Source organism: Clostridium sp. UBA871 (genome assembly GCF_002295255.1).
GTDB lineage: Bacteria > Bacillota > Clostridia > Clostridiales > Clostridiaceae > Clostridium_J > Clostridium_J sulfidigenes.
This window is the reverse complement of the sequence record NZ_DBFV01000004.1, coordinates 403,701-461,371: the sequence shown is the minus strand read 5'-3', so window position 1 is coordinate 461,371 and position 57,671 is coordinate 403,701. Positions and strand designations below refer to the sequence as shown.

Annotated in this window: 50 protein-coding genes and 2 tRNA genes (2 of these 52 cut by a window edge); 39 read left to right on the top strand and 13 right to left on the bottom strand. The window is 29.0% G+C overall.

The window, feature by feature from the left end; genetic code table 11:
• The 3 genes from B3086_RS08190 to B3086_RS08180 all read right to left on the bottom strand — a co-directional run.
• Window positions 1–1,563: the 5' portion of a HAMP domain-containing sensor histidine kinase gene (locus B3086_RS08190; RefSeq protein WP_346848054.1), read on the bottom strand. The gene continues 261 nt to the left of window position 1, outside the view; only the first 1,563 of its 1,824 coding nucleotides appear in the window; its start codon is at window positions 1,561–1,563; its stop codon lies beyond the left edge, outside the window.
• A 14-nt stretch (window positions 1,564–1,577) separates the two neighbouring features.
• The gene (locus B3086_RS08185; protein WP_346848055.1) at window positions 1,578–2,282 is read right to left on the bottom strand and encodes a response regulator transcription factor; all 705 of its coding nucleotides are present in this window, start codon (window positions 2,280–2,282) and stop codon (window positions 1,578–1,580) included.
• Window positions 2,283–2,518: 236 nt separating this feature from the next.
• The gene (locus tag B3086_RS08180) at window positions 2,519–3,754 is read right to left on the bottom strand and encodes an aminopeptidase (protein ID WP_346848056.1); all 1,236 of its coding nucleotides are present in this window, start codon (window positions 3,752–3,754) and stop codon (window positions 2,519–2,521) included.
• A gap of 248 nt (window positions 3,755–4,002) precedes the next feature.
• Between B3086_RS08180 and B3086_RS08175 the strand changes: the two genes are divergently transcribed.
• The 24 genes from B3086_RS08175 (at window position 4,003) to gltX (ending at window position 34,539) form a co-directional block, all read left to right on the top strand.
• Window positions 4,003–4,515: a hypothetical protein gene (locus B3086_RS08175; RefSeq protein WP_346878792.1), complete on the top strand. Its 513-nt coding sequence runs from the start codon at window positions 4,003–4,005 to the stop codon at window positions 4,513–4,515.
• Between the two features lie 94 nt (window positions 4,516–4,609).
• On the top strand, window positions 4,610–6,259 hold the full coding sequence (locus B3086_RS08170) for a carbon starvation protein A (RefSeq protein WP_346848058.1): 1,650 nt from the start codon (window positions 4,610–4,612) through the stop codon (window positions 6,257–6,259).
• A 481-nt stretch (window positions 6,260–6,740) separates the two neighbouring features.
• Window positions 6,741–8,138, top strand: a complete 1,398-nt coding sequence (locus B3086_RS08165; protein ID WP_346878793.1) for a Sapep family Mn(2+)-dependent dipeptidase — start codon at window positions 6,741–6,743, stop codon at window positions 8,136–8,138.
• A 21-nt stretch (window positions 8,139–8,159) separates the two neighbouring features.
• Complete coding sequence (locus B3086_RS08160) at window positions 8,160–8,615, top strand: VanZ family protein (RefSeq protein WP_346848218.1); 456 nt, start codon at window positions 8,160–8,162, stop codon at window positions 8,613–8,615.
• Window positions 8,608–9,366, top strand: a complete 759-nt coding sequence (locus tag B3086_RS08155; RefSeq protein ID WP_346848060.1) for a YdcF family protein — start codon at window positions 8,608–8,610, stop codon at window positions 9,364–9,366. Before B3086_RS08160 ends, B3086_RS08155 begins: the two co-directional genes overlap by 8 nt.
• A 95-nt stretch (window positions 9,367–9,461) precedes the next feature.
• Window positions 9,462–10,409, top strand: coding sequence for an ROK family protein (locus B3086_RS08150; protein WP_346848061.1), 948 nt, complete (start codon window positions 9,462–9,464; stop codon window positions 10,407–10,409).
• 257 nt (window positions 10,410–10,666) lie between these two features.
• Complete coding sequence (locus B3086_RS08145; RefSeq protein WP_346848062.1) at window positions 10,667–14,437, top strand: phosphoribosylformylglycinamidine synthase; 3,771 nt, start codon at window positions 10,667–10,669, stop codon at window positions 14,435–14,437.
• Between the two features lie 26 nt (window positions 14,438–14,463).
• Window positions 14,464–14,943 (top strand): 5-(carboxyamino)imidazole ribonucleotide mutase, encoded by a 480-nt coding sequence (gene purE / locus B3086_RS08140; RefSeq protein WP_346848063.1) that lies wholly within the window; start codon window positions 14,464–14,466, stop codon window positions 14,941–14,943.
• On the top strand, window positions 14,943–15,644 hold the full coding sequence (purC, locus tag B3086_RS08135) for a phosphoribosylaminoimidazolesuccinocarboxamide synthase (protein ID WP_035132920.1): 702 nt from the start codon (window positions 14,943–14,945) through the stop codon (window positions 15,642–15,644). The genes purE and purC overlap by 1 nt, the downstream gene beginning before the upstream one ends.
• Window positions 15,645–15,683: 39 nt before the next feature.
• On the top strand, window positions 15,684–17,108 hold the full coding sequence (purF, locus tag B3086_RS08130; RefSeq protein ID WP_346848064.1) for an amidophosphoribosyltransferase: 1,425 nt from the start codon (window positions 15,684–15,686) through the stop codon (window positions 17,106–17,108).
• Window positions 17,109–17,124: 16 nt separating this feature from the next.
• Complete coding sequence (gene purM / locus B3086_RS08125) at window positions 17,125–18,123, top strand: phosphoribosylformylglycinamidine cyclo-ligase (protein ID WP_346848065.1); 999 nt, start codon at window positions 17,125–17,127, stop codon at window positions 18,121–18,123.
• Window positions 18,111–18,725 carry a phosphoribosylglycinamide formyltransferase gene (gene purN / locus B3086_RS08120; RefSeq protein WP_346848066.1) on the top strand — a complete coding sequence of 205 codons (615 nt, stop codon included), beginning with the start codon at window positions 18,111–18,113 and terminating at the stop codon, window positions 18,723–18,725. Before purM ends, purN begins: the two co-directional genes overlap by 13 nt.
• A 4-nt stretch (window positions 18,726–18,729) precedes the next feature.
• On the top strand, window positions 18,730–20,247 hold the full coding sequence (gene purH, locus B3086_RS08115; protein WP_346848219.1) for a bifunctional phosphoribosylaminoimidazolecarboxamide formyltransferase/IMP cyclohydrolase: 1,518 nt from the start codon (window positions 18,730–18,732) through the stop codon (window positions 20,245–20,247).
• Window positions 20,248–20,277: 30 nt separating this feature from the next.
• Entirely contained in the window at window positions 20,278–21,522 is a 1,245-nt protein-coding gene (gene purD / locus B3086_RS08110; protein WP_346848067.1) for a phosphoribosylamine--glycine ligase, read from the top strand.
• Window positions 21,523–22,052: 530 nt separating this feature from the next.
• Entirely contained in the window at window positions 22,053–23,231 is a 1,179-nt protein-coding gene (locus tag B3086_RS08105) for an O-antigen ligase family protein (RefSeq protein WP_346848068.1), read from the top strand.
• A gap of 271 nt (window positions 23,232–23,502) precedes the next feature.
• Window positions 23,503–23,961, top strand: coding sequence for a hypothetical protein (locus B3086_RS08100; protein ID WP_346848069.1), 459 nt, complete (start codon window positions 23,503–23,505; stop codon window positions 23,959–23,961).
• Between the two features lie 137 nt (window positions 23,962–24,098).
• On the top strand, window positions 24,099–25,568 hold the full coding sequence (locus B3086_RS08095) for a PLP-dependent aminotransferase family protein (protein ID WP_346848070.1): 1,470 nt from the start codon (window positions 24,099–24,101) through the stop codon (window positions 25,566–25,568).
• 233 nt (window positions 25,569–25,801) lie between these two features.
• A complete protein-coding gene (locus B3086_RS08090) occupies window positions 25,802–26,938 on the top strand; it encodes an alanine/ornithine racemase family PLP-dependent enzyme (RefSeq protein ID WP_346848071.1) in 1,137 nt (378 codons plus the stop codon).
• A gap of 127 nt (window positions 26,939–27,065) precedes the next feature.
• Window positions 27,066–27,141, top strand: a tRNA-Lys gene (locus B3086_RS08085).
• Window positions 27,142–27,362: 221 nt separating this feature from the next.
• Window positions 27,363–27,438 (top strand) — tRNA-Lys (locus B3086_RS08080).
• Window positions 27,439–27,564: 126 nt separating this feature from the next.
• On the top strand, window positions 27,565–28,371 hold the full coding sequence (nudC, locus tag B3086_RS08075; RefSeq protein WP_346876171.1) for an NAD(+) diphosphatase: 807 nt from the start codon (window positions 27,565–27,567) through the stop codon (window positions 28,369–28,371).
• Window positions 28,372–28,489: 118 nt separating this feature from the next.
• On the top strand, window positions 28,490–28,687 hold the full coding sequence (locus tag B3086_RS08070) for a hypothetical protein (RefSeq protein WP_035132938.1): 198 nt from the start codon (window positions 28,490–28,492) through the stop codon (window positions 28,685–28,687).
• Window positions 28,688–28,964: 277 nt separating this feature from the next.
• On the top strand, window positions 28,965–32,657 hold the full coding sequence (pglX, locus tag B3086_RS08065) for a BREX-1 system adenine-specific DNA-methyltransferase PglX (RefSeq protein WP_346893175.1): 3,693 nt from the start codon (window positions 28,965–28,967) through the stop codon (window positions 32,655–32,657).
• Between the two features lie 226 nt (window positions 32,658–32,883).
• Window positions 32,884–34,539, top strand: coding sequence for a glutamate--tRNA ligase (gltX, locus tag B3086_RS08060; protein ID WP_346848074.1), 1,656 nt, complete (start codon window positions 32,884–32,886; stop codon window positions 34,537–34,539).
• Window positions 34,540–34,572: 33 nt separating this feature from the next.
• Here gltX and B3086_RS08055 read toward each other — a convergent pair whose 3' ends face one another.
• Window positions 34,573–35,208, bottom strand: a complete 636-nt coding sequence (locus B3086_RS08055; RefSeq protein ID WP_346848075.1) for a DNA-3-methyladenine glycosylase — start codon at window positions 35,206–35,208, stop codon at window positions 34,573–34,575.
• A 237-nt stretch (window positions 35,209–35,445) separates the two neighbouring features.
• On the opposite strand from B3086_RS08055, the gene B3086_RS08050 reads away from it, so the two are divergent.
• Window positions 35,446–36,234 carry an SDR family oxidoreductase gene (locus B3086_RS08050; RefSeq protein WP_346848076.1) on the top strand — a complete coding sequence of 263 codons (789 nt, stop codon included), beginning with the start codon at window positions 35,446–35,448 and terminating at the stop codon, window positions 36,232–36,234.
• A gap of 79 nt (window positions 36,235–36,313) precedes the next feature.
• Window positions 36,314–37,867: a methyl-accepting chemotaxis protein gene (locus B3086_RS08045; RefSeq protein ID WP_346848077.1), complete on the top strand. Its 1,554-nt coding sequence runs from the start codon at window positions 36,314–36,316 to the stop codon at window positions 37,865–37,867.
• 26 nt (window positions 37,868–37,893) lie between these two features.
• Here B3086_RS08045 and B3086_RS08040 read toward each other — a convergent pair whose 3' ends face one another.
• A complete protein-coding gene (locus tag B3086_RS08040) occupies window positions 37,894–38,139 on the bottom strand; it encodes a TIGR03905 family TSCPD domain-containing protein (protein ID WP_346848078.1) in 246 nt (81 codons plus the stop codon).
• Window positions 38,140–38,266: 127 nt separating this feature from the next.
• The gene (locus B3086_RS08035; RefSeq protein WP_346848079.1) at window positions 38,267–38,986 is read right to left on the bottom strand and encodes a lysophospholipid acyltransferase family protein; all 720 of its coding nucleotides are present in this window, start codon (window positions 38,984–38,986) and stop codon (window positions 38,267–38,269) included.
• 187 nt (window positions 38,987–39,173) lie between these two features.
• Here B3086_RS08035 and B3086_RS08030 point away from each other — a divergent pair, with 187 nt between their 5' ends.
• Window positions 39,174–39,347, top strand: coding sequence for a hypothetical protein (locus B3086_RS08030; protein ID WP_156964330.1), 174 nt, complete (start codon window positions 39,174–39,176; stop codon window positions 39,345–39,347).
• A gap of 53 nt (window positions 39,348–39,400) precedes the next feature.
• Window positions 39,401–40,033 carry an isochorismatase family cysteine hydrolase gene (locus B3086_RS08025; RefSeq protein ID WP_346848080.1) on the top strand — a complete coding sequence of 211 codons (633 nt, stop codon included), beginning with the start codon at window positions 39,401–39,403 and terminating at the stop codon, window positions 40,031–40,033.
• Window positions 40,034–40,066: 33 nt separating this feature from the next.
• On the opposite strand, the gene B3086_RS08020 is transcribed toward B3086_RS08025, so the two are convergent.
• The 4 genes from B3086_RS08020 to B3086_RS08005 all read right to left on the bottom strand — a co-directional run bounded on the left by B3086_RS08020 (window position 40,067) and on the right by B3086_RS08005 (window position 43,936).
• Window positions 40,067–40,831, bottom strand: coding sequence for an alpha/beta hydrolase family protein (locus tag B3086_RS08020; RefSeq protein WP_346848081.1), 765 nt, complete (start codon window positions 40,829–40,831; stop codon window positions 40,067–40,069).
• 182 nt (window positions 40,832–41,013) lie between these two features.
• On the bottom strand, window positions 41,014–42,378 hold the full coding sequence (locus tag B3086_RS08015; RefSeq protein ID WP_414632283.1) for a YjiH family protein: 1,365 nt from the start codon (window positions 42,376–42,378) through the stop codon (window positions 41,014–41,016).
• Window positions 42,379–42,739: 361 nt separating this feature from the next.
• On the bottom strand, window positions 42,740–43,057 hold the full coding sequence (locus tag B3086_RS08010) for a DUF1540 domain-containing protein (RefSeq protein WP_346848083.1): 318 nt from the start codon (window positions 43,055–43,057) through the stop codon (window positions 42,740–42,742).
• A gap of 45 nt (window positions 43,058–43,102) precedes the next feature.
• The gene (locus B3086_RS08005; protein ID WP_346848084.1) at window positions 43,103–43,936 is read right to left on the bottom strand and encodes a PHP domain-containing protein; all 834 of its coding nucleotides are present in this window, start codon (window positions 43,934–43,936) and stop codon (window positions 43,103–43,105) included.
• 206 nt (window positions 43,937–44,142) lie between these two features.
• Between B3086_RS08005 and B3086_RS08000 the strand changes: the two genes are divergently transcribed.
• Together B3086_RS08000 and B3086_RS07995 are read left to right on the top strand one after the other, a co-directional pair.
• Window positions 44,143–44,520, top strand: coding sequence for a PadR family transcriptional regulator (locus B3086_RS08000; RefSeq protein WP_346848085.1), 378 nt, complete (start codon window positions 44,143–44,145; stop codon window positions 44,518–44,520).
• 109 nt (window positions 44,521–44,629) lie between these two features.
• Entirely contained in the window at window positions 44,630–45,190 is a 561-nt protein-coding gene (locus tag B3086_RS07995) for an N-acetylmuramoyl-L-alanine amidase (RefSeq protein ID WP_346848086.1), read from the top strand.
• A 108-nt stretch (window positions 45,191–45,298) separates the two neighbouring features.
• Here the strand turns inward: B3086_RS07995 and B3086_RS07990 are convergent, their stop codons facing one another.
• A complete protein-coding gene (locus B3086_RS07990; protein ID WP_346848087.1) occupies window positions 45,299–46,402 on the bottom strand; it encodes an iron-containing alcohol dehydrogenase family protein in 1,104 nt (367 codons plus the stop codon).
• A gap of 188 nt (window positions 46,403–46,590) precedes the next feature.
• Here B3086_RS07990 and B3086_RS07985 point away from each other — a divergent pair, with 188 nt between their 5' ends.
• From B3086_RS07985 to B3086_RS07945, 9 genes are all read left to right on the top strand, one after another.
• Complete coding sequence (locus tag B3086_RS07985; RefSeq protein WP_156964331.1) at window positions 46,591–46,743, top strand: hypothetical protein; 153 nt, start codon at window positions 46,591–46,593, stop codon at window positions 46,741–46,743.
• A 136-nt stretch (window positions 46,744–46,879) separates the two neighbouring features.
• On the top strand, window positions 46,880–47,608 hold the full coding sequence (locus B3086_RS07980) for a pseudouridine synthase (RefSeq protein WP_346848088.1): 729 nt from the start codon (window positions 46,880–46,882) through the stop codon (window positions 47,606–47,608).
• Window positions 47,601–48,143 (top strand): class I SAM-dependent methyltransferase, encoded by a 543-nt coding sequence (locus B3086_RS07975; protein WP_346848089.1) that lies wholly within the window; start codon window positions 47,601–47,603, stop codon window positions 48,141–48,143. Before B3086_RS07980 ends, B3086_RS07975 begins: the two co-directional genes overlap by 8 nt.
• Window positions 48,144–48,359: 216 nt before the next feature.
• On the top strand, window positions 48,360–49,247 hold the full coding sequence (locus B3086_RS07970) for a MurR/RpiR family transcriptional regulator (RefSeq protein WP_035132970.1): 888 nt from the start codon (window positions 48,360–48,362) through the stop codon (window positions 49,245–49,247).
• A 244-nt stretch (window positions 49,248–49,491) separates the two neighbouring features.
• Complete coding sequence (gene gdhA / locus B3086_RS07965) at window positions 49,492–50,844, top strand: NADP-specific glutamate dehydrogenase (RefSeq protein ID WP_207656739.1); 1,353 nt, start codon at window positions 49,492–49,494, stop codon at window positions 50,842–50,844.
• Between the two features lie 233 nt (window positions 50,845–51,077).
• Window positions 51,078–52,295: an NAD(P)/FAD-dependent oxidoreductase gene (locus B3086_RS07960; protein ID WP_346876179.1), complete on the top strand. Its 1,218-nt coding sequence runs from the start codon at window positions 51,078–51,080 to the stop codon at window positions 52,293–52,295.
• Between the two features lie 95 nt (window positions 52,296–52,390).
• Window positions 52,391–53,053 (top strand): (d)CMP kinase, encoded by a 663-nt coding sequence (gene cmk / locus B3086_RS07955; protein WP_346848091.1) that lies wholly within the window; start codon window positions 52,391–52,393, stop codon window positions 53,051–53,053.
• 58 nt (window positions 53,054–53,111) lie between these two features.
• Complete coding sequence (locus B3086_RS07950) at window positions 53,112–55,031, top strand: bifunctional 4-hydroxy-3-methylbut-2-enyl diphosphate reductase/30S ribosomal protein S1 (protein WP_150844231.1); 1,920 nt, start codon at window positions 53,112–53,114, stop codon at window positions 55,029–55,031.
• 133 nt (window positions 55,032–55,164) lie between these two features.
• Window positions 55,165–56,028 (top strand): GNAT family N-acetyltransferase, encoded by an 864-nt coding sequence (locus B3086_RS07945; protein ID WP_346848092.1) that lies wholly within the window; start codon window positions 55,165–55,167, stop codon window positions 56,026–56,028.
• Window positions 56,029–56,133: 105 nt separating this feature from the next.
• On the opposite strand, the gene B3086_RS07940 is transcribed toward B3086_RS07945, so the two are convergent.
• The gene (locus B3086_RS07940; RefSeq protein ID WP_346848093.1) at window positions 56,134–57,330 is read right to left on the bottom strand and encodes a pyridoxal phosphate-dependent aminotransferase; all 1,197 of its coding nucleotides are present in this window, start codon (window positions 57,328–57,330) and stop codon (window positions 56,134–56,136) included.
• Between the two features lie 83 nt (window positions 57,331–57,413).
• Window positions 57,414–57,671, bottom strand: partial view of a PLP-dependent aminotransferase family protein gene (locus tag B3086_RS07935; RefSeq protein WP_346848094.1) — the 3' portion only. The gene runs 936 nt beyond the window's last position; only the last 258 of its 1,194 coding nucleotides appear in the window; its start codon lies beyond the right edge, outside the window; the stop codon is at window positions 57,414–57,416.

The following is a 57,671-nucleotide window of genomic DNA, read 5'->3' as shown; positions in this document are numbered from 1 at the left end:
AGAGTTTTCAAGTGAATATTTTATAGCATTGCATATTAAGTTATCCATAACTCTTGAAATTCTAGCACCATCTAGGTGTAGGTGACAATCTTTATTTCCAATTACTTTAAAGGTAAGACTCTTATTTTCACCTAAAAAGCTTAGTTCTCCTAGACTCTGATGAATTAGTTCTACAATATCTACATCACTTTTATTTAAAATAATTTGTCCAGAGTTCATTTTTGACATTTCAAATAAGTCTTCAACAAGCTTTTTAAGTTTAGTTGATTTATTATCTAGAATGGTAACATAATCCTTTATTTCGCTTTTATCAAGGGATTCATCTTTAAGTATATCTACATAATTTACTATGGAAGTTAATGGGGTTTTTAAATCGTGGGATACATTAGTTATAAGTTCAGTTTTTAACTTCTCACTTCGAATTCCTTCTTCAACTTTCTTGTTATAGCTTACCTTTAAATTGTTTATTTCCATTGCTAAGTTGGATAAATTACCAAGATTTTTAGCATTTATATCTACATCCATATCTCCATCTTCAATTTTTTTAAGATATTTGATTAAATTATTCTTATTATTTATGCTCTCTAAATATCTAACACATGTACTTGCTATAATTATAAAAAAAGTTGATTTTATAAGGAAACTATTAAGATTCCTGTTGAAGTAAAAAAAGTAATCATTAGAATTAAACACATAGGATAGTGGAAAATACATTACCCAAAATATAAAAAGTCCTAATAGTGTAGTATCGAAAAATAAGTTTTTAAATACATCCTTAATACTTACAAAAAAAATATTAATAGATTTTATTAGCCTAAAAATAAGTAAATTGTTAAAAATACGTATATATTTTTTTATTCCAAAAATTTTAATACAGAAAAATTGTTTAGTTAACAAAATCATAAATATAATTAATAGAGGAATAGAAAAATAAAATCTAAGTCTTATGAAGTTTGCCATACTACTATATTTAGCACCACGAATAAAGTAAAGTTCCTCTAATTCAGCATTAGGAGAGGTATATGCACCATTGTAGTAACCTCTTGGAGCTGAATAATGGGATAAATTATTAGAACTATAAACTACCACATCATCTTCTTTAGATAATTTTATTAATGCATCTTTAGGTGGAAGTTCATTGAAGGGATAATCTGAAAACCAATTTCTATTAGAAAACCACCTATTATTAGTTTTATCAATCAGTAAAACTCCAATATCACCAATAAGAGAAGTTTCTAAGGAGTTTTGTATAACTTTTGCATCATTATCAGTTTTACAATAGAGAATTTTTGAAAATCCTTCTGTAACACTTAGTAAATTTTCTCTGAAATTGATGACATCATTTTGTAACATCTCATTCTTAAAAGTTTTTTCGTTAATAATAGCAGTTCCATAAAAACTATATCTATTGGTATAATTATCATAATCAGATAGAGTTATTTGAAGAAATTTTGGAAGAACAGTTATACCTATAATAAAAACTATCAGTATTTCAATTAAATTTATATTTTCGTTAGAGGCATTAATCCATTTTTTAATTAATTTTTTAATAGTAGAAGTCAAGGTTTAACCCTCCTTTAACTAGGATTTTCAATTTTATATCCAACTCCCCAGACAACTTTTATATATTCTGGATCTTTAGAATTAATTTCAATTTTTTCACGCATTCTTCTAATGTGAACAGTTACTGTATTCTCACTATGGTAAAATGGAGCTTTCCATACATTTTCATATATTTCTTTTATAGAAAAAACTTTACCGTTATTAGAAGCTAGTAATAGTAATATTCCATATTCTGTAGCTGTCAGTTTTACAGGCTCATCCCTTAGGGTTACAGATTTTAGGGTTGTATCAATAATTAAGTCTTTAATTATAATTTTATCTTTTAAATTTACATTTTCTATATCAAGAGGTTTTTCATATCTTCTTAGTTGAGATTTAACCCTAGCTATAAGTTCAAGATGATTAAAAGGTTTAGTTATATAATCATCAGCACCACTATTTAATCCAATAATCTTATCAAGATTTTCAGATTTAGCAGACAGAATTATTATAGGTATATTTCTATTTTCTCTAATTCTTAAACATGTCTTTATACCATCAAGTTTTGGCATCATTACATCTAATAATATTAAATGAATCTTTTCTTCTTCTAAAATTTGAAGAGCTTCAATTCCATCGTAAGCCTTTAACACGTTTAAGCCTTCACGCTTTAAATATATTTCTATAGCATTACATATTTCAACTTCATCATCTACTACTAAAATATTGAAATTTGACATACTATTGAGCACCACCTTTTATTTTTAAACATTTTTTATGATTTACAATTAATATTTTACAACATAAATACACAAAAAGTATTAAAACTTTATTACTAATTATAATAACTATAATTTTAACTAAAAAAAGAATAACTCATAGATAATTTTAACTTAATAAATTATCTATAAGTTACATTGAAGTTGATAATAAAAACATATATATGAGATTAAATTTATATAGTGATATTTAATAATTATATAGCCCAATTACCATTTACAAATATAGGGGATTTTGAACCATCAAAGCCAATTCCAGTAATATTTAAATCAGAGGTTCCTATCATGAAGTCAACATGAGTCAAAGAGTCATTGCCGCCTAGAGCTAACACTTCTTCAGTAGTTTTGTTTGATCCATCTTTCACACATAAGTTATATGCTTTACCTAAGGCTAAGTGACATGAAGCATTTTCGTCATATAGAGTGTTAAAGAAAACTATATTGGAATTTGAAATAGGAGAGTTAAATGGAACTAAAGCAACTTCTCCAAGGAAATGAGATCCTTCATCAGTTTCAATTAATGACTTTAAGGACTCATAGCCTTCTTTAGCTTCAAAATCAACAACTCTACCATCTTTAAAGGTAAGAGAGAAGTTATTAATTAGGTTGCCACCATAGTTTAGAGGTTTTGAGCTAAAGACCTTACCATTAACTCCTGTTTTCTTTGGCATTGAAAAGATTTCTTCTGTAGGCATATTTGCAATAAATTCTATTCCCTCTGGAGTGTATTCTGCACCACCTATCCATAGGTGATTATCCACAAGCTCTAAATTTAAGTCTGTACCTAGAGAGTTGGTGTAGTGAAGATATTTAAAATTTTTCTCATTAAGGTAGTTTATTTTTTTAATTAAATTTTTCTTGTGATCCTCCCAAGCTTTAACTGGATTTTCTTGATCCACACGTACTATATTAAATATGTTTCCCCATAGTTTATTTATTGCTTCATCCTCAGAAAGATTAGGGAATACTTTAGTTGCCCAACCTTTAGTTGGTAGAGCTATTATAGACCAAGAATTTTTATTACTCATAAGTCTTTCGCTAAATTCTCTTGTAGCTATGCTAGAGGATTTTTGTGAAGCTACAATTTTTTTAGGATCTACATCTTTTAGTAGTTCAGGATTTGATGCACTTATACTTAAAAAGCAAGCTCCATCTTTAGCATAGGTGAGCATGGATTCTTTCATCCAATCTGGATATGATTCAAAAACATCTATAGGGGAGTTGAGATATTTGAGTTTAGCACATTCTTCATCACTCCAATGAACAACAACTTCTTTTGCGCCAATTTTATAGGCCTCGTCAACAATCATTCTCGTGAAATTAACGCATTCTACAGGTGATTTTATAACAAGAATTTGATTAGGTTGTACGTTTACACCGATTGATACACTAAGTTTTGCATATTTTTTTAATAACTCATCATTTATTTTCATATACTCAGATCATCTCCTTAATAATTGCGTAATAATTTTAAATTATTCTAATAAAGTAAATTATTAATCATTTTTATTATATATGTAAAACTATTAAATTTCTATACAAAATTATTTTATAGTATAGGTTTTTATGTTAAAAAGATATTATAAATATAATTTTGAAATATTTACATTTATTTTTCATAATTATTATAAATCACTAAAAATCAGCATAAAAATAAGTATAACATATTTTAGGAGGATATATGGATAAATTAATTTATTTAAATCATCTTGCAAAAGTATTTTCTAATAATTTTCATTTAGAAATAAATAAGAGCCTAATGAATAAAAGGATAGATATTTATGGAATTTGGAATATGAAATTTGGAAGAAGCTTTATTTCTGAAAATAAAATAATTGATGAATATGAGTGTAATGAACATTGTTTGGTAGTCAGTGAAGATAGAGTTGATGAGAAATTTTTAGATGATTTTATAAATTATCTTAAGAAATGCACGGTAAGTATAGTTAATCCACACAAGAATCATAAAACTACCTACATAACTGGAATACTTGTGACTAAAAACATAAATGATGAAGATATTATGAGAAAAATTAAAAGATTTAATTATACTAAGAATTATAGAATGAGTTTTTATGGATGGAGTATTTTAAGGCTTATTGTAGTAGATTTGAATAACGGTGAAATATATCATAATAAAATATCTAAAGATATAATTGACAGTTTATCCTTCGATAAGGTTAATATAAATTAATCTATAATCGGCATTTTCTTTGTTTAATATAACTTAGTTAAAAATAAGGTTTATAATTTTATGACCTTGTTTTAAATATAAAGGGGGTTTTGGTATGAATTCATTAGCTTTATTATTAATTTGCATAGCTATATTCATTGTAGCCTATGTGACTTATGGAGCCTTTCTTGCTAAAAAATTTGGGATTGATCCCAAAAGAAAAACTCCAGCACATACACTAAGGGATGATGTAGACTATTGTCCAACAAATTCAAAGGTATTACTTGGACACCATTTTTCATCTATAGCTGGAGCAGGTCCAATCACAGGACCTATCCAAGCGGCTATATTTGGATGGTTACCTGTATTATTGTGGATAATCATAGGAAGTATCTTTATAGGCGGAGTTCATGATTTTGGATCATTAGTTGCATCTGTAAGGCATGATGGGAAAACAATAGGTGAAGTTATTAAAGTAAACATTGGAGAGAAAGGAAAAAAATTATTTAATATATTTGGATGGGTCACAATTGTATTGGTAGTAGCAGCTTTTACAGATATTTGTGCATCTACCTTTGCTTATGATCCTGCTATTCCAGAAAATTTGATGGGAGCTCAAGCTGGAACAGCATCTATGCTATTTATTGTATTAGCAGTGATTTTTGGATTTAGTGTGTTCAAAAAAGGTGCTAAGTTATCAGTAGCTTCAGTAATAGGGATAGTGCTATTATTATTTTGTATTTATATAGGATATATATTTCCAATTATTAAGTTGTCAAAGCTTGGATGGCAAATATTATTACTAATATATATTTTCTTAGCATCTACATTACCTGTTTGGTTATTATTACAACCAAGAGATTATTTATGCTCATTCCTACTATACGGAATCATTATAGGTGCTCTGCTTGGAATAGTAATAAAAAGACCTGCTATGGAATTAGCTGCTTTTAATGGTTTTAATATGGGTGGAAAAACTCTATTCCCATTCTTGTTTGTAACTGTTGCTTGTGGTGCTATTTCAGGTTTCCATTCTCTTGTGAGCTCAAGCACCACATCTAAACAGATTGATAGAGAAGAGCCGGATGCTAAACTTATAGGATATGGTTCTATGTTAATTGAAGGTATAGTAGCTGTTATAGCTCTCATAGCTGTAGGCTATGTAACCAAAGCAGAAGGTACACCTGCTGTTATATTTGCAAATGGTGTTGCTAATTTTATGAGTGGATTCGGAATACCTCAACAAGTAGGTATAGTGTTTGTTACTTTGTGCTTTTCAGCTTTTGCGCTTACAAGCTTAGATACAGCTACTAGGATTGGAAGATATATTTTACAAGAGTTATGTGAGGGAAAAGGTGGTAAAAAGAATATTATAAGCAAAAACATGTATGTATCAACTGGAATAACTGTTTTAGCTTCCTTTGGTTTAATCCTTTATGGATATAATAAGATATGGCCAATATTCGGATCCGCTAATCAACTTTTAGCAGCTCTTGCACTTTTAGCAATAACAGCATGGCTTACTAAGAGTGGAAAGAAAGCTTTAGTTACAATTATACCCATGGTATTAATGTTTATTGTAACATTATCTGCTTTAGGTCTATTAATTAAAGATTATATTTTCTCATCAACTCCCAATTATATATTAGGTATAATTGCACTAATACTATTTATTCTTGCTATAGTCTTAATAATAGAAGCGTATAACACATTAATACGAAATAATAATTCAAAGAAAAATGTTAATAAGACTATATTAAAGTAGTTAGCATATTTTATAGAAAATAAAAAGTAATATCTACAGTAAAAGAGCCTATTTATGAATTAATTAATAGACTCTTTTATTATGGTATAATAGAATATTTATTATGTAACGATATACATATATAATAAAATTTTGTTGTGAAATTACGTAAGAGTTGCATAAGAGTATTTCATCTGGAGAATATTTATGTTATAAATAAATATGAATAATGAATTTAATAGGATATATATAACGACAAATTACTAACACAATTCATTAATGGAATGAATAAGTTTACAATGGATTTATCCGATGACTACCAGTTCTAGTACTCCCTCTTTTTAAAAGTGAGAGTTAAGAGTTGGTATGTCCCTGGATAACGATTTCTAAGCTTCGGAGAAGCTAAGAAATCAGTTTATTTAAGGTATAAAAGTTTTTCAAATATAAGGAGGTGAACTTTAGTAAGTACAGTACTTATTGGTACAAACTTCTAAAGTTATTTATGTTTAAGGAACATATAGATGAAAATAAAGAGCAGATTATAAAAGATTTGATAGAATTAGTAAAAATAAGAAGTGTAGCTTCTCATAAAAAGCCTAATATGCCTTTCGGGGAAGAAGTTCACAAGAGTCTTAGGTTTGTGTTAGACAAAGCTAAAGATATGGGATTTAAAAGTCAAAGCTTTTGCGGATACTGTGGTCAAGTAGATGCTGGATGTGGTGATTATACAATTGGTGTTTTATGTCATGTAGATGTGAACGAAGAAGGAGCAGGGTGGACAAAACCCCCATTTTCAGGAGAAATTTATGATGGTAAGATATATGGACGAGGTATTGTAAAGGCAAAGGCACCTTTAATAGCTTGTCTATACGCTATGAAATTCTTAAAGGATGAAGATTTAATTCCAGAAGGAAAAAAAATTAGAATGATTGTGGGGGCGGATAAGGAGACTGGAATAAAAAGCATAAATTATTATAAGGAATATGAAGTAGCTCCAGATATAGGGTTTACCCCAGACGGTGTATTTCCTGTTATATATGGAGAAAAGGGTATAATGAATTTTGATCTTCATATGGAATTTTCAGGTGGCTTTGATGCGCCTATCAATATAGTACAAATAGTTGGAGGACAAAGTATAGATACTGTACCGTCTAAAATTAGTATTATACTTAGTTGTGAAGATATATTTAAAGATAAAATTGAAACGGAGCTAAAAAGGTTTTCAAAACTTCAAAACATAAAATATAAAACTATAAGTCAAAATAAACTTATGAATATAGAATTTATAGGTAAGGAAGCTGATAGTAACAACCCGGATAAAGGAGTAAATGCCATATCCTATGGACTTAAGTTTCTTGAGAATTTTGAGGAATTTATTGATAAAAGAGAATTTGTTCATGAATATAATAGATTAATTTCTACTTCATACAATGGAGAAAAAATAAATTGTAAATTACAAGATGAAGATTCTGGTAACTTTACTTTTAATGTGAGCACCATAAATTTAACTAGTGATAGAGTTGATATAAAGGTTAATATCAACTATCCTATATCATATGTATATAGTGATGTATTAGAATTAGTTAAAGATGGTTTTAAGTATTCTTCTCTTGAAATAAAAAATCTAAGTCACCTAAGGTCAGTTTCCTTTTCTAAGGATAGCTTTGTAGTAAAAAAACTTATGAAGGCTTATAGAGAAGTTACTGGTGATGAAGAATCACAGCCTTACGTAAGTTCAAAAGGAACCTATGCAAGAGTCTTGAGTAACCTGGTATCCTTTGGACCTATACTTCCTAAAAATAAGGGGTTAGATTATGGAGTTGATGAATTTATTACTTTGGATGAATTTATGGATTTAGTAGAAATATATGCTATGGCTATATATGAACTATTGAAATAAAATTTAAAATTGTTGAAAGGGGTGGAGGATATTAAGAAAAAAAACATACTATTGCTTATAACTATTTTCTGGATTAGCTTTATATTTTATATGTCATCTCAACCGGCGGTGGAATCTTCAAGTTCTAGCTCTAAAATAGTAAATGTTATATTAAGTACTTTAAAATTAGATGAATCTAAGGGGGAAGTATTGACTGTGATAGTTAGGAAGGGAGCTCATTTTACAGAATATTTCATTTTGGGTGGTTTAGTTACAATCACCTGTGGAGTTTTCAATAAAAAGAAAAATAACTCTTTTATTCTATTATCTTGTATATTAGTGGCTTTAAGCGATGAGTTTTTGCAGAGTTTTATTATAGGTAGGAGCTCTGAAGTAAGAGATGTACTAATTGATTTTAGTGGTGTAGTTACATTCTTTATAGTAAATTATATGGCTACCCATATAAAAATAGTGAAAAGAGGACAATTTTATGAATAAGTTTAAATTATACCATATGTTTGTGTACATAGGATGGTTTGCTATTATATATTATTGTATTTTAAAGATATTTAACTTCCATATAGCCTTTGCAGGGTTCTGGCTAATAGTAGCTATATTGAGTTATATAACTCATTGGATTTTAAAAAATAACCTTACAGAAAATTCCTCAGGAAAAGTATTAACTGTAATTGTTTCTATAGGTCTTATATTTTTTTGTGTATTAGAAGGATTAATTATATATACTGGCACTATTGAGGATGACCGTATTACAGATTATGTTTTAGTATTAGGAGCTGGAATAAATAAGGAACAAATATCTAAATCTTTACGTTTTAGACTAGATAAAGCTATAGAATATAATAAAATCCATGATAATATACCTATTATAGTTAGTGGCGGCATGGGTAAAGATGAGGATATCACTGAAGCTCTTGCTATGAAGAGATATTTAGTAAGTAATGGAGTAGATGAGAATAATATCATAATGGAAGAAAAGTCTACTAATACCTATGAGAATTTTAAGTTTTCAAAAGTAATAATGGAGAATAAAAGTAAAGAAAAGGACAATATAAGTGTTACCTTAATAACCAATAGATTCCACATGTTTAGAGCTAAGTACATAGGAATTAATACGGGATTAAAGATATATTGTTATAGTGCTAAAAATGAAATAATTACATCATTGAATTTTTATGTGAGAGAAAGTTTTGCTTATGTAAAGGAGTTAATTTATCATTATATAAAATAAAGTTAAACAGTACTGTATGTTGATTTTATTATTGAAAAATATTAACGTAATTAATTTAATAATATGTATATTAGGATCTATAGGAGGCGATTTATATGTATATAGGAATAGATTTAGGGGGAACTAACGTAGGAATTGGTATTGTGGATAGTGATAATAAGTTAATATACAAAGATTCAATTCCTACTAAAAGGGAAAACGGATTCAATGACATTATTGAAGATATAATAGCATTGATTTCTAAGACTATAAATGTTAATAATATACCTAAATCTCATATACAGGGTATAGGAATAGGTATACCTGGAATAGTGGATCCTAAAAGCCAAATCATAATTGATTGTGTAAATCTCAGGTGGAATAATGTAGATATCAAGAGTGCTATTGAGGAGAAATTAAGTATTCCGGTTTTCGTAGGTAATGATGCTACTGTAGCTGGAGTAGCTGAATTGGTAGTTGGAGCTATGAAAGGCTATCATACGGGAGTTTTACTAACCTTAGGAACCGGTATTGGTGGAGGCATAATAATTAATGGACATGTATATGATGGGTTCCACGGAATAGGCTCTGAAATTGGGCATATGATAGTGGGAGAAAATTATTATGATTGCAATTGTGGGAGAAATGGATGTTTAGAAACCTTTTCCTCATCTACAGCTATAATAAAGCATGCAAGAAAACTGATTGAAGAAGGAAATGATTCAGCTATTATGACTGAAGTTAAAGGTAATTTAAATAGTATTGATGGAAAAGTTATATTTGACCAAGCTAAGGCAGGAGACAAGGTAGCTTGTAAAGTAATTGGTAGAATGACAAATTATTTAGCTATAGGAATTATGAATATTATTTCTATAGTAGATCCTGAAGTTTTTGTAATAGGAGGTGGTTTATCAGCTGCAGGAGAGTATTTTATTTCTATGTTAAGGGAAAAAGTATCTCAAATAACTTATTATAAAGGTATGGATGTAGGGAAAATTTTATTATCTGGCATTGGAAATGATGGTGGTATTATAGGAGCAGCTTCTCTGTGTAAATATAGATAAAAAATATATATATAATAAAAGCATTTATGGATATAAATAGTATTCCATAGGTGCTTTTAATTTCATTCACAATTTATCCATAAAATATTTCGAAAAAATCTAAAATTGAATTATATGTATAGCACATATAAAAAAAATATGAAATTTTCAAATAAAGGTTTATTTTTTTTGAAGTTTGTATTATTATATAAATAAAGACGAATAATAAATGTATTATATTATATAATGTTCGTATATATTAAAGGGGGATACGTTAAATGAATAAAATATTCACCATTTATGTTGAAAAAAAATCAGAATTTAATAAGGATGCACAAGAATTATTAAGAGAAGTTAAAAACTTATTATCAATAAAAAGCATAAATGATATAAGGTTAATAAATAAATATGATATTTGTGGTATTACAAATGAAGAGTTGGAAGCAATAAAATATACGGTATTAAGTGAAAAGAATACCGATAATATATATGAGGAAAATATAGATTTAGAAGGAAGTAATTACTTTGTAGTTGAATACCATGAAGGCCAGTATGATCAAAGGGCTGATTCAGCAGCTCAATGTATTCAACTAATTACACAAAAGGAAGCTCCACAAGTTAAGACAGCGAAAGTAATAGCTTTATATGGAGAGGTTACCAAAGAAGAAATTAAAAAAATAAAGAGTTATTATATAAATTCTGTAGATTCTAAGGAAAGTTCACTAAAGAAAAAAGAAATTATAATGGAAGATCAACAATTGCCATCAGAGGTAGAGATAATAGATGGATTTATAAATATGAATGAAAGTGAATTGCAGAATTTTTTAAAGGAAAAAGGGTTATCTTTAAGTATTGGAGATATAGTTCTTATAAGAAATTACTTTAAAAGAGAAGATAGAAATCCTACAATTACAGAAATAAAAGTATTAGATACTTATTGGTCAGATCACTGTAGACATACTACTTTTCAAAGAGTATTAACAGATGTAGATTTTGAGGAAGGAAAGTATATAGAGCCTGTTAAAAAAGGGTTCGAAGTATATAAGAACTACAGAAGAGAAGTATATAAAGATAGAGAAAAGCCAATAACTTTGATGGATATGGCAGTTATAGCTATGAAGAAGCTAAGAAAAGATGGAAAACTTGAAAAATTAGATCAATCTGAAGAGATAAATGCATGTAGTATAGTTATCGATGTGGATGTTAATGGTAAGCTAGAAAAGTATCTTCTAATGTTTAAAAACGAAACGCATAATCATCCAACAGAAATTGAACCTTTTGGAGGCGCCTCAACTTGTCTTGGAGGAGCTATAAGAGATCCACTATCAGGTAGAAGTTATGTATTTGGAGCTATGAGAATTACTGGTTCTGGAGACCCAAGAAAAGCCATAAAGGAAACTTTAGTAGGGAAGCTTCCGCAAAGAAAGATTACGAAGGAAGCAGCAAAAGGATATAGTAGCTATGGAAATCAAATTGGACTTGCTACAGGATATGTAAGAGAAATTTATGATGAAGGGTATGTAGCTAAGAGAATGGAAGTGGGAGCAGTGCTTGGAGCAGCTCCTGCAAAAAATGTTATTAGAGAAGTACCAACTCCAGGAGATGTAGTAATATTACTTGGAGGAAGAACAGGAAGAGATGGAATTGGTGGAGCCTCAGGATCATCTAAGGAGCACAATGAAAAATCCATTGACAACTGTAGTTCAGAAGTTCAAAAGGGGAATGCACCTACAGAGAGAAAAATCCAGAGATTATTTAGAAAAAATGAAGTTACAACATTGATAAAGAGATGTAATGATTTTGGCGCTGGTGGAGTTTCTGTAGCAATTGGAGAACTTGCTGATGGAATTAAAATTAACTTAGATAAAGTTAAGAAAAAATATGAAGGTTTAGATGGAACTGAATTAGCTATATCAGAGTCACAAGAAAGAATGGCTGTAGTGGTTTCACAAAAAGATGTAAAGAAATTTATAACTCTTTGTGAGGAAGAAAATTTAGAAGCTACAGTAGTGGCAATGGTAACTGAAGAAAAATCCATGATTATTACATGGCAAGGAACAGAAATAGTTAATCTAAAGAGAGATTTCTTAGATACAAACGGTGTTAGTACTTATGGTAAGGTTCAGGTTACTGCACCCAAAGAAGAAGATAACTACTTTAACAAGAAAAATATTAAGTTATCACTAAAGGAAGCCTTTGAAGAATTGTCTAAGGACTTAAATGTGATGTCACAAAGGGGTCTTATGAATATATTTGACTCCACCATAGGAGGAAATACAGTATTAATGCCATATGGAGGAGAAACTCAAAGAACTCAAGTGGATGGGATGGTATTTAAGATACCAGTGGAAAATGGAGAGACTACTACTACAGCTTTAATGGCGCATGGTTATAATCCTAAAATTTCGAAATGGAGTCCCTTCCATGGAGCATTATATGCAGTGGTAGAGAGTATTACTAAACTAGTAGCTTTAGGTGGAGATATAAATGGAACTTACCTTTCTTTCCAAGAGTATTTTGAAAAGTTAGGAGATGACCCTAAAAAGTGGGGAAAACCATTTGCAGCATTACTTGGTGGACTATATGCACAGCACAATTTAGAAATAGCAGCAATAGGTGGCAAGGATAGTATGTCTGGAACATTTAAAGACATAAAGGTTCCACCTACATTAATAAGTTTTGCTGTGACTACAGGAAACATAGACAATACAATAAGTAATGACTTTAAGAAAGTTGGAAGTAAAGTTATAGTTATAAATGCGCCTATAAAGGAAGATTTTACTCCAGATTTTAAAGTGTTAAATAATAACTATAGATTGGTAAGTGAACTAATAAAGTCAAGAAAAATTTTAGCAAGTGGAAGTATAAATTATGGTGGTGCTTTAGAAGCTATTTCTAAAATGTGCTTTGGAAATAATATAGGTATTGAGTTAAATGAGAAAGTATCTATGGAGCAGCTTCAAGGATTTGGGTATGGATCTATCATACTAGAAGTTAACCAGAATTTTAATATGGATAATGAAAACATAATTTATCTTGGAGATACAATAGAAGAACATGCAATAGTAAGAGTAAATGAAAAAATTAACTTAAATAAGTTAGCTAGTTCATATGAAGATGGCCTTGAAGAAATTTTCAATAAAAACTACGGAAAAGATAGAATAAATCATCTTGAAATGAAGGACGAAATTTTATTTGATAGAAGCAAAAGAGATGAAAATTTAAAAGTATCACCAATGATTAAGATTGCAAAACCTAAGGTACTTATTCCGATTTTTCCTGGAACAAACTGTGAATATGATTGTGAGAGGGCTTTCTTAAAAGCAGGAGCATTGGTTGAAACTGTTATATTTAATAATTTATCTCCTGAACATATAGGGCAATCTATATTGAATATGGAGAAAAGTATAAAAGAATCTCAAATAATTATGTTACCTGGAGGATTTTCAGCGGGAGATGAGCCAGATGGTTCAGGTAAGTTTATAAATGCCATATTTAGAAATGAAAGAGTTAATAATGCTGTTATGGAGTTATTAAACAATAGAGATGGCTTGATGCTAGGAATTTGCAATGGATTCCAAGCTCTTATAAAACTAGGACTTGTACCTTATGGAGAAATAAGAGATATTGCTGAAGATAGCCCAACTTTAACCCATAATTTAATTGGAAGTCACCAAAGTACAATGGTAAATACTAAAATAGTGAGTAATAAATCACCATGGCTTAGTGAGTGTAATGAAGGTGAAATTTATAAAGTTCCAATTTCTCATGGTGAAGGAAGATTTGTTGCTAATGAAAATGTGGTAAGAGAATTATTTAAAAATGGTCAGGTTGCAACTCAGTATGTAGATAATAGCTGTAATCCAACCTATGATATAAACTTTAATCCAAATGGATCTATATATGCAATTGAAGGAATCACAAGTATAGATGGAAGAGTATTTGGAAAGATGGCTCATAGCGAGAGAGTAGGAAATGGTGTTATTAAAAATGTATTAGGTGAACATGATATGAAAATCTTCCAGAGTGGAGTTAAGTATTTTAAATAAGATTTGTAGATGTGGAGGAGAATTAAATGAAGGTAGCAATTATATTTGGAAGTAAATCAGACACAGAGGTAATGAGAGGTGCAGCGAAATGCTTAAGAGAATTTAATATCCCTTTCCAAGCTCATGTGTTGTCAGCTCATAGGGTGCCAGAAAAATTAACAGAAGTTTTAAAAAAGCTAGAGGAAGAAGGCTGTGAAGCAATTATAGCTGGAGCAGGGCTAGCAGCTCATCTTCCAGGAGTTATAGCTTCAAAAACTATTATACCAGTAATAGGGGTTCCAATAAATGCAGCTATAAATGGCGTGGACTCTCTTTATTCAATAGTACAGATGCCAAAATCAATTCCAGTGGCTACTGTAGGAATAAATAATAGTTATAACGGTGGAATGATGGCAGTACAAATGCTTTCAGTAAAGTACCCAGAAATTAAAGATAAATTAAAGGAATATAGAAAAAATATGAAAGAAAATTTTATAAAGGAAAATGAAGCGGGGGTAGAATTATAATGGATATGAAAAATTTTATTTATGAAGGAAAAGCAAAGAGAATATTTAAAACTGAAAAGGAAGATGAAGTACTTGTTTACTACAAGGATGATGCAACAGCTTTTAATGGTGAGAAGAAGGCATCAATAGCTTCAAAGGGAATACTAAATAATACTATCAGTTCCATAATCTTTGAAATGTTAAAAGAAAAAGGAATAAAGACTCACTTTGTTGAAAAAATTAGTGATAGAGAACAAATATGTAAGAAGGTAGATATAATTCCACTAGAAGTTATAGTTAGAAATATAGCTGCTGGAAGTATGGCTAAGAGATATGGGGTTGAAGAGGGTACAGAGCTTAAGAATACAGTACTTGAAATTAGTTATAAAAATGATGATTTAGGAGACCCTTTAATGAATGACTATCATGCTATGGCATTAGGAATAGTTACAAAAGAGGAACTAGATTATATATATGACCAAGCTTCTAAAGTAAATAAAATACTTACTGAATTTTTCTTGAATCAAGATATAAAATTAGTAGATTTTAAATTGGAATTTGGAAAACTTAATGGACAAATATTACTAGCAGACGAAGTTTCTCCAGATACATGTAGATTATGGGATCTTAAAACAGGAGAAAAGCTTGATAAAGATAGATTTAGAAGAGAACTAGGAGATTTAGTAGAAGGATATACAAAGGTGCTTGAAAGAATTAAGTAATTAATCATTGGCAAGAGTATTATTTAGGAGGAAACAGTAATGGATTTTAAGTTTAAGGCTTCTAGTTACGATGGATATGAGTGTTATGATGAAGATAAATTTCATGATGAGTGTGGGGTATATGGTATATATAGTAAAAAGGATAATTTAGATGTGGCAAAAAGGACATATTATGGTCTTTATGCCCTTCAACATAGAGGCCAAGAAAGTGCAGGAATAGCAACTTTTGATGGAAGCGATATGAATTGCCATAAGGATATGGGTCTTGTATCTGAAATATTTAGTAAGAAAACCCTAAAGGAATTAAAGGGATATGGTGCAATTGGGCATGTAAGATATTCTACAGCAGGTGGAAGTTCATTAAAAAATGCTCAACCACTTATGGGAAAATTTAAGCTAGGAAACATTGCTATAGCTCACAATGGAAATTTAACTAATGCTGATATCATTAAAGAACTTTTAGAAGAATCAGGGTGTATGTTTCAAACATCTACTGATACTGAGGTAATTATAAACCTTATTTCTAGAGGTGCTAAGAAAGGTATACTTCAAAGTGTAATTGATTCTATGCAAGCAATAAAAGGTTCCTTTGCTATTATAATATTAACTGAAAATGAGTTAATAGGAGTAAGAGATCCTTATGGAATTAGACCGCTATGCCTTGGTAAAATAAATGAAAGTTATGTATTAGCATCAGAAAGTTGTGCACTTAATGCCACAGGTGCTGAATTTATAAGAGATGTTGAGCCTGGTGAAGTAGTTGTAATTAATGAAGAAGGTGTAAAATCCATAAAGTTTGGTGAAAAATCTAAGCTTGCCACCTGTTCTTTTGAATATATATATTTTGCAAGACCGGATAGTGTTATAGATGGAATTAGTGTTAATAATTCTAGATATAAAGCAGGAATTAAGCTTTATGAAGTGGCACCTGTGGAAGCTGATATAGTAGTTGGGGTACCAGATTCAGGAATGTCAGCTGCAATGGGATATGCTAAGGCATCAGGTATACCTATAGATATGGCACTTATTAAGAATAAGTACATTGGAAGAACTTTTATAGCCCCAACGCAAGAAGAGAGAGAAGCTTCTGTAAATGTAAAGCTTAATGTGATAAAAGAAAATGTTTTTGGTAAAAGAGTGGTTTTAATAGATGATTCTATAGTACGTGGAACCACAAGTAAGAGATTGGTAACTATGCTTAAGGAAGCTGGGGCTTCAGAAGTTCATTTTAGAGTTTGCTCTCCTATGGTTAAATATCCTTGTTATTATGGTATAGATATACCTTACAGAAGTCAGCTTATAGGTGAGAAAATGAATGAAAAAGAAATAGGGGAAGTTATTGGAGCAGATAGTCTAGTCTATCTTTCAAAAGAAAACTTATTAGAATGTCTTGATAGTGACCATGGATTTTGTTGTGGATGTTTTGATGGAGAGTATCCAATATCAGCACCAGTTAAATTTTAGTAAGGAGTGATATAGAATGATAACATATAAAGATGCAGGGGTTAATATAGAAGAAGGTTATAAAGCGGTAAAACTTATGAAAGAATATACAGCAAGAACTTTAACTTCATCAGTTTTAAATGGGATTGGAAGTTTTGCTGGAATGGTAAAACTACCGGAAGGATATAAAAAACCTGTACTAGTTTCAGGTACTGATGGAGTAGGGACTAAGATTGAAATTGCAATCAAGCTTAAAAAATTTGATACAGTAGGGATAGACTGTGTAGCTATGTGTGTTAATGATATTCTATGTCATGGTGCTAAGCCTTTATTTTTCCTAGATTATATTGCTTGTGGAAAATTAGATTCTCTAATAGCTAGTGATATTGTAAAAGGTGTTAGTGAAGGATGTCTACAAAGTTATGCTTCACTTATTGGAGGAGAAACAGCAGAAATGCCAGGAATGTATAATTTAGGAGATTATGATCTTGCAGGATTTGCTGTTGGTATTGTAGATGAAGATGAAATTATAGATGGAAGTAAAATTAAAGAAGGGGATGCACTTATAGGCATAACTTCTTCTGGTGTACACAGTAATGGCTATTCCCTTGTAAGAAAAGTTGTTGAGAATTATGATGAAGTCCTTGAAGGAAGAACTATAGGAGAAATTCTATTAGAACCAACAAAGATATATGTTAAGCCCGTATTAGCACTTATGAAGAAATTTGATATCCATGGAATGTCACATATAACTGGCGGTGGATTTTATGAAAATGTACCAAGAATGTTTAAAGATAACTTTACAGCAGAGATAAAAAAGGATTCTTTCCCAAGACAACCTATATTCCAATATTTAATTAATAAAGGCGTAGACGAGTATCATATGTTTAATACATTTAACATGGGAATAGGTATGGTTCTTGCGGTAGATAGCTCTGTTAAAAATGATGTGATTAATGAACTTAAAGCTCTTGGAGAAGAAGCTTATGAAATAGGTAAAGTACAAACTGGAGGTGGAGGAGTTTGCTTAATATAGCAGTATTAGTTTCGGGTGGAGGAACTAATCTCCAGTCTATCATTGATAACATTAAAAATGGATATTTAAAAGATGTAAATATTAAGTATGTCATAAGTGATAGAGAAGGAACCTATGGAATAGAAAGAGCTAGAGCACACAATATTGATACTTTAGTCTTAGATAGAAAGATATATAAGAAAGAGCTAAGCAATAAAATTTATGAAGTATTAAATGATAAGGTGGATTTAATTGTTCTTGCGGGATATTTATCAATTATATCATCTCCTTTAGTAGATGGTTTTAAAGAGAAAATAATTAATATTCATCCTTCACTTATTCCAAGCTTTTGTGGAAAAGGAATGTATGGAATTAAAGTTCATGAAGCTGCAATAGATTATGGTGTAAAAGTTAGTGGATGTACAGTACATTTTGTAGATGAAAATACAGATACAGGAGCTATAATTATCCAGAATGTAGTAAATGTAAAATCAGATGACACTCCAGAAAAGCTACAAAAAAGAATATTAGAAGAAGAATATAAAGCTTTGCCATTAGCTATAAAGCTTATGAGTGAGCATAAGCTTTTTATAGAGGATAGAAAAGTTATTATAAAGGAGTAATGGAATTATGAAAAGAGCTTTAATAAGTGTTTATGATAAGAATGGAATTGTAGAGTTTACAAAATTCTTAGTAGAGCATGGGATAGAAGTTATATCTACTGGTGGTACCTATAGTCTTTTAAAGAAAAATAACATAGAAGTTAAAGAAGTAGCAGAAGTTACAAAGGCAGCAGAAATGTTAGATGGAAGAGTAAAAACACTACACCCTGTAGTTCATGGAGGTATCCTTGCTATTAGAGATAATGAGGAGCACATGAAAACTTTAAAAGAAAGAGAAATAGATACTATAGATTTAGTTTGTGTTAATCTATATCCTTTCTTTGAAAAAGCTAATGAGGGATTAACCTTTGAAGAAACAGTAGAATTTATAGATATAGGTGGTCCAACAATGCTTAGAAGTGCTGCTAAAAACTTTAAAGATGTGGTAGTAATAAGTGATGTAGAAGATTATAAAATAGTTATGGAGGAAATGAAGGAAAGTGGAGAAGTTTCCTTTGAAACTCGTAAATATCTTGCTATGAAGGTATTTAACTTAACCACAGCCTATGATAGTGCAATATGTGAATACTTATTAAACCACATGGAGAATAAGGATAAGCATTCAAATAAGTATTTATCCTTATCTTATGAAAAAATGGAAGATTTAAGATATGGAGAAAATCCTCATCAAGAAGCTTCTGTATTTACTAACACAAATAAAACTGGAATGCTTAATAATATTGTAATATTAAATGGTAAGGCACTTTCTTACAATAATATAAAGGATATGGATATAGCTTGGAAAGTAGTAAATGAATTTGAAGAAATTACCTGTTGTGCTTTAAAACATAATACACCATGCGGAGTTGCGGTGGGTGATTCTGCTTTAGACGCTTATAGTAAAGCATATAGTTGTGATAATGTTTCAATTTTTGGAGGTATAGTAGCTATTAATACTAAAGTAACTAAAGAGGCAGCAGAAGAAATGAAAAAAACTTTCTTAGAAATTGTTATTGCGCCTGAGTTCGAAGAAGAAGCTTTAGAAGTACTTAAAACAAAGAAAAATCTAAGAGTTATAAAATGTATGAGTAAACCAAGTGATAAAAAAGAAGTTGTTTCTGTAGATGGAGGTATATTAGTACAAGATGTAGATAGAAAGCTTTACGAGGAATTAAAAGTAGTTACAGAAGCAAACCCTTCAAAGGAACATATGAGTGATATGATATTTGGAATGAAGGTTTGTAAATATGTAAAGTCCAATGCTATAGTAGTAGTTAAGGATGGTATGGCCAAGGGAATAGCTGGTGGACAAGTTAATAGAATTTGGGCTACAACTCAAGCTATAGATAGAGCTGGAGATGGAGTAATCCTTGCTTCTGATGGGTTCTTCCCATTTAGAGATTGTGTAGATGAAGCTAGTAAACATAATATAAAAGGAATAATTCAGCCAGGTGGATCTATGAGAGACAATGAGAGTATTGAGGCATGCAATGAGTATGGCATACCTATGATTTTATCAGGAATGAGACATTTTAAACATTAGTATCCTATAAGTTAAACTGGAGGTGATTTTATGAAAATTTTAGTCATAGGAAATGGTGGAAGAGAACATGCTATAGCATGGAAGCTCGGTGAGAGTGATAAGGTTTCAAAGATATATTGTGCTCCAGGAAATGGTGGTACTTCTATGGAACATAAATGTGAAAATATTAATTTAACAGACAATGATAAACTTCTAAACTTTGCTTTAGAAAACTCTATAGATTTAACTGTAGTTGGACCAGAAGTATACCTATGTAATGGTATAGTAGATTTATTTAAAAGTCACAATCTAAAAATATTTGGACCTAGTAAGAAAGCAGCAACTCTTGAAGGAAGCAAAACCTTTGCTAAGGAATTTATGAAAAAATATGGAGTTAAAACTGCAGCTTATGAAGCTTTTAGAGATTCAAAGAAGGCTTTAGAGTATTTGGAAAAGGCTGAATATCCAATAGTTATAAAAGCTGATGGACTTGCTGCAGGTAAGGGCGTTGTTATAGCTGAAACTAAGGAAGAAGGAATTTTAGCCATTAATGATTTCATGGTTAATGATACTTTTGGAGGAGCAGGTAAGGAAATTATAATTGAAGAATTCTTACCAGGTGTAGAAGCTTCAATATTAAGTATTACGGATGGAAATACTATAATTCCATTTATATCATCTAAGGATCATAAAACTATATTTGAGGATAATAAGGGACCTAATACAGGTGGAATGGGAACTGTGGCTCCAAACCCATACTGTAATGAAAGTGTTTTAAAAGCCTTTAAAGAGGATATTTTAAAGCCAACGCTTAAGGGGATACAGGAAGAAAATCTAGACTATATAGGAATAATATTCTTTGGATTGATGATTTGCGAAAAAGGAGTATATCTTTTAGAGTATAATGTTAGAATGGGTGATCCAGAAACACAGGTGGTGTTACCTCTTATGGAGAGTTATTTTATTGATATAATTGAAGCTGCAATAGAAGGAAAACTTAGTGATGATATAGTTAAGTTTAAAAATAAGACAGCTTGTTGTGTTATAGGCTCTTCGAAAGGATATCCGGGGAGATATGAAAAAGGTGAGTTAATTACAGGTGTTGATAGTTGTAGTGAAAAGGTATTTATTGCTGGAGCTGATTCCATATATAATAAATTAATTACTAATGGTGGTAGAGTTTTAGGAGTTACAGCTCTTGGAGATAATCTAGAAGAGGCAAGAGAAAAGGCTTATAAAGGGATATTACAAGTAAATTTTAATGGAATGTATTATAGAAAAGATATAGGTAAATAAATACTGAAATAAGAAAATGCTAAGGAGGTGGAATATAGCTACTCCTTAGCATTTTTATTTATATACTCACTATATTATATATTTATAGGCTTTGTGAAAATTTCATAAAATGGTTTTCATAAGTAAATCTACATTTATTTAAAATCTAGTTTATAGAGTAGTCTTGATTGTAAAATAGTTAAAGAAAAGAGAAAAGGGTATAATTTTATTAATTTAAGGTATATGAAGTAACTTTAAATCCTATAATATACAGTGAGGAAGTTCTTACGAATTTATTACAATATGTTTTTTATGTTGAAATAAATTCGTACATAATGTATTATAATCAATGTGTATATTTATGTGTTAAAAATTTATGTGTTAAAAAATATATACCAAAATATGTAAAAAGTATTAACAAAATTAGTAAAAATGTGTAAGATATATATAGAGGATTTTAAGAACACATTATTATGTAAAACTATAAAATAATTTCCATGATGATAATAACATATTATATATGGAAGAATAGAAAAATAAAGGTGAAGATTATGTTTAATTTAATATTATTAATTATTATGTCTCCATATACTGCATTATTTACCGGAGTATATACTACTTATAGAGTTATAAAGATGAGAGAGGAAATACAGAAAAATAGTTGGAATATGGGATTGGTTCTTTTGTTTCTTTGGTCTCTATTAGCTGGACTTCTTAATAAAAGTATTATGTCTGCCGCTGTTTCAATAGTTTTTTTCTTATATTTTACTATAAGTGTAGTATTACAAAACTATTGCAAGACAGAAGAAAAATTGGAAATAATATGTAATTATTTAATTAAGTTTTCAATTTTTTCGGGAATTGTTGGAATTATAGAAAAGGTTACTTTTGCATATTTCCCAATGGAACTGTGGAAAAAATTTTTAGGTGTACCATTGGAGGTTTCAACTAATCATAGAATTTTTAGTACTTTTGGAAATCCGAACATAGCTGGAGATTGGTTTGCTATTATGATGATAATGGCCATATACTATGCTTCTAATAGTAAAAGTGTTAAGGTGAAGTTGGCATATTATAGTGCTACAGCTCTATTTTTAATAAATCTTTGTTTAACTGGCTCAAGAGGGGTTTTTATTGGATTAATATTTGGATTAGTTTCCCTATTACTATTGAAAGTAAAAAGAAATAAGAGTGATATAATAATTGTTATATCTATTTTATTAGTTATAGGTATAGTAGGTTTTACTCCTCCAAAAGTATCTGATATTTCTCAAGAGATTACTGGTCATCAGATGGAGAGGTCTTTTGACACTAGAGAAGAAATATGGTTAGGATCTTTAAAGATGATAGATGAGAAACCATTGATTGGTTGGGGAATGTTAGGAACTATAGAGCATGGTAATGAATATTCAAGATATAGTTCTGTTATTAATCATTCTCATAATATATGGCTATCATTATTAACTTCTTTAGGAGTAATCGGACTTTTAATTTACTTATATATAAGAGCAAATATCTATAAAGATTTAATATATCTTTATAAATCTGGATATAGTAGTGTAGCTTTACTTATGGCAATACAGGTAGTTGTTTTAGTTCATGGAGTAATTGATTTTACAATAATAACTCCACAAATAGGAATACTATTTATTGGATCATCATCTATAGTCACGGCTCTAGCAAAAGAAAGTGTTAGTGTGTTTTCAAAAAGAAGAAGTATAGCTGTATAGTTATTAAGTTTTGTAAAAGCTTTTATGAAGAAGTTTATTCTCATAAAAGCTTTTTTTATATATTAGAGCTTAAGTAAAGGCTAAGTACAGGATTTTCATTTATTAAAATTATATATGTAATTAGTATAATAGATTAATTTATATTGTTGTATTAATATTACCAATAAGTATTATTATACTTATCAATAATTAGTATTGGTAAATTGCTATATAAAGCAATAAAATGAAATTAAGAAATTTATAACAAGGTTTTAATAGGGGGCATTACATTATGAATCTAAAGTATTTAAAAGAGCTGGAACAGCCTATTAGAGAAAAGTTGATGAGAGAAGAGTTGGGGGAAGAAAAGTGCAAAATAATTGATAAATTCAATTTACATCCCAATGAAAACTTATATTGGGAAAGAGTAGAGCCAAAATACCCTAATCAAGAATATTTTAGTCATAAACTAGCCACGAAGAGTACGCCTATAGGGATAATATTTCATATAAATAGATTATGTTATGCAAAAACTAAATATTTTGAACAGAATTGGGATAAATTTGTTCCATGTATATATAGTTATATAAATAATTTTGTAGAAACGGAAATCTATAATATGGAGTATATCAAACATAAAAGTACAGGTATAATTCTAGATTTGCGAGAACTTGCAAAAATTCATTGGATAGATGATTTCAGAGCCATATGTACTTACTTAGAGGAGAAAGAGATAGAAATGCAATCCTAATAGAAAAATTAAATTTATAAGAGCTTAGTTATCATCTGATAATTAAGCTCTATTTTTATAAAGGACTATAAAAGAAGAAATATTTAGGTTAATATATTAAATAGATAAGCAAATATATTTAATAGTATATTATTATCTTGAAGGGAGAGATAAATATAATAAATATAGATTGGAAGCCGGATAAAAACATAAATAAGCCTCTATATATTCAAATTGTAGAGTACTTTAAGGAGAAAATAAATGGAGGAGAATGGCAAGTCGGATTCATGATTCCTACGCAACGAGAATTAGCTAAAATTTTTAATGTAAATAGAAGTACTATTGTTTCAGCTATAGATGAGTTAAAGGCAGAAGGAATCTTAGAGGGTAAGGGAAAGGGTGGAACTAAAATAGTAAATAATGTATCACCTTTATTATCTAATATACAACCAGATTGGAAGTCCTATATTGATGAAGGCATTCATATCCCTAATGTTAAGACTATTAAGAAAATCAATACCCTTGAGTTTAGAGAAGATTATATACGATTGAGCACTGGAGAACCATCATCAGAATTATTTCCAAAAGAAGATATGAAAATAATATTAAATGAAGTAGCAAGGGATATGGATAATTTAGGATATGAAAGTCCCAGTGGAACTATGTATCTTAGGCAGCAAGTAAGTAATTATTTAAAGACAATTGGCATATATGCATCACCAGGTTCTATACTTATTGTTTCTGGAGCTTTGCAAGCAATGCAGCTAATTTCTATGGGATTATTGCAAAAGGGTTCTACTGTATTGTTAGAAAATCCTTCTTATATGTACTCACTTCAAATATTTCAGTCATTAGATATGAGAAGAAGTGGGATACCTATGGATAATGAAGGAGTTATGGCTAATTTAATTCCAGATTACATAAAAAAACATGTTCCATCTATACTATATACTATACCAAATTTTCAAAATCCTACTTCTATAGTCATGTCAGAAAAAAGAAGAAAAGAGTTGATAAAGGTTTGTCAGAAAGAGAAGTTACCTATTATTGAAGATGATGTATATAGGGAGCTTTGGATTGACGCTCCACCACCGGACCCTATTAAGAGTATAGACACTAATGGATTGGTATTATATGTAGGGAGTGTATCAAAGACATTATGTCCAGGATTAAGAATTGGGTGGATTGTGGGACCAGAACCAGTAATTGAACGATTAGGTGATATAAAGATGCAAACTGATTATGGTTCTAGCTCTTTATCACAACTTACTGTGGGTAAGTGGCTAGAAACGGGGTTGTATGAAAATCATTTAAAAGAGATAAGAAGTCAATTAACTATAAGAAGAGATGTAACAATAAATGCTTTAAATAGATACTTCAAGGATATAGCTACTTGGGAAATACCCTCAGGGGGTTATTATGTTTGGATTACTTTAAAGTATAAAATAGGTATGTATAAGCTTTTTGATGAAGCATGTAAAATGGGAATTTTATTGTATCCTGGATATATATATGATGCTAATTTTAACAATTCTTTGAGAATATCTTTTTCATATGCACCTATAGAAGAGCTAGAGGAAGGTTTATTAAAACTATCATTGCTTATTAAAGAATTAGTTAGAAGGTAAGAACTCTGTTTAGAGCGATTAAGCAATCAACTAAATTTAGAATTGTATTTGTTTAATTACTCATAACATAATTATATGGTTGTGTTATGAGTAGTTTTTGGTTGGGTTTATTTTAATTAATATGGATGGAGAAGTATTGAGTGAATTTTCTTATAATATAAACAAGATAGCAGCTGTTAAATAAAACTAATTTAAATTAGGTATCTTTATATTAGGGGACTGGAGAGGATACTATGTTAGAAAACACTTTGATTAATGATATCCATATAAAAGAAATAGAGGAGCTGGAAGAATTTCCGCTACTAGAGATAGATTTAAAAAAGGTATATGATAATACTAAATATGTAGTGGATTTATGTAAGAATCAAGGAATTTCTGTAGCAGGAGTAGTTAAAGTTGTACATGCTATGCCACAGATAGTTTCAGAGATGGATAAGGCAGGATGTGAGTATCTTGCTACATCTAGAATAAATCAAGTTATAGAGATGAAAAAACAAGGTATAAAAAAACCTGTTATGCTTATAAGAATACCTATGCATAATGAAATAAAACAATTAGTGGAATATGTGGATATAAGTTTAAACTCTGAAATTGAAACTTTAAAGAAAATAAACGAAGAGTGTAAATACAAAAACAAGAATCACAAAGTTATTTTAATGATGGATTTAGGTGATTTAAGGGAAGGTATTGTAGATGAAAAAGAGTTCATAAACTTAGCCTTATATGTAGAGAAAGAATTAACTAATGTAAAACTTTATGGTATAGGGACAAATTTAGGATGCTATGGTTCTGTGAAACCTACAGAAGAGAATTTAGGTAAATTATGTAATGTGGCAGAAAAAATAGAAGCTTTGATTGGAAGAGAATTGGATGTGGTTTCAGGAGGAGCTACTTCTTCGTTAACTTTAATTTGGGATGGAAAAATACCAAGTAAAATTAATAATTTAAGAATTGGAGAAGGAATATTAGTTGCTAAGGATTTAGATGATTTTTGGGAGTATGATATGTCCATGTTACATCAAGATGCCTTTGTGCTAAAAGCTCAGGTAGTGGAAGTTAAAAATAAGCCATCTCATCCAATTGGTGAAATATTTATAGATGCATTTGGGAATAAGCCCACCTATGAAGATAGAGGTGAAAGAAGACGTGCATTATTGGCAATAGGTAAGCAGGATTTTGTTTCTGTAGATACTTTAATACCTATAGATAAAAATATAGAGGTAATTGGTGCTAGTAGTGACCATTTAATTATAGATATAGAAGACTGTAAGACAAATTATAAAGTTGGTGATGTTATAGAATTCAATATATATTATCCACACTTATTATATCTAAGTGGATCAAGGGATGTAAATAAGAAATTTATATAATGAAGATAAAGGATGTTTAAATACAATATAGGTATATACAATAGATATTTTGAAATCTATTGTATATACCTATAATTATTTACAAAATTAAATAATATTAATATAATAATATTTGTGACAAGGACATGTGCCATTAGCTCAGTTGGCAGAGCACCTGACTCTTAATCAGGGGGTCCAGGGTTCGAACCCCTGATGGCGCACCAAGGGAAACAACACTGTAGAGTGTTGTTTCTTTTTAATAAAAATTTTTTTGAAAAAAGTAGCTCGTAAAATAATTAATATGATTAAATTAATCTATTTAAGTATAAACTGAATTGGTTTATATTTTTTTACATTAAATGATAAATATTTATTTAATGTATTTTAATAAAATACTTTACAAAACTTACAGTGGGTTGTATAATAATATTTGTGACAAGGACATGTGCCATTAGCTCAGCTGGCAGAGCACTTGACTCTTAATCAAGGGGTCCAGGGTTCGAACCCCTGATGGCGCACCATACCTCGTAGTACTAATAAGTATTACGAGGTATTTTACATTTTAAACTAAAAAATAGTATAGACTTAATTAATAAAATATATTAAGGTTAATATAGATTTTATACAAAATGAAAGAAGGAAAAATAATGAATCATTTATCAACAGAAAAAACTAATGCTCCTATTTGGTTTATATTTAGACAAAATGAATTATTAGTAGAAGAAAAAGAGGATAAAATTTTTATACCAAGATTTAAAGATTTAGAATCAGTTAATATTAATCCAGTAAGAGTTCAAGATCTAGGAACTAGAAGTTGTGGTAAATGTTACTCTGTAGAGGTATCAAAAGAGTATACAGAACCTTTGGGTATGAAATTTATAACCTTAAGAAACTTATATGGACAAGTTTCTGATGAAATATATATAGAAGCAGGACGTGCTATTCAAATCATGAATTGGGATAGAACCCATCAATATTGTGGTGTTTGTGGTAATAGTACTAATACTATACTAAATGAATATGGGAAAATATGTCCACAGTGTGGTTTTATAAGCTACCCTAGAATAAGTCCTGCTATAATAGTTGCTATAGTTAAAGATGGTAAATTACTTCTTGCTAAAAATGCTAAGTCAAAACATAATTTTTATAGTGTTTTAGCAGGGTTTTTGGAACCTGGTGAAACATTAGAGGAATGTGTAGAGAGGGAAGTAATGGAGGAAGTGGGAATAGAAGTTAAAAATATAAAATATTTTGGTAATCAACCATGGCCATTTCCTAATTCTCTTATGGTAGGGTTCACAGCAGAATATGATAAGGGTGAAATAAAGGTTGATGGAGTTGAAATTGAAGAGGCAAACTGGTTTGAGGTAAATAATTTACCTAGTATTCCTGGAAGCATTAGTATTGCAAGAAAACTAATAGATTGGTTTAAGGATAATTATACTGAGATCTAGATTTTAAAATTAAATTAATAATAGAATTCATAGGAAAAGTATATTGTGTTTAACAGTATACTATAAAAACTTTAACACATAATAAACAATGAATATATGTGTTAAAGGAGGGATAAAGATGGATCATGATTTATTAAGAGAACAACAATATGAGATTAAACAACGTGAAGAAGATAAAAGGAAATACAAAAAGGAGAACTATCTTCGTAATGGGAATAAATCTCAAGGTCAATACGCTCAAAGTAGCTTTAATACTACTATTGAAGAGCCAGGTACCAATGAAAGTGGTATCGTAGCAAAAAAAAACGGTTATTAAAATTAAATATTTTATTTATAAAAGGGCTATTTCAAAGTAATCTAAATCTTAATTATGTTGAGTATTATCTGCTAATGGTATTAAAGTATAAACTCAATATTTTAGAGATTCTAGAGAATTATTTTGAGATAGCTCTTTAGGGTTTAATTATAAAATCTTAGAATTTGAAAAGAAAATAATGTGCTAAGGAATTATATAAAAATTTCAATAAAAAAATCTTACTATGTTATAATAAAGCTATTGAAATTTTACATAGCAAATAAGGAGCAATTAAAGGATGAATAAGAATAAAGTTAAGGCTTTTGCCACTTGGGCAAGAAGTAATCTTATTGAAAAAATAAAAGATAGAGCGTATAAAATAGGTATTGAAGATAATAGAATTAGAGATATAGAAGTGGTTCAAAGTGGATTTAAAGTAGTGGGTGGAGAAGAAATATTTAATATTTCACCTAAGCATAGAAAATCACTAATAAAGGAAATAGAATCAAAATCTTTAGATGAAGTTGTGGAAGAAGTGGCATATACTTGGTTTAACAGGTTTATAGCTTTAAGGTATATGGAAGTACATGATTATTTGACCATTGGAATAAGAATTATATCTTCAGAGATACCAGGTAAAATGGAACCAGATATTTTATTTAGGGTTGGTGAAGTTATAAGAGAGTTGAGACTAGATTCAGATTTAGTCTATAAATTGTTAGATAGTAGTAAAAATTCTGATAGAGAAAATCTATATAAATATATTTTAATAAGACAATGTAATGAATTAGGGAATATTATTCCTGGTTTATTTGAAAAAATAGAAGATTATACAGAATTGTTATTTCCTGGTAATTTGTTAGAAGAAGGTTCCATACTAAGGAAAATGTGCAATGACATAGATGAAGAAGACTGGAAAGAGGAAGTAGAAATTATAGGGTGGATGTATCAGTATTATATATCTGAAAAGAAGGATAAGGTTTTTGATGATCTAAAGAAAAATGTAAAAATAACTAAAGAAAATATTCCAGCAGCTACTCAGTTATTTACTCCTAAGTGGATAGTGAAATACTTAGTAGAAAATTCATTAGGAACCATATGGATTCAAGGACATGAGGATGAAAATTTAAAGAATGAATTAAAATATTATTTAGAGGAAGGCATTCAGGATTTCGAAATAGATGACATTTTACATAATATTAAATTGGGGAGAAAAAATTTACATCCTGAGGATATAAAGGTTCTTGACCCATGTATGGGTTCGGGGCACATATTGTTATATGCCTTTGATGTGCTTTATAAAATTTACAAATCTGCAGCTTATCCAGAGCGAGAGATTTCAAGAAAAATTTTAGAAAATAATATATTTGGATTAGATATAGATTTAAGAGCTAGTCAAATTGGTATGTTCTGTCTTATTATGAAGGCTAGAGCGTATAATAGAAGATTTTTCAGAGAAGTTGAAAAAAATCCTTTGAAGCTTAATATAGTAGCTATAGAAGAAAGTAATGGTATTACTTATGAAATTATAGAATATTTCGCAAAGGAAGATGAAGAGCTAAGAGGTGATTTATCTTATTTAGTAAATACCTTTAAGGATGGTAAAGAGTTTGGATCAATATTAAGAGTTGAGAAGGTGAATTTTCAGAGGTTAAAAGAACGGTTAGGAGAGATAAATGAAGAAAATAATTTAGTATTTAGTGATTATAGACAGATACTGTTAAATAAATTACCAAAGCTCATTAATCAGGGAGAAATAATGAGTATTAAATATGAGGTTTGTATTACTAACCCACCTTATATGGGACTAAGGGGAGCTAATGATACCCTAGCTAAATATTTGACCAACCATTATCCTTTATCAAAGCATGATTTATTTTCTGTGTATATGGAAGTGTGTAAGAACTATCTTAAAGAAGATGGAATATATGCCATGGTAAATCAGCATTCATGGATGTTTTTAAGTAGCTTTTTAGAACTTAGAAATAAGATTTTAGAAGACAGTACTTTTATTAGCATGATTCACTTAGGATCTAGAGTATTTGAAGATAATGTGGGTACCATAGTACAGAATGTTGCTTTTATAAATCAAAATAGTGAAATTCCTAAATATAAAACGAGAATTGTAGACCTTACTAAAGAGTTAACAGCTTTGGAAAAGAAAATAAAGATTAAGTCAGTTTGTAGTGGAATGGAGAGAGAGGGGATTTACAGTATATGGCTAAAAAAACTAATGACAATCCCAACAAAACCTTTTGCTTATTGGGTAAATGATAATGTATTAAATTTATTTTCTAATTTACACAAGTTTGAAAATATTGCAAAGCCTAGACAAGGAATGGCTACATCAGATAATAAACGGTTTTTAAGAGATTGGTATGAAGTTGATATAAATGAAATTAATTTTTCAGCTGCTGATAGAGATGAAGCTTTGTTAAGTAAGAAAAAATGGTTTCCATATAACAAAGGTGGAGAATACAGAAAGTGGTTTGGTAATAATAGATATGTGATTAATTGGGAAAATGATGGCAGTGAAGTAAAAGATTATGCAGCAAAGTTATATAAATCATATAGTAGAACTATAAAAAATGAGGAGTTTTATTTTAAAAGTGGTCTTACATACACTTTTATTTCTGAAAATATGGGAGTAAGGTATTCTCCTCAGGGGTTCATATTTGACGTTGCTGGATCTTCTATATTCTTTGATGATAAAGACCTAGAAAAGGTAGTACTAGCATTGTTATGCAGCAAAGTTGCTAATATGTTTTTAGATATAATGAATCCAACCTATAATATACAAGTAGGAGATTTGAAGAATGTTCCAATACATGAAGATATATTTAAAGAAGAAATAAAATCTACCATTGATGAAATTGTACAAGAAAACATAGCCATTAGTGAAGCGGAATGGAATGACTTTGAGACATCATGGAACTTTAGAACTCATCCATTGATGAGAGGCTTAAGAGAAAAAAAAGTTAAGGATGTAACCATAGAATCTAGATTTAAATTTTGGGAAAAAGAAAATATGAAAATTATTGAGAAACTTAAAAATAATGAAGAGAAGTTAAATAAAATTTTCATAGATGTTTATGGTTTAAATGAAGAATTATCCCCGGATGTATCATATAAAGATATAACATTAAGGAGAATTGAGGTAGAAAGAGAAGTGAAATCTTTAATATCTTTTGCAGTGGGATGTATTATGGGTAGATATTCAATAGATGTTGATGGGTTAGTGTATGGAGGTGGAAACTTCCAAGATAAATGGGATTTTAAAAATTATAGAGTTAAGAAAGTAGAAATAGATTCCACTGGAAAAGTAAATGATAATAGATGGGTTAATTCAAGTTTTATGCCTAAGGTTGATAATATAATGCCTATAACAGAAGAAAAATATTTTTCAGAAGATTTAATGACCAAGTTCATTGAATTTTTAAAAGCAGTTTATGGAAATGAAGTATTGGAAGAGAATCTTAATTTTATAGCCAATATTTTAGGCAAAAAAGATAGTGAAACTTCAAGGCAAAGCATTAGAAGATACTTCTTTAAGGAATTCTATAAGGATCATATAAAAGCTTATGGAAAGAAACCCATATATTGGTTATTTGATTCAGGTAAGAATGATGGATTTAAAGCATTGGTATATGCTCATAGATATGACGACTTAACTGTAGCTTTATTGAGGACAGAATATATTCATCTTATGCAACGGAAATATGAAGGTGAATTGAGTACATTGGAGCTAATAAAAGACTCACAGGAATATAGTGCTAAGGAAAGAGCAATAGCTAGGAAAAAAAGTGAAAAGTTAAAAAGGAAAATAGAAGAACTCATTGAATATGATGAAATAGTTGCGTATATGGCTAATGAAAAAAAATCCATTAACTTAGATGAAGGAATTAAAGAAAATTATGATAAATTCCAAGGTATCAAAATTATGAAAACAAATGGAAAAGAAACTAAGATAAATCTTTTATATAAAATCTAAGGAGTTTATATTAAAACATATAGGGGTACAATTATACTTTATTTTATGGTAATATTTAAAATGGATTAATATTTAATAGAGTTTTATATAAGGTAAACTTTAAATAAGATTACTACATATCTCATATTATATAAAATGCTAAATTATATTATTAAGTTGTATTATATAAAATGGATTAAGCTAAAGTGTGAGGTAATTAATAAATATATAAGGTAAGGTGAGTAAAATGAATTATGAAATATTAGCAAATACAATTTTCCCTAACATTGATAAGGAGCCTGAGTATTATATTTCAAAGTATCCCAAGAGAAACCTTAAAGAAGGTGCCAAGGTTACTAGATATGCTCCAAGTCCAACAGGGTTTCAACATATAGGAGGAGTATTTTCTGCATTAATAGATGAAAGAATAGCTACTCAAAGTGAAGGAGTTTTTTATTTAAGAATCGAAGATACAGATCAAAAAAGAGAAGTGGCTGGTGCTATAGAAGATACTATAAATACCATGCATAAGTTTGGGTTAGATTTTACAGAAGGTATGACAGGGGATAATACATCTAAAGGTGAGTATGGTCCTTATAGACAAAGCGAAAGAGAAGAGATATATAAAACTTTTGCTAGAGATCTAATTAAAAAGGGGCTTGCTTATCCATGTTTTTGTACATCAGAAGATCTAGAACAACTGAGAGAAAAACAAATTAGTGAAAAATTAACTCCAGGATATTATGGAGAATATGCAATCTGTAGAAATTTATCTCCAGAAGAAGCTTTAAAAAGAATAGGTGAAGGTGAAAAATATATTATAAGATTAAAATCTCCAGGTAATCCAGAAAACAGAGTTGAGTTTCACGATCTAGTTAAAGGTGATATTTCTTTCCCAGAAAGCAATCAAGATATAGTTATAATTAAATCTGATGGACTTCCAACCTATCATTTTGCTCATGCTATTGATGATGCGCTAATGGGAACTACTACTGTAATTAGGGGAGAAGAATGGTTATCATCTCTTCCAATTCATATTCAACTCTTTGATATTCTTGGATTTGATAGACCTGAATATGCACATACTCCTACAATAATGAAGTTAGATGGAGATTCTAAAAGAAAGTTATCTAAGAGAAAAGATCCCGAAAGTGCAGTAAGTTATTATGATGAAGAAGGATATCCTATGATATCTGTTATAGAATATTTACTTAATATAATAAATTCTACTTTTGAACAGTGGAGAGAAGAAAATCCATCATCTGATTATCATGAATTTAGAGTATATCTAGATAAGATGAGTAAAAGTGGTGCTTTATTTGATATTGTAAAATTAAGTGACGTAAGTAAAAATGTAATTTGCAAGTTAAAGGCTGATGTGGTATATGACTACTATATAAATTGGGCTAAGAATTATGATAAGGAAATGTATGACATAGTAACTAACAATGAATTAATGTGTAAAGAAATATTCAATATTGATAAAGAAGGACCAAAACCTAGAAAGGATTTTGCTAAATGGAATGATGTTAAGGAAAAAATATTCTTCTTTTTTGATGTATTATTTAAGAGTACTGTAGAAGAAATAGAATTTCCTAAGAATATAGATTTACCAGAAGCTAAAAGGGTAATAGAAGCTTATGCTAAGGCATATAATTTTAATACTGATAAGGATACTTGGTTTGAAGAGTTAAAAGTAGTAGCTGTAGAATTAGGGTACGCTACAGATAGAAAAGCCTTTAAGAAAAATCCTGAAAATTACAAAGGTATGGTTTCAGATGTAGCTGGATGTGTAAGAACGGCATTAACTTATAGAAATAATACACCAGACCTTTATACTATTATGCAAATAATGGGGGAAGAAACAGTTAGAAATAGATTTGCTAAATTTTTGAAACTATAATTAGAAATATAGATAAAAATCATCTCTGTAATTTTATAGAGATGATTTTTTATCTATAACTGAAACATACTTATTACCTTCAATATAGTACCTCCAAAGAAAATCTTTTGCCTCTTCAGCGTAATCAATGCCAATCCTTTTAGAATATACAATTTTGAAATCTTTAAAATCGTCAGCATATAAGGATAACTCCTCACTTAATATAGAATGGGTATTTAAAGATTTGTCTATATTAAGGGCTATACATAGTTTTCCAGGACCAGAAGTGAGATTTAATATTTCTCGAGGCTTAAGCTTAGTAAAAGGCTTATTAAATCGGTTTTCACTCATAACTTCAATACCTTCTATTGGTTCAATGGCACGAATTAAGACTCCTTGAGGATCGCCTTCACAACCGGTTACTATATTCATACAGTTATACATTCCATATATTTTATATACGTAGGCTATACCAGCACTTTTAAATAAAGGTTCCGTTCTAGTGGTTTTCTTATAGTTATAGGCATGAGAAGCTTTATCAATTTTTCCCACATAAGCCTCAGTTTCTACAATTCTACCAGTAAGCTTATATCCCATATAATTCCTTACTACTATTTTACCTAAGAGGTCCTCAGCAACTTTTCTTGCATCCCTACGAAAAAAATCAAGGGAAAGGTTTTCAAATTTCATAAATATCCTCCATATTTATTTTACAAATGTAATATTTAATCTTTTATACTATATAGTTTAGGTTAAAATCGCTTAGATTATTTATAATATATCTATATAAAGATAAAATATCTAGTAATTTTCATTTGATTGAATTAAAATTTGAATTAATAATTTAAATCTGTATTATATATATGAAAAAATAAATATTAACTATTTTATGATAGTATAGTTTGAATTTTCAGGGAGGAATTATATATGAAAATTAAAATAGAAACAGTGCTAATTACTGGAGCTTCGTCTGGAATTGGATATGAGTTTAGTAAAATATTTGCTCGAAATGGCTATAACTTAATTTTAGTTGCCAGAAGAATTGAAGTTTTAAAAAGGATTAAAGAGGAGCTATCAAAGATTTATGGAATAGAAGTAATTATAATTGAGAAAGATTTATCTAAATCTCATAGTGGAAATGAGGTTTTTAATGAAATTATAAATTTAGATATAAGGATAGATGTACTAATAAATAATGCTGGTGTAGGTTATTGTGGTCTATTTCATGAAATTAATATGGAAAGTCATCGTTTAGTAATACAAACTAATATGGTTGCTTTAACGGAGCTTACATATTTAATTTCTAATGAAATGATTAAAAATGGGGGTGGAAAAATCCTAAATGTGGCATCTACTGGTGCTTATCAACCAGGACCTTATACTGCAGTATATTATGCATCAAAAGCTTATGTATTATCTTTAACTGAAGCTTTATCAATCGAACTTAAAAAGTATAATATTCAGGTAAGTGGACTTTGTCCAGGAACTACAAAAACAGATTTTCATCAAAGAGCTGGCAAAAGAGAATTAAGAGGAGCTATGTCGCCTAAGTTAGTTGCTGAAATAGGGTATAAAGAATTTATGAAAGGAAGAAGCATAATTATACCTGGGATTAAAAATAAAATTGCTATAGGAATATCTAAGGTTTTACCTAGAAAACTATTGGGAAAAACCGTTGGATTTATCCAAAATTCGGCTATTTTACTTAATAAGTAATATTTTTGTAGGAAATGTATTAATAATAATGTATAATTATATATTATATGGCTTTAATTTCATATAGGGGGGTAAAAATTTGAAAACACAAGATGTATTTTGGGGTATAATCGGAATTCTTATTGTGACTTTAATCATAGTTTCTATATTTAATATAAGAATTAGAAGTTCAATAAGAAGGCTAACTAATGAAATGGAGAAAATTGCTCAAGGTGATTTAACAAAGAAACTAAAGGCAAACAAAATTAAAATAATAAAAGAACTAATAGTTTATTCCAATGACTTTATGATAAAGGTTAGAAGGCTTATAGGAAAATCTACAGAAATTAGTGATAGGATACTTATAAACTGTGATGTCTTAAGTAAAGATATGAAAAATATGGAGTTACATGTGGTTGAAAATGTAGAATCTATAACCACCATATCGGATGATATGAATAATCAGGTTGATAAAGTTGTATCTGTTAGAAGTGATATAGAAAGTATTGTTTTAAATCATGGGACTATGGTTAGAAATTCTCATAGCGTGGAAAAAACAGCTATGTCAATGATGGAATCTGTAAGTGAAAGCAAGAGTGAGTTTGATAAACTTATTAATAAGATGGAAAAATCACTATGCTTGGAAAAGGAACTCTCTCTTAGGATAAAAGCCTTAGAAATTGGTGCACAAAAAATTCAAGATATATCTGATACTGTAAAAGAAATAAGTGGTACTACAAATTTATTATCTTTAAATGCATCCATAGAAGCTGCAAGAGCAGGAGAAGCTGGAAGGGGTTTTTCTGTAGTGGCTGAGGAAATAAGAAAGTTGGCAGAAATGTCATCTGTACAAGCAGATGAAATTCAAAAGATAACAGATAATGTTCAAAAAGATATATATGAATTTGGATCTATAATGGAAGAAGATTTATCAGTTATAAAAGAATCTATTTCATACGCTAAGAAAAATAGTGAAAATTTTCAATCTATATCTAGTTCTAGTATGAATACATTAAACTCTATACAAGAAATAAATAAAGCTATTGAGGATCAAAATATAAATTTAAGGAATATAGAGCTATCTATAAATAGTATTTCTAATTTTGTTTCTAAAACTACCATTCATGTACAAAATACAGCAGAAAGTTCTAAGGTTCAACTTAAGGTAGTAAAGCGTGTTTCTGATAATATCAAAGAAGTTGTAAATATGAATAAAGATATGAAGCTTATAATATCATCCTTTGCACAAAATTATATTTTAGATGAAGATACTGAAAAATATATAAATAATGCTAAAAATATTTTGAATAGTGTTGCAAAAGAAGGCACAATAATATGTTTAGAAGAAACTAAGTGTAATAAAACATTAAAAGAATTTGTGAAAAAATATCCGTTCTTTTATCTACTATCAGTTATGGATATAAATGGAGATACTAAAGGGATAACCCTTGAGGGAAGCAGGGAAGAGTTATATTGTAATTATTCTCATAGACCATACTTTAAAGAATCCATTAAAGGATTAGTATATAAGTCAGAGCCCTATATATCTTCTGATACTGATGGATATTGTATAGCTCTTTCAGTACCTATAAAGAATAATAGTGGACAAGTGGTAGGTATTGTAATGGGAGATTTAGTATTAGAAAAGAATTAAAATGAAGCTATCNNGATAGCTTCATTTTAATTCTTAGTTTTATAAACTTCTAAAGCTCTTGATAATTGATCTGGACAGGAGGTATCTTTTGAACCGCACTGGATTCCTTTTAGTCTTGATATAACTTCATTGATATCCATGCCTTCTACTAAACTAGAAATACCTAGTAGATTACCGTCGCAACCGCCTATAAAGCTTACATTTTTTATTTTATTTTCAACTACGTCAAAGTTAATTTCTTTTGAGCAAACTCCTAAAGTAACATATTTCATTTATTATTTCCTCCTATGCAAACTTACATACTATTTGATAATACTGTAATAAGGTTAATATTTCAATATTATCAAATGATTATTTTAAAATTGAATAGATGATTTTGCAATAATTAAAAATGTTTAACTAATTATGAAGTTTACTAGCTATTATTTCTTTAACCACAGTAGGAAGTTTTTCTTGTTCTTCTTTAGATAAATTTTTAGTTTCAATAGGAGGATGAATAAATAACTCTACATTAGCAGCCTTAATTCTATTGTTATTAGCTTCCATAAGTTTATAGGAACCATTTATAGTTATAGGTACAATAGGTGCATTAGATTTAGTTGCTAGTTTAAAGCTACCAGCTTTAAATTCACCTAGAGGACCACCCTTACTTCTAGTACCTTCTGGGAATATAACTAGTGAATGACCAGCTTTAATTATTTTTACCCCTTCAATTATAGCAGTAGCAGATTTTCTAAGATTACTTCTATCCATAAATACACAGTGAATATATTGCATCCAGGTTCTAACTATAGGTATTTTTAAAGTTTCAACTTTAGCAATAAAACCTTTTGGTTTATTAATATAACTCATTAATAGTGGAATATCAAAATTTCCTTGATGATTACTAATAAACACTACGGGAATATTAGATGGAATATTATCTTCACCATAAACAGATACTGTTGCTCCGCTATATTTAAGCTGCGACATAGCCCACTTTGAGGTTACTTTATGTATATAAGCTTCCATTTCTTCAGTTTTTCCGTGTTTCTCTAAAGAATTAACTTTATACATTGGTCCAATTTTGGTCAAAAGACTAATGGCAAAATGACCAAACCAAATAATTGTTTTAAACATAATAAATCCTCCATTATAATAACGTATATTAGTAATTATAGTACAGAGTATTAATTTAATAAAGAATAAAAAACCGCATATTAAGGTAATTGTAAAGTTTTAGTTTATTATTTAGTAAAAGTTTAAACAATTTATATGAAGAAAGTGGTATAATCCAATATAAGATAATATAGAAAGGGTGATATCTATGACTTTAAAAGATATAGACATAAAAAATAAATTTAAAAATCTTGAATTAGAGCAATTAGAAAAACATAATGAAAAATTATCTTCAGCATTAGTTGCTGGTGTAGTTATTGCTGCTATTGGAATTGGATACAAGGTAACTAGAACTATTATGAAGGTAAAAGGTAAAAAATAGTGTAACTTAGTGTCTATAAAATTTAAATTTAAAGCTTATAGGAGGTGAATTAAATGTATGAGATATTAAAGGAGATGGAAAAAGAATTAATAGATTTAGAATCTATTAATTTAAAGGATTTGAAAGAGGAAAATACAGCAATAATAGTTGTTGATATGGTTAGGGGTTTTTATGATGTAGGACCTTTGGCGTCTTCTAGGGTGAAGAATATAATAAGCCCTTTAGTGAAGCTAAATGATAAAACTACAGGTTATAAAAAAATATTCTTTATAGATTGTCATGAAGAAAACTCTAGTGAGTTTAATGCATATCCACCTCACTGTATAGCTAATACAGTAGAATCACAGTTAATAGAAGAACTAAAGGTCTATACAAAGAATAATAGAATTATAAAGAAGAATAGCACTAATGGATTTCATGCTAAAGAATTTCAACAATGGCTTAAAGAAAATTCTAGCATCAATAACTTTATAGTTACAGGTGTTTGCACAGATATATGTGTAGAAACCTTAGCCATATCCTTAAAAACCTATTTCAATGAATTTAATGAAGAAAAAAGTATAATAGTTCCTATGAACTTAGTAGAAACTTATGATTTAGGAATACATAATGGAGATTTGATGAATTTAATAAGTCTATACAAGATGAAAATAAATGGTATAAATATAGTTAAGTATATAGAATAATAAAAATGAGTGGACAATTCCACTCATTTTTACTTACAAATAAGTATCAAACCATTGAAGAGCTTCAGAAACTATAGCCTCTGTTATATAATGGTTTAGTCTGTCGTAGGTTTTCATATCTACTAAATCTTTATTTTGGTAGTGATCTTTTATTGCATTAAAGAAAGCAATCTCACTTTTAATTGGCACTAAAGCATCCTTATCCCCGTGAAGTAAAAGAAGAGGAGTATTATTAAAATTATTAATATTATTTATAGGGCTATATAAAGATAGTTCATTTAAGCTTTTATCTATATAATCCTTATTATCTTTATACTGATCCCCAATTATTTCTAAAGTCGCTTCGACCCAAGCCCCAGAGCTATTCATAATTACTCCAGCCTTAATGCATTTATTATGAGCAATGATACCAGAAGTAATCATTCCTCCCATGGAATGACCAGATACTCCAATTCTATGTTCATCTATATTGTAGTTAGATTTAATATAATCAAGAATAAAACTGAATTCCTTTACAGAGGATAACACCGTTGGCCAAAACTTAGTTAATCCACTTTCACCTTGCCAATAATCTATGGTTCCACGCTCACCATGATTTATTGAATCAGGTATAACCACCATATATCCATTGCAAGCTAAGAAACTCCCTAGGTTTTTATGAACATCCTTATTAGAACTCCAGCCATGATAAAAGAATATTACAGGAAGTTTTTCAGTAAAATTTTTAGGATATATTATTAGAGTAGATATATTTTCAATATATACTTTTTTAAAATTGATTAAATTATTAATCCACATTGTCTTACCTCCTTTAAGATTCCCCAATTATATTATACATAAATTATTATAATTTTAAAAGATAATTACCATTACTATTGAATAGGCTAATATTAAAAATTAAAGAAAACAGACCATATTGAATTGATAAAATATGATCTGCTTTTCTTTAAAATAAATATAACTAAATATTAGAAATTATTTTAGAATATGAAGTGAGCAATAATTGAAATTATAGGAAGAGTTATTAAAGTTCTTTCTATAAATATTATGAACAATTCTTTTATATTAACAGGTATTTTAGAACCTAGCAATAAAGCTCCAACTTCGGAAAGATATATAAGCTGGGTTATAGATGTTGCAGCTATAATAAATCTTGTCATATCACTTTGAATTCCACCTGACATTATAGATGGTAATAGCATGTCTGCGAATCCAGCTACTAATGTGCTAGAAGCTGTTGCAGCTTCTGGAATTTGAAGAAGTTTTAAAATTGGTATAAAGGGTAAACCAAGAATTTGAAATAATGGTGTATATTCTGCTAACATTAGTGCTATAGTTCCTACAGCCATAACTACAGGGATTACTCCAAACCACATATCTACAACATTTAATGTTCCTTTAGTAAATACATCTTTTTTTAAGGATGAAGATTTAGCTTTATCTATAGCTTTTTCTAACCCGAATTTAAAAGGCGTATACCCTTCAGGAAGAAGTTCTTCCATAGATTTATTTGTATTATTATAGTATATATCCTTTTTTCTTGATAGTGGAGGTAATTTAGGCACTAATATTGCAGCGACTAAACCAGCAAAGGTAACTGATAGATAGAAGGGTAAAAACATATGACTAAGCCCAACGGTATCAATTACAACTATGCTAAAGGTTATTGAAACTAAAGAGAAGGTTGTACCAATTACACAGGCCTCTCTTTCAGTATAATACCCATCAACATATTGTTTACTTGTTAAAAGAACACCAATAGTACCATCTCCAAGCCAAGAAGCAATACAATCTATTGCAGCTGAACCAGGAAGATTAAAAATTGGTCTCATTATTTTTACTAGGAGGGAGCCTACAAATTCTAAAAGTCCGAAATTAAGAAGAAGAGGTAGAAATAATCCAGCAAATAAAAATACTGAAAAGAGTATAGGAAGTAAATCAGATAAAATCATTCCTCCTGTATTTTCTGACCAAATTGCTTTAGGACCTATTTGAAACATTGTACATATTATGAATATTCCACCTAAGACTCTGATAATAAACCAAATATTATTTACATTGAAAAGAGAATTTAAAAAATTATTTTTAACAATAAATTTAGGCTTTAATGCTTTAGTTACTATTGTAAAAAATGCGGTTACAACTATTATTGTTGTTATTATGTATGGAAGTGATTGGCCAAGAGCTTCTTGAACATAGGTTGATAAGGTTGCAACAGGTATAACTACTTCTTCTCCTTTGGTAATTGGGATCATAAATAAGAAGATACCTAAAGAAGAGAATATAAGAAATTTAATTACAGCTAATATATATGAATAATCTTTATTATTTGCTGAAATAGACACTTTATTGCTTTTGCTTTCCATTTATATGCATCCTTTCTGTAACGAATTTATGTATAATTATACATAAATTTTCCCTATAATGCAACATAATTATACATAAATATTGTATTTAACTTTAAAAAAAATATAATGTTTTTCAAGGAAATGTAAAAATATATAGATATTTGTACTATGACATTTGATTGATAATATATTATTTTTAAACTGAACTTACATAAGAGAGTTATATGAAAAGTTATTTACTAATTTATTTTTAGCTATAGGAATTAATAATTATTAATGAGTTAACTGCATAAAAATAATAAGTGTAAGTAATAATTATACTTATTATTACTACTTACACTTATCTAAAGGTAAATACTTAGTTAGGGTTATATTGAAAGGTAGCACATAAGGTTTCTTCACTAGTAGATGAGGTATAACCAGAAATATCAATAGAGTTCGCAGTGCATTTGAGTTTTTTATTATAAATACATTGTTCTGCATTACAATTTACATTAGAATAAGGAGTATTTATACTTATAGAGTTTGTTAATGCACTTGATTTGTTTATAAAGTTTTCACAATTTGTACCATCAGGTTGATAGGTATTGGAACCCCCAATGGTTATCTGATTTAAATTACAGTAGTTGGAATTATTATGTATACAGTTGTGAACTGAACATTGAAGTAAAACCATTTTATCTCCTCCGAAAATAATTTTACTTTAGTATACCTAATTATTCTATTTTTTATACAAAATCATAAACTTCTTAAAATCTTCCTCACTAAGAAACATATCTCCAATGCTACCGTGTTTAGTATCATCCTTAGAAATTCCATGAAAATCAGAACCACAAGTTATTATCATATCCCTTGATTTAGCTAAGGATATAAATTCATCGGTTTCTCTTTTAAAGTTTTGATAATACAGTGCCTCAATACCATGAAAATCATAATTTAATATATTTTTAATAGGTGTTTTTTTAATAAGTTTAGGATGTGCTAGAATTACAATGCAATTATACTTTTTAAGAAGTTCAATTCCTTCTGGTATGGATATATGTTTATTAGGAACATAGGCAGGGCTATCATTTCCTATAAATTTGTCAAAAATATGTTGAAAATCAAAGGGGTATCCAGCATTTACTATGGCTTGTGCTATGTGAGGTCTAGCTATAACACCATTACCAATTTTTAAAACATCATCTACATTTATTTTAATGTTAAAGTATTTATCTAGATTTTTAACTATAGATGAGGCTCTAGTTTCCCTGTTTCTCTTTAAATTATTAAGAAATTTAATTAAGGTTTCATCTTTATAATCATTTCCTTTAAAATATCCTAAGATATGTATGCTTTCTCCATTGTGATTACAGCTTAACTCTATTCCAGGAATAAAATTAAGGGAAATTTCATTAGCTTTATTTAAAGCTTCGCTAATACCTTCAGTGGTATCGTGATCTGTTATAGATAAAAGTTCAACATTTTTATTTTTAGCCATTTCAACTACTTGAGAAGGGGAGAACCTCCCATCAGATGCAGTTGTATGACAGTGAAACTCTGCTATAATATTCATAAATATCTCCTTCCTTTGTATAGTAAATAGATATAATAATATAGATTTATTATATCTTAAGTGTAGTATTATTTATACTATATAAGTTGAAAGAAAATTCTATAGATATTACTCTATTACATCATAAAAATAATTGTCATAATTGAAATAAAGTTATATAATAAAGTCACAATGAAAAATACTTAATAAATTTAAAGGAGATAAAAATGAAAGGTGAAACAAGAAAAAGAATTGCAACATTAGATAATAGAATAAATACTACAAAGCTTGTAAAATTATATATCCTACATTATTTAATATATGAAAATAATGAGGAATATGGATTGGAAATAGTGAATTATATAAATAAAAACTTTACTAAAGTTTCTAATGGGTTGGTGTATCCACTTCTTAGAGATTTGGAGGAAAATTTATATCTTACAGCTAAATGGGAAGATTTTGATAGAAAAAATAAACGTTTATATAAAATTACCGATGAAGGTATAGAACACTATAAAAAAATAAAGGTAGATTATTTTCATGCCATAGAATATAATATTTCTATTTATAATAATGTTTTAAATCAAATTTATAAGAAACAATAGACAAGTTTTATAGCATTATTCAAAGATGGCTCATTCCTATTATTAATCACATATGTAATATTAAAGAATATTATATATGAAGAGATTAATTAATGGGAGGATTTTAATTATGTATAAGATAACCTTAGACCCTGGACATGGTGGAAGCGATCCAGGAGGCGTTTATGGTGATCTAATAGAAAAAGACATTACACTAACTATAGCTATAGAATGTGAGAAAGAGCTACTTAGACATGGGATAAAAGTTCAAATGACAAGAGATGCTGATAAATATCTAGGACTTTCTCAAAGAACTACTATGGCAAATAATAATATGTCAGATTATTTTATTTCTATCCATTGTAATGTAGGTGGAGGAGATAGAGGTGAAATAATTTATTCTATATATAATGGTAAAGGGTTGGAGCTTACAAAAAAAATTTGTAATGAAATTATGAATATTGGTCAGAATCAAGTTAAAATTTATAATCGAATGAATAAAAGTGGAAGAGATTATTTTCCTTTAATAAGAGACACTATTATGGATGCAATTATTATCAAGTGTGCTTTTATAGATAATGAAGAAGATAATAAGATAATTAGTACTATTGAAAATCAAAAGAAATTTGGAAAAGCTATAGCGAAAGGTATTCTTTCTCAACTAGATATTGAGTGTACTGACATGGATTAATTTAACAATATTTATTTTGATAGTTTCAAAAATATATATATTAAACGAGCAATTATAAATGAAGAAAATATTAGACCCATTAGTAGATTAATTCTAATGGGTCTAATATTATTTTATACTTTTTATATAAATACTAAGTATATCCTCATAGGTTAATGGATAGGGATGATTTTTAAGTTTTGCTTTATTGGAATTCATGTAAGAAGTATAATTTTTTAATTCATCAAGGGTTATTTTCAAATCCTTTGAAAATAATTCATCTATAAAGTTTCCAAACTCATCTACATTTGAGAAGTTCAATAAATATATGATTTTATCCACTTTATCCTTAGAATTATTTGCGTATATTTTAAGATATTCTTTTAAAAGAATTCCATTAGCCTTACCATGAGGTACATTATGATAATAAGTTAATGAATATCCCATTCCATGAGGAATAGATGTGCCGCTTTGTGAAATTACCATACCAGCAATAGAGGATGCTATTAATAAATTTTCACGTATTTTAAAGGGAATATTTTCTGAAGATATATATGAAATACATTCACTAAATATCTTTAAACCACTTTCTGCAAGAGCATTGCTAAAGCAGTTAGAATTAGTAGATAAATACCCTTCTATTAAATGTGAAAGTGCATCTATAGAAGTATTTATTGTTACATTTTTAGGTGTATCCATCAAGTAAGTAGCATCCAAAAAAGATACTACAGGAAAAATTTTAGGGCAAATACCTCTTTTATTTTTAATGTTATGATCTGTTAATATAGAGTAAGGTGTAGTTTCGGTTCCAGTTCCAGCAGTGGTAGGAACTGCAACGATTGGAAGAGAATTAAGAGCGGAATTTGTAAATAAATCTTCAATAGTGGCTTGTGAATTAAAAAGAAGAACTCCGGCAGCTTTAGATGCATCTATAGGTGAACCTCCACCTATTCCAATAATAAAATCGATACCTTTATCTTGGGCGAATAATTTTATTTTAATAATTGTTTCTGTAGATGGATTTTCTTCTACATCATCAAATATATGATAATCTATATTGTTTTCTTTTAAGGAATTTACCACATGGTTTAAAGAACCATTAGTTTTAGAAGAATGTTTACCAGTTACTATTAAAGCAGTACTTCCTAAAGAATTCATTATACTACCGTGATTTGCTATTGCGTTTTCTTCACATATAATCTTTGTTGGCATAAAAAATATTGGATTACTCAAAATTTTATTCCTCCTTAAAGTTAATTGTAATATTAAAATTTTATCTTATATTTTAATATAGCATCTATTACAAGTTTTCTCAATTCATTAGAAGGATAACTTTATTATAAATTTTTATCTGTAAGATCTATTATTATTGAATATTTAAATTAATTTTGAAAATAATAGTTAATAGGGAGGTGAGCTTTATGGCTAAGAATAAGCAAAACAAACCTAAGAAGTCTTCCAATAAGGTGAATGGTGAACTAACTTCTATGAATGACAAATCAAATGACAGTAGAAATTCTAAAACAGGATATATGGAACAGCAACCTAATTCTCACTTAAATCAATTTAAATAAGTCTAGGTTATACTTAAACCGGTAACACTACAAAATATTAATATGTAGAGTTATCGGTTTATTGTTTAGTTGGATTGATTTTTTTGTTAATAAAAATTATAATTCTTTTTATTAGAGTTATGAAGGGAAGTTTAAGATGGAAGAGAGATTACAAAAATATATGGCTAGATGTGGTGTTGCTTCTAGAAGAAAATGTGAAGAAATAATATTATCTAACAGAGTTAAAGTTGATGGGATTATAGTAAAGGAATTAGGAACAAAAATTGACTCTAGAGTTAATGAAGTTAGAGTAGATGACAAAGTAATAAAACCAGAAGAAAAAAAGATATATATAGCACTTAATAAGCCTACAGGATATATATCATCTGTAAAGGATGATAGAGGTAGAAAAACTTTATTGGATATTGTAAAAGTAGATGAAAGGATATATCCTATTGGAAGGTTGGATTATGATACTTCTGGATTAATTCTTCTAACTAATGATGGTGAAGTTTATAATAATGTAATGCACCCAAGAGTTTCTATTAATAAAACTTATATAGCTATAGTAAAAGGAATAATCAATGATGATGAAATACATAAATTTGAAAAAGGAATTGATATTGGTGATTATATTACTGCACCAGGAAGATGTGAAGTGTTAAAAAAATATAAAAATAGTTGTGAAGTTGCTATAACTATCCATGAGGGGAAAAATAGGCAAGTGAGAAGAATGTGTGAAGCAATTGGACATCCAGTTGTAAGTTTGAAGAGAGTTTCAATTGGTGAAATAAAATTAGATACAGGGTTAAAAGAAGGTCAATGGAGATACCTAAGTGAAATAGAAATACAATACCTAAAGAATGGAGGAGATAAAAATGTTTAAATACTTAGGAAATATAACAGATCTATCTCACTATATAATTGAAAATTTTGTGGTGGATAAAAATATAGCGGTAGATGAGACTCTTGGGAATGGTGGAGATTGTGATTTTCTAAGTGAGAGCTTTAAAAAAGTTTATGCATTTGATATTCAATCAGTAGCAATAGAAGAATATAAGAAAAAGAACAAAGATAATGTAAAACTCATTTGTGATTCTCATGAAAATATAGAAAAACATATAACTGAAGAAATAGATGTAGCCATATATAATTTAGGTTTTCTACCCGGTGGTGACAAATCAATAACTACGGAGGCTGAATCTACACTAAAAAGTATTAAAGAAACTTTAAAAATATTAAAAAGTGGAGGTTTTGCCATTGTATCAGTATACATTGGTCATAATGAAGGTCTTCGTGAAAGTGAACAGATACTAAAATATGCAAGTTCTCTACCAAAAAATAAGTATGGAGTAATGATTCATAAAGTTATAAATAGGAGTGAAAGGGCTCCATATTTATTAGTCATTGAAAAGAAGTGATTGCTCTAAAACAGTGATTTTACAATACTTAATACAGAAACTTAAACTATGTTATAAGTTTATAATTATCTCTTATATAGGAAAAAATTCATAAAATTAATAATCATAGAAGTTTTATGTTGAAGGATAATCCATACTGTGTTAATATGAAGTATATAATTCATTTTTCAGTAAAATGAATTATATACTTTATAATCTTTTAAAAGGAGTTAAGTGATGGAGAATAATAATACTGATTTAATGAGAATGATACAAACTAAGTTTTCAAGGTTAAGTAAAGGGCAGAAGCTCATAGCTGAATATATTTTAAAGCATTATGATAAAGCAGCATTTATGACTGCTGCGAAGCTAGGAGCAAGCGTTGGTGTAAGTGAATCAACAGTAGTTAGATTTGCTAACCAATTAGGTTATGAAGGATATCCTGAACTCCAGAAGGCGCTACAAGAACTTATAAAAAACAAACTTACCACAGCTCAAAGAATAGAATTATCTAATGATTTTATTATTCCTAATAACGCTTTAAAAGGAGTATTAAAATCAGATATAGAAAATATTAGAGCAACAATGGAAAAAATAAATTATGAGGCTTTCGAAAGTACAGTTAATAGTATTTTAAACTCTAAGAAAATTTATATTGTAGGATTAAGAAGTTCCGCTGCATTGGCAGACTTTTTAGGATTTTATTTAAATTTAATATTAGACAATGTAAAAATCGTATCTTACGGGATGAGTGATATTTTTGAACAGATGCTAACATTAGGTGAAGGAGACTGTGTCATTGGTATAGGTTTCCCACGTTATGCTATGAGAACTGTTGAAACCCTTAATTATGCAAAGTCAAGGGGAGCTGATGTTGTTGCAATTACAGATAGCGTTTTATCTCCGTTAGCAACTAAAGCTGATTATGTACTAATAGCTGAAAGTAATATGGCTTCCTTTGTTGATTCTTTAGTGGCACCACTAAGTGTTATTAATGCTCTTATTATAGCTGTAGGATTAAAGGAAAAGGACAAAATATCTAAAACCTTCACAGAACTTGAGCAAGTATGGCAAGAATATCAAATTTATTCCTACAAAACAAATAAAGATATTAACAAGTTTTAATTTTTATGTCTAAATTTTTATAAAATTATGTTGATTTATATACAAAAGTATTCTATTATGTAAATAAAGGCATGTAATCGTTTTTAGTATTTGCAATAAATCTGTTAAAATGTTTTTAAAAAAGAAGGAAAAAAAGCAAATACATAGAATATATATTACATGTAAAGATTTACTTCAGTGTGTTATCATACAAAAAGTAAATTATATAAATAATTTTGTTTAAATTTTAGGAGGTATTGATACTATGGATACTAAAGCTTATATTGAGCAAGTATTAGAAAACGTGAAAAAAAGAAACAGCGCTGAACCAGAATTTATACAAGCTGTTGAAGAGGTTTTAAACTCTATAGGGCCTGTACTTGATAAGCACCCAGAATATGTAGAGTCTAACTTATTAGAAAGATTCTGTGAGCCTGAAAGACAAATAATGTTTAAAGTATCTTGGAAAGATGACAATGGTAAAACTCAAGTAAATAGAGGATTTAGAGTACAATTTAATGGAGCTATAGGACCTTACAAAGGTGGATTAAGATTCCATCCATCTGTTTACTTAGGAATTATCAAGTTCCTAGGATTTGAACAAATTCTTAAAAATGCATTAACTGGACTTCCAATAGGTGGAGGTAAAGGTGGTTCAGACTTTGATCCAAGAGGCAAGTCTGATGCTGAAATCATGAGATTCTGTCAAGCGTTTATGACTGAATTACAAAGACACATCGGACCAGATGTGGACGTTCCAGCTGGAGATATCGGTGTAGGTGGAAGAGAAATCGGATACTTATATGGTCAATATAGAAGAATTAGAGGAGCTTTCGAAAATGGAGTTTTAACTGGAAAAGGTTTAACTTATGGTGGAAGCTTAGTAAGACCAGAAGCAACAGGATTTGGAGTTACTTATTTCTGTGAAGAAATGCTTAAACATGAAGGAACTGACTTCAAAGGAAAAACAGTTGCAGTTTCAGGTTTCGGTAACGTTGCTTGGGGAGCATGCCAAAAAGTTGCTGATTTAGGTGGTAAAGTTGTTACTTTATCTGGACCAGATGGTTATATCTATGATAAAGATGGAATAACTACTCCAGAGAAAATTAATTACTTAGTTGAAATGAGAAATTCAGGTAGAGATAAAGTTCAAGATTATGCTGATAAATTTGGATGCGAATTCTTCCCAGGACAAAAACCTTGGGGTGTTAAAGTTGACATCATAATGCCTTGCGCAACTCAAAACGATATTCATATAGAACATGCAAAACAAATCGTTGCTAATGGCATTAAATTTGTATGTGAAGCTGCAAATATGCCATGTACAAACGAAGCAGTCGAATACTTCTTAGCTAATGGATTAATAGTTGGACCTGCTAAAGCTGCTAATGCTGGTGGAGTTGCCACTTCTGCATTAGAAATGGCACAAAACAGTATGAGAATATCTTGGACAGCTGAAGAGGTGGATCAAAAACTTCATCAAATAATGGTAACAATTCATAAAAATGCTATGGATGCAGCTGAACAATGTGGATTTGGATACAACTTAGTTGCTGGTGCTAACATTGCTGGATTTATGAAAGTTGCTGAAGCAATGCATGCTCAAGGAGATATTTAATATTAAATTAAAATAGTTTTAATATTAAAGGAGGGAATTTTTAAATTCTCTCCTTTTTCATGTGATATGACAAGGATTTTAGTTTTAAATGTAATTTATTATAATTAAACTCTACTAATAAACGTAGAATAAAATTTTAGTTAACAAAATAAATTCATTGAATAATTAGGAATTTTATATTAAATTATAATATAGGAATATATTTAAAATAAAACAGAAGAGATGGTGATTTTTTGGCACAAGTAGTAGTTGTAGGTGGAGGTCCAGCTGGAATGATGGCTGCAATAGCAGCAAGTAAAAACAATAAGGTTATATTAATAGAAAAGAATAATAAACTTGGCAAAAAACTGTTTATTACTGGGAAAGGTAGATGTAATGTAACTAATAATAAGGATATTAGTGAGTTTTTTGATTATATTCCAACTAATCCTCATTTTCTATATAGTGCTCTTTATACATTTACCAATGAGGATACTATTAAGTTTTTTAATGAAAGAGGAGTTGAACTTAAAGTAGAGAGAGGGGATAGAGTTTTTCCTAATTCAGATAAATCTTCAGATATTATAAAAGCCTTTGAAAAAACTTTAATGGAGAAAAATATTGAAATTAAACTTGGAATTGCTGTAAAAGAATTAAAAGTTGAAAATAATAAGATTACTTCAGTAATCCTTGATAATGATGATTATATAGAATGTGATAATGTAATCTTAGCTACTGGCGGGGCTTCATATCCTCAAACTGGATCTAATGGTGATGGGTTTAGATTTTGCAAAAGTTTGGGTCATAATGTAGTGTCTATAAAACCGTCCTTAGTACCAATTGAAATTAATGAAGCTTGGGTAAAAGACCTTCAAGGTTTATCACTAAGAAATGTACAACTTACATTATTAGATAAGAACAATAAAATTATTTTTAAAGATCAAGGTGAAATGTTATTTACTCACTTTGGAATTTCTGGTCCATTATGTCTTAGTGCAAGCAGTTTAATAAAACCAGGTGAAAAGTATAAGATTGTATTAAATCTTAAGCCTGCACTTAGCGAAAAAGAGTTAGATTTAAGAATACAAAAGGATTTTTTAAAGTATAATAATAAGGACTTTAAGAATGCATTAAATGATTTATTTCCACAAAAATTAATTCCTATTATGATTAATTTAAGTAAAATACCAGAAAATCAAAAGGTAAATAGTATTACAAAAGAACAACGTAAGTTTTTTCTAAATCTTATTTCAAATCTTACAATGGATGTAAGAGGATTAAGGTCTATAGAAGAAGCAATAGTTACATCTGGAGGTATTGATACAAAAGAAATTGATCCGTCTACAATGAAATCCAAGGTGGTTTCTAACCTAAGTTTTGCTGGAGAAGTAATAGATGTAGATGCTTATACGGGAGGCTATAATGTACAGATTGCTATTTCTACAGGTTTTATAGCAGGAAGTAAGATATAAATATACAAGTAAAGTTATTATTGAGAAATTTATAGTTTAAAAACATCTATTTAAATTATAGATTGATAGTAACTATATAACTGAGGAGTGAAACTATGAAAATATCAATAGCTATTGATGGTCCTGCTGGAGCAGGAAAAAGTACTATAGCTAAATTAATAGGAGAAAAATATAACTTAATGTACATAAATACTGGATCTATGTACAGAGCAGTTACTTTATTTGCAATGAGAAAGGGTGTTGAACCTAATCAAGTAGGTGATTTATGTGAACTTATAGATACTTTGAAGATGTATTTTGATAATGATAACCTATTTGTTAATGATATAGATGTGACTGATGAGTTAAGGAGTATTGAAGTTACTAATAATGTGTCGAGATATGCATCTATACTAGAGGTTAGACAAAAGCTAGTTGAAATGCAGCAAGAAATAGCTAAAAATTACAATGTAATCATGGATGGTAGGGATATAGGCACAGTAGTACTTAAAAATGCATCCTTAAAAATATTCTTGACAGCTAGGGCAGAAGAAAGAGCTAAACGTAGGTATGATGAGCTTATAGCCAAGAATGTAAAAGTAGATTATAATAATATATTAGAAGATATAAAAAAAAGAGATTACATTGATTCAAATAGAGAAGTAGATCCTTTAAGAAAAGCTGAAGATGCAATAGAGATTGATACTTCTACTATGGGTATAAATGAAGTAGTAGATGCCATATCTAAGTACATATCATATATAAATGTAGATAAATAGTCATGTGTAATATAAAATAATTTGTTTTATAGTAAATGGTATTAGAGGTGAGGATAATATGTCTGAAGTAACTCTTGCAAATAAAGCAGGTTTTTGTTTTGGAGTAAAAAGAGCAGTTGAAGAGACTATAAGATTGAGAGAAAAATATAATAAGGATATATACACATTAGGGCCATTAATCCATAATAATGATGTTGTGAAAAGCTTAGAGGAAAAAGGTATTCATTCTATAACTCTAGAAGAAGCATATAATCTTAAAAAAAATGATGTTGTAGTAATAAGATCTCATGGTGTTGGCAAAAATGTATTTGACCATTTAAGAAAGAATAATGTTATAATAGAAAATGGGACTTGTCCATATGTGAGAAATATACAACAAAAAGTTGAGGAGTATTATAACAAAGGATATAATATAATTATTGTTGGTGATGATAAGCATCCAGAGGTCATAGGGATTAATGGGTGGTGTAATGATACAGCTATTATATCTAAGGATGGAGAAAACATAGATGCAATTAAGAGCAAGGTATGTGTAGTTTCCCAAACTACAGAAAAGCAAAGTAATTGGGAAAAGGTTTTGAACAGGATAATATCATTAGCTAAAGAAATAGTAGCTTTTAACACTATATGTAATGCCACAGAAGAAAGACAGGAATCAGCGAATAAACTTTCTAAAGAGGTTGATTTAATGATAGTTTTAGGCGGATATAATAGTTCAAATACTACAAAGCTTTATGAAATTTGCAAAAAAAATTGTGAAAATACTTATCATGTAGAAAAAGTAGATTCTTCACTTTTAAATATGATAGGGAATGAAAATATAAATAAAATTGGAATTACTGCTGGGGCGTCAACTCCAGAGTACGTAATTGAGGAGGCTATTAGTAAAATGAAAAAACAAAACGATATAAGTCAAGAGGATATGGACCTTTATGATAAATATTTTAAGGATACTAGCAACATATCTGTAGGAAGTATTTTAGAAGGTGAAGTATTTAAAGTAAATGAAAAAGAAGCATATTTAACTATAGGTACAAAAACTGAGGCTATAGTAACAGCAGAGGAATACTCTAGAGACAATGAAACTCCTTTAAATCAACAAATTAAAGTAGGAGATGTTATTAAAGCAAAAGTAATAAACAGAAAAAATTCTGATGGATTAGTTGTATTATCAAGAACTGAGGTTTTAAGAGCTGAACAACAACAAGTGTTAAAGGCTGCTTTTGATAATGGAGAGATAATAAATGTTCAAGTTAAACAAGAAGTAAAAGGTGGACTTGTAGCTTTATTTGAAGGAGAAAGAGTATTTATACCAGCATCTCATATAGAATTAAGTAGAGTTAGTGATTTGTCTAAGTATATAGGACAAAATTTTGATATAAAACTTATAGAGTATTCTAGAGAAAGAAATAGAGTTAAAATAGTTGGTTCAAGAAGAGAACTTTTAGAGAAGGAGAATGAAGTTAAAAAGGCTACTACATGGGCTTCTTTAGAAAAGGGAATGGTAGTTGAAGGTGAAGTTAAAAGATTAACTGCTTTTGGAGCTTTTGTAGAAATTAATGGTATAGATGGTTTATTACACAGTTCAGAAATGTCTTGGAATAAAGTTAATAACCCATCAAAATTATTTAAAGTTGGTCAGATTATTAAAGTTGGTGTTTTAGAAGTTGATAGAGAAAATAACAAATTAGCTTTAAGTGTTAAAATGTTAAGTGAAAATCCATGGAATAATATTAATGAAAAATATCCAACAGGAAATGTTGTTGCTGGAAAAGTAGTAAGATTTGCACCATTTGGAGCATTTGTTGAATTAGAAGAAGGTATAGATGGATTAGTCCACATATCTCAAATTTCTAATGAGAGAGTTGAAAAAATTGAAGATGTTTTAAAAATTGGAGAGATCGTAAAAGCTGTTATAACTCAAGTAGATGCTGAAGGAAAGAAAATTGGACTTAGCATTAAAGATTTAGAGGCATAAAAATTTTTAGAAGATACACTATACTGGTGTATCTTCTATTTTAAATTAAAATAAATATACTAAAAATGGTTATATTATTTAAATTTGGATTATAATATATATATAGATTCAAAAGTATGAGGTAGATGGATTTATGTATAAATTAGAAACATTAAATAATTCAAATTTAAATTTTATAAATGAGTTTGATATTACTAATGAGTATAAAGAAGAACTCATAGAGATTTGTACAAATAAGAATATATTTAAAAAACTCCTTTTGGGAAAAAACATCAAGTATATAAAATCTCAACAAAAATATATAGGGTTTTTATGGTATAGTAAACTTCAATATCAAGTATATAAAATACACTGTATAAAGTTTATTCCAGAATATAGTACTTTTGAGTATTATAAAGAAGTTTTTAAGTTTTTCAATAGTTGTAATTCAATTATAATCAGTGAAAATAATAACTTGAATACAACTTTATTGATTAAACTAGGATTTAGTGTAGAAAGAGCTATTATTGAAATGGAAAGAGATATAAATTCCTATGAAGAACAGAATAATGATGAAAATATTTCTTTTGAAACCTTTAAAGAAGGTAAAGATGAAAAATATAGGTGTTTAATTCAGAATAAAGTTTTTGATTCAGCTAATAGACAGTCTATAAATAAAGAGGATATTATATATGAAAAATATCAAAATTATTATATTCCAGAAGGATGTATTTTTATTAAACATAAAGGAGTTCATGTAGGGTATGGACAATTAATAAAAAAAGATTCAAAAATTTATATAGCTAACTTTGGAATTTTACCGGAATATAGAGGCAAAGGTTATGGTAAGAAGCTACTAAAATATATAGTAAATATAGCTCATGATCTTGGAAATAGTAAAATATATCTTAAATGTGATAAAAAAAATATAGAAGCTGTAAATTTATATATAGGTGAAAGGTTTAAAACAATTGATACTTACCATGAGTATAAGAAAGATAATATAGATTCATTTTAATATAATAATTAATATAGTAAATATAGAACTATACTTTATAATTATTAAGAACAAATATAATAAAAAAGAAATTAAGTCATGAAACTTAATTTCTTTTTTTGATTACTATTTTTCAATTTTTACATATTCAGCTAAAGCTCTTTCTAATATGTCCATTGCATCAGCTAGAGCTTCAGTATTTAAACAGTAAGATAATCTTATTTCATCCATACCAAGACCCTCTGTTGCATAGAAACCTTCTGCAGGTGCAACCATAACAGTTTTATTATTATAGTTATAGTCTGTAAGTAACCATTTTGCAAAATCCTCACCACTTTTTATTGGAAGCTTTGCTACAATATAAAATGCTCCAGTAGGTTTTTTGCATATAACACCTGGCATTTTTGAAAGCTTTTCAAACAGAATGTTTCTTCTTGATTCATATTCTTTTTTAACGTTAATAAAGTATTCTTTAGGAGTATTGATTAAATTTGCTGCTGCTAGTTGTTCTATAGTTGGAACACATAGTCTAACTTGACACATTTTCATAATTTGACTTATAAGTTCTTTATTCTTAGAAGCTACTAAACCAATTCTTGCACCACATGCACTATAGCGCTTAGATATACTATCTATTAAAATTACTCTATCTTTAATATCTTCCATATAAAGAGCAGAAGTGTATTTTAATCCATCATAAACAAATTCTCTATATACTTCATCTGCAATAAGGAATAGGTTATTCTCTTTACATATATCAGCAAGCATTCTTATTTCATTTTCAGTGTAAACAACTCCAGTTGGATTTCCAGGGTTAGAAACCATGATTGCTCTAGTTTTAGGAGTTATTTTAGATATTATAACATCCTTTGCTGGTAGATGGAATCCTTCTTCTGCTTTAGTTATAAAAGGTACCACTTTTACGCCAGCACCTTGTGCAAATCCTGCATAATTGGTATAGAAAGGCTCTGGTATAATTACTTCATCGTCTACATCACAAATTGCTGTTAATGCTAAAGAAATAGCTTCAGAACCTCCATTAGTAATAAGAATTTCATTAGATTCAAAATCTATATCCCATTCTTTATAGTATTTAATAAAACTATTAATTGCTTCATCTATTCCTTGAGATTGAGCATATTTAAGTACATCATCTTTATAGTTATTAATTCCTTCCATGAATTCCTTTGGAGTTTCAATATCAGGTTGACCAATATTTAAATGATATATTTTTACTCCTTTACGTGCAGCTTCAGCTCCATATGGTGCTAGTTTTCTAATCGGTGAATACCCCATAGCCAGTATTCTTTTTGAAAATTCCATTTTAACTCCTCCTAAAATAATATGAATAAATATTTAAGTTTATTTATTTTCATTATTGTACTAGTATACATTACATATTGTTTCTATTTTGTATAATATTTATGAAGAACTTTACCTAATCTTTTTATTCCTTCTACGATTTTATCTTCTGGCATATTAGAGTAATTTAATCTAAAGAAATTTTTCTTTCCACCATTAGGGAAGAAAGAAGCACCAGGTACATAGGCTACATTCTCTTTTAGAGCATCTTCCATAATAGAAGCAGAATCTAAATCTTTTCTTAATTCAACCCAAGTAAACAACCCTCCTGAAGGATAAGTGTATTTAACGTCTTCAGGGAA

Bases quoted from the DNA above. Each gene is read 5' to 3' on its own strand.
- B3086_RS07975 (WP_346848089.1), top strand. From the start codon at position 47,601: ATGTTTAAATACTTAGGAAATATAACAGATCTATCTCACTATATAATT.
- B3086_RS07945 (WP_346848092.1), top strand. From the start codon at position 55,165: ATGTATAAATTAGAAACATTAAATAATTCAAATTTAAATTTTATAAAT.
- B3086_RS08040 (WP_346848078.1), bottom strand. From the start codon at position 38,139: ATGAAATATGTTACTTTAGGAGTTTGCTCAAAAGAAATTAACTTTGAC.
- gltX (WP_346848074.1), top strand. From the start codon at position 32,884: ATGAATTATGAAATATTAGCAAATACAATTTTCCCTAACATTGATAAG.
- B3086_RS08100 (WP_346848069.1), top strand. From the start codon at position 23,503: ATGAATCTAAAGTATTTAAAAGAGCTGGAACAGCCTATTAGAGAAAAG.
- B3086_RS08035 (WP_346848079.1), bottom strand. From the start codon at position 38,986: ATGTTTAAAACAATTATTTGGTTTGGTCATTTTGCCATTAGTCTTTTG.
- B3086_RS08050 (WP_346848076.1), top strand. From the start codon at position 35,446: ATGAAAATTAAAATAGAAACAGTGCTAATTACTGGAGCTTCGTCTGGA.
- pglX (WP_346893175.1), top strand. From the start codon at position 28,965: ATGAATAAGAATAAAGTTAAGGCTTTTGCCACTTGGGCAAGAAGTAAT.
- B3086_RS08170 (WP_346848058.1), top strand. From the start codon at position 4,610: ATGAATTCATTAGCTTTATTATTAATTTGCATAGCTATATTCATTGTA.
- B3086_RS07985 (WP_156964331.1), top strand. From the start codon at position 46,591: ATGGCTAAGAATAAGCAAAACAAACCTAAGAAGTCTTCCAATAAGGTG.
- B3086_RS08180 (WP_346848056.1), bottom strand. From the start codon at position 3,754: ATGAAAATAAATGATGAGTTATTAAAAAAATATGCAAAACTTAGTGTA.
- B3086_RS08165 (WP_346878793.1), top strand. From the start codon at position 6,741: ATGTTTAAGGAACATATAGATGAAAATAAAGAGCAGATTATAAAAGAT.
- B3086_RS07940 (WP_346848093.1), bottom strand. From the start codon at position 57,330: ATGGAATTTTCAAAAAGAATACTGGCTATGGGGTATTCACCGATTAGA.
- B3086_RS08070 (WP_035132938.1), top strand. From the start codon at position 28,490: ATGGATCATGATTTATTAAGAGAACAACAATATGAGATTAAACAACGT.
- B3086_RS08090 (WP_346848071.1), top strand. From the start codon at position 25,802: ATGTTAGAAAACACTTTGATTAATGATATCCATATAAAAGAAATAGAG.
- B3086_RS08150 (WP_346848061.1), top strand. From the start codon at position 9,462: ATGTATATAGGAATAGATTTAGGGGGAACTAACGTAGGAATTGGTATT.
- B3086_RS08010 (WP_346848083.1), bottom strand. From the start codon at position 43,057: ATGGTTTTACTTCAATGTTCAGTTCACAACTGTATACATAATAATTCC.
- B3086_RS08025 (WP_346848080.1), top strand. From the start codon at position 39,401: ATGTATGAGATATTAAAGGAGATGGAAAAAGAATTAATAGATTTAGAA.
- gdhA (WP_207656739.1), top strand. From the start codon at position 49,492: ATGGATACTAAAGCTTATATTGAGCAAGTATTAGAAAACGTGAAAAAA.
- B3086_RS08145 (WP_346848062.1), top strand. From the start codon at position 10,667: ATGAATAAAATATTCACCATTTATGTTGAAAAAAAATCAGAATTTAAT.
- purF (WP_346848064.1), top strand. From the start codon at position 15,684: ATGGATTTTAAGTTTAAGGCTTCTAGTTACGATGGATATGAGTGTTAT.
- B3086_RS08185 (WP_346848055.1), bottom strand. From the start codon at position 2,282: ATGTCAAATTTCAATATTTTAGTAGTAGATGATGAAGTTGAAATATGT.
- B3086_RS08055 (WP_346848075.1), bottom strand. From the start codon at position 35,208: ATGAAATTTGAAAACCTTTCCCTTGATTTTTTTCGTAGGGATGCAAGA.
- B3086_RS08000 (WP_346848085.1), top strand. From the start codon at position 44,143: ATGAAAGGTGAAACAAGAAAAAGAATTGCAACATTAGATAATAGAATA.
- purE (WP_346848063.1), top strand. From the start codon at position 14,464: ATGAAGGTAGCAATTATATTTGGAAGTAAATCAGACACAGAGGTAATG.
- cmk (WP_346848091.1), top strand. From the start codon at position 52,391: ATGAAAATATCAATAGCTATTGATGGTCCTGCTGGAGCAGGAAAAAGT.
- B3086_RS08175 (WP_346878792.1), top strand. From the start codon at position 4,003: ATGGATAAATTAATTTATTTAAATCATCTTGCAAAAGTATTTTCTAAT.
- B3086_RS08155 (WP_346848060.1), top strand. From the start codon at position 8,608: ATGAATAAGTTTAAATTATACCATATGTTTGTGTACATAGGATGGTTT.
- B3086_RS08020 (WP_346848081.1), bottom strand. From the start codon at position 40,831: ATGTGGATTAATAATTTAATCAATTTTAAAAAAGTATATATTGAAAAT.
- B3086_RS07970 (WP_035132970.1), top strand. From the start codon at position 48,360: ATGGAGAATAATAATACTGATTTAATGAGAATGATACAAACTAAGTTT.
- nudC (WP_346876171.1), top strand. From the start codon at position 27,565: ATGAATCATTTATCAACAGAAAAAACTAATGCTCCTATTTGGTTTATA.
- B3086_RS07980 (WP_346848088.1), top strand. From the start codon at position 46,880: ATGGAAGAGAGATTACAAAAATATATGGCTAGATGTGGTGTTGCTTCT.
- B3086_RS08105 (WP_346848068.1), top strand. From the start codon at position 22,053: ATGTTTAATTTAATATTATTAATTATTATGTCTCCATATACTGCATTA.
- purC (WP_035132920.1), top strand. From the start codon at position 14,943: ATGGATATGAAAAATTTTATTTATGAAGGAAAAGCAAAGAGAATATTT.
- purM (WP_346848065.1), top strand. From the start codon at position 17,125: ATGATAACATATAAAGATGCAGGGGTTAATATAGAAGAAGGTTATAAA.
- purD (WP_346848067.1), top strand. From the start codon at position 20,278: ATGAAAATTTTAGTCATAGGAAATGGTGGAAGAGAACATGCTATAGCA.
- B3086_RS07995 (WP_346848086.1), top strand. From the start codon at position 44,630: ATGTATAAGATAACCTTAGACCCTGGACATGGTGGAAGCGATCCAGGA.
- B3086_RS08005 (WP_346848084.1), bottom strand. From the start codon at position 43,936: ATGAATATTATAGCAGAGTTTCACTGTCATACAACTGCATCTGATGGG.
- B3086_RS08030 (WP_156964330.1), top strand. From the start codon at position 39,174: ATGACTTTAAAAGATATAGACATAAAAAATAAATTTAAAAATCTTGAA.
- B3086_RS07950 (WP_150844231.1), top strand. From the start codon at position 53,112: ATGTCTGAAGTAACTCTTGCAAATAAAGCAGGTTTTTGTTTTGGAGTA.